General features: G+C 64.3%; 53 protein-coding genes and 1 pseudogene (1 of these 54 cut by a window edge). 15 read left to right on the plus strand and 39 right to left on the minus strand.

Going from position 1 to position 55,585, the window contains the following annotated elements; translation table 11 throughout:
- The 3 genes in view from GB927_RS10715 to GB927_RS10725 are tightly spaced (each overlapping or abutting the next) and all read left to right on the plus strand, a layout consistent with a single transcriptional unit that may run on beyond the window.
- Positions 1–604, plus strand: partial view of a transaminase gene (locus GB927_RS10715; RefSeq protein ID WP_256116789.1) — the 3' portion only. Its footprint begins 770 nt before the window's first position; only the last 604 of its 1,374 coding nucleotides appear in the window; its start codon lies off the left edge, out of view; its stop codon occupies positions 602–604.
- A complete protein-coding gene (locus GB927_RS10720; RefSeq protein ID WP_256116790.1) occupies positions 601–1,989 on the plus strand; it encodes a glutamine synthetase family protein in 1,389 nt (462 codons plus the stop codon). Before GB927_RS10715 ends, GB927_RS10720 begins: the two co-directional genes overlap by 4 nt.
- Positions 1,989–3,023, plus strand: coding sequence for a histone deacetylase family protein (locus GB927_RS10725; protein WP_256116791.1), 1,035 nt, complete (start codon positions 1,989–1,991; stop codon positions 3,021–3,023). Before GB927_RS10720 ends, GB927_RS10725 begins: the two co-directional genes overlap by 1 nt.
- 3 nt (positions 3,024–3,026) lie before the next feature.
- On the opposite strand, the gene GB927_RS10730 is transcribed toward GB927_RS10725, so the two are convergent.
- The 12 genes from GB927_RS10730 to GB927_RS10785 all read right to left on the minus strand — a co-directional run bounded on the left by GB927_RS10730 (position 3,027) and on the right by GB927_RS10785 (position 15,799).
- A complete protein-coding gene (locus GB927_RS10730) occupies positions 3,027–3,317 on the minus strand; it encodes a type II toxin-antitoxin system RelE/ParE family toxin (RefSeq protein ID WP_256116792.1) in 291 nt (96 codons plus the stop codon).
- A 6-nt stretch (positions 3,318–3,323) separates the two neighbouring features.
- Positions 3,324–3,560: a CopG family ribbon-helix-helix protein gene (locus GB927_RS10735; protein WP_256116793.1), complete on the minus strand. Its 237-nt coding sequence runs from the start codon at positions 3,558–3,560 to the stop codon at positions 3,324–3,326.
- 28 nt (positions 3,561–3,588) lie between these two features.
- Positions 3,589–4,731 carry an alpha-hydroxy acid oxidase gene (locus GB927_RS10740; protein ID WP_369431635.1) on the minus strand — a complete coding sequence of 381 codons (1,143 nt, stop codon included), beginning with the start codon at positions 4,729–4,731 and terminating at the stop codon, positions 3,589–3,591.
- 222 nt (positions 4,732–4,953) lie between these two features.
- A complete protein-coding gene (fba, locus tag GB927_RS10745) occupies positions 4,954–5,997 on the minus strand; it encodes a class II fructose-bisphosphate aldolase (RefSeq protein WP_256116796.1) in 1,044 nt (347 codons plus the stop codon).
- 243 nt (positions 5,998–6,240) lie between these two features.
- Positions 6,241–8,901 carry a DNA translocase FtsK gene (locus GB927_RS10750; protein WP_256116797.1) on the minus strand — a complete coding sequence of 887 codons (2,661 nt, stop codon included), beginning with the start codon at positions 8,899–8,901 and terminating at the stop codon, positions 6,241–6,243.
- 107 nt (positions 8,902–9,008) lie between these two features.
- Entirely contained in the window at positions 9,009–10,076 is a 1,068-nt protein-coding gene (locus GB927_RS10755) for an ABC transporter ATP-binding protein (RefSeq protein ID WP_256116798.1), read from the minus strand.
- An 11-nt stretch (positions 10,077–10,087) separates the two neighbouring features.
- The gene (locus tag GB927_RS10760; RefSeq protein WP_256116799.1) at positions 10,088–10,921 is read right to left on the minus strand and encodes a carbohydrate ABC transporter permease; all 834 of its coding nucleotides are present in this window, start codon (positions 10,919–10,921) and stop codon (positions 10,088–10,090) included.
- Between the two features lie 4 nt (positions 10,922–10,925).
- The gene (locus GB927_RS10765) at positions 10,926–11,849 is read right to left on the minus strand and encodes a carbohydrate ABC transporter permease (protein WP_256116800.1); all 924 of its coding nucleotides are present in this window, start codon (positions 11,847–11,849) and stop codon (positions 10,926–10,928) included.
- An 87-nt stretch (positions 11,850–11,936) separates the two neighbouring features.
- Positions 11,937–13,196 carry an ABC transporter substrate-binding protein gene (locus GB927_RS10770; protein ID WP_256116801.1) on the minus strand — a complete coding sequence of 420 codons (1,260 nt, stop codon included), beginning with the start codon at positions 13,194–13,196 and terminating at the stop codon, positions 11,937–11,939.
- Between the two features lie 40 nt (positions 13,197–13,236).
- Positions 13,237–14,409 (minus strand): PLP-dependent transferase, encoded by a 1,173-nt coding sequence (locus tag GB927_RS10775; protein WP_256116802.1) that lies wholly within the window; start codon positions 14,407–14,409, stop codon positions 13,237–13,239.
- The gene (locus GB927_RS10780; protein WP_256116803.1) at positions 14,406–15,128 is read right to left on the minus strand and encodes a FadR/GntR family transcriptional regulator; all 723 of its coding nucleotides are present in this window, start codon (positions 15,126–15,128) and stop codon (positions 14,406–14,408) included. Before GB927_RS10780 ends, GB927_RS10775 begins: the two co-directional genes overlap by 4 nt.
- A gap of 95 nt (positions 15,129–15,223) precedes the next feature.
- Positions 15,224–15,799, minus strand: a complete 576-nt coding sequence (locus tag GB927_RS10785; protein WP_256116804.1) for a TetR/AcrR family transcriptional regulator — start codon at positions 15,797–15,799, stop codon at positions 15,224–15,226.
- A gap of 48 nt (positions 15,800–15,847) precedes the next feature.
- On the opposite strand from GB927_RS10785, the gene GB927_RS10790 reads away from it, so the two are divergent.
- Entirely contained in the window at positions 15,848–16,372 is a 525-nt protein-coding gene (locus GB927_RS10790; protein ID WP_256116805.1) for a dihydrofolate reductase family protein, read from the plus strand.
- An 88-nt stretch (positions 16,373–16,460) separates the two neighbouring features.
- Positions 16,461–17,795 (plus strand): APC family permease, encoded by a 1,335-nt coding sequence (locus GB927_RS10795; protein ID WP_256116807.1) that lies wholly within the window; start codon positions 16,461–16,463, stop codon positions 17,793–17,795.
- Here GB927_RS10795 and GB927_RS10800 read toward each other — a convergent pair whose 3' ends face one another.
- Positions 17,796–18,569, minus strand: a complete 774-nt coding sequence (locus tag GB927_RS10800) for a helix-turn-helix transcriptional regulator (protein ID WP_256116808.1) — start codon at positions 18,567–18,569, stop codon at positions 17,796–17,798. It abuts the gene before it with no gap.
- A gap of 49 nt (positions 18,570–18,618) precedes the next feature.
- Between GB927_RS10800 and GB927_RS10805 the strand changes: the two genes are divergently transcribed.
- Positions 18,619–20,058 (plus strand): amidase, encoded by a 1,440-nt coding sequence (locus tag GB927_RS10805; protein WP_256116809.1) that lies wholly within the window; start codon positions 18,619–18,621, stop codon positions 20,056–20,058.
- A gap of 459 nt (positions 20,059–20,517) precedes the next feature.
- Here the strand turns inward: GB927_RS10805 and GB927_RS10810 are convergent, their stop codons facing one another.
- The 3 genes and pseudogenes from GB927_RS10810 to GB927_RS10820 all read right to left on the minus strand — a co-directional run.
- Positions 20,518–20,901, minus strand: a complete 384-nt coding sequence (locus tag GB927_RS10810) for a hypothetical protein (RefSeq protein ID WP_256116810.1) — start codon at positions 20,899–20,901, stop codon at positions 20,518–20,520.
- A gap of 120 nt (positions 20,902–21,021) precedes the next feature.
- Positions 21,022–23,019, minus strand: coding sequence for a hybrid sensor histidine kinase/response regulator (locus GB927_RS10815; protein ID WP_256116997.1), 1,998 nt, complete (start codon positions 23,017–23,019; stop codon positions 21,022–21,024).
- A pseudogene (locus GB927_RS10820) lies at positions 22,999–24,717 on the minus strand (PAS domain S-box protein); the annotation flags it as partial. The gene GB927_RS10815 and the pseudogene GB927_RS10820, both read right to left, overlap by 21 nt.
- 263 nt (positions 24,718–24,980) lie before the next feature.
- Here GB927_RS10820 and GB927_RS10825 point away from each other — a divergent pair.
- Positions 24,981–25,481 carry a YciE/YciF ferroxidase family protein gene (locus GB927_RS10825; RefSeq protein ID WP_256116811.1) on the plus strand — a complete coding sequence of 167 codons (501 nt, stop codon included), beginning with the start codon at positions 24,981–24,983 and terminating at the stop codon, positions 25,479–25,481.
- A gap of 99 nt (positions 25,482–25,580) precedes the next feature.
- Positions 25,581–25,856: a hypothetical protein gene (locus GB927_RS10830; RefSeq protein ID WP_256116812.1), complete on the plus strand. Its 276-nt coding sequence runs from the start codon at positions 25,581–25,583 to the stop codon at positions 25,854–25,856.
- Here the strand turns inward: GB927_RS10830 and GB927_RS10835 are convergent.
- Positions 25,853–26,062, minus strand: a complete 210-nt coding sequence (locus tag GB927_RS10835; RefSeq protein WP_256116816.1) for a hypothetical protein — start codon at positions 26,060–26,062, stop codon at positions 25,853–25,855. The two genes, GB927_RS10830 and GB927_RS10835, sit on opposite strands and share 4 nt — an antisense overlap.
- 85 nt (positions 26,063–26,147) lie before the next feature.
- Positions 26,148–26,873, minus strand: a complete 726-nt coding sequence (locus GB927_RS10840) for an endonuclease/exonuclease/phosphatase family protein (RefSeq protein ID WP_256116817.1) — start codon at positions 26,871–26,873, stop codon at positions 26,148–26,150.
- Between the two features lie 87 nt (positions 26,874–26,960).
- On the opposite strand from GB927_RS10840, the gene GB927_RS10845 reads away from it, so the two are divergent.
- Positions 26,961–27,893 carry a putative bifunctional lysylphosphatidylglycerol flippase/synthetase gene (locus GB927_RS10845; protein WP_256116818.1) on the plus strand — a complete coding sequence of 311 codons (933 nt, stop codon included), beginning with the start codon at positions 26,961–26,963 and terminating at the stop codon, positions 27,891–27,893.
- Here the strand turns inward: GB927_RS10845 and GB927_RS10850 are convergent.
- Positions 27,791–29,332 carry a phospholipase D-like domain-containing protein gene (locus GB927_RS10850; RefSeq protein ID WP_256116819.1) on the minus strand — a complete coding sequence of 514 codons (1,542 nt, stop codon included), beginning with the start codon at positions 29,330–29,332 and terminating at the stop codon, positions 27,791–27,793. The two genes, GB927_RS10845 and GB927_RS10850, sit on opposite strands and share 103 nt — an antisense overlap.
- Positions 29,333–29,494: 162 nt before the next feature.
- Here GB927_RS10850 and ku (GB927_RS10855) point away from each other — a divergent pair, with 162 nt between their 5' ends.
- On the plus strand, positions 29,495–30,343 hold the full coding sequence (ku, locus tag GB927_RS10855; RefSeq protein ID WP_256116820.1) for a non-homologous end joining protein Ku: 849 nt from the start codon (positions 29,495–29,497) through the stop codon (positions 30,341–30,343).
- 2 nt (positions 30,344–30,345) lie between these two features.
- Positions 30,346–32,895, plus strand: a complete 2,550-nt coding sequence (gene ligD, locus GB927_RS10860) for a DNA ligase D (protein WP_256116821.1) — start codon at positions 30,346–30,348, stop codon at positions 32,893–32,895.
- 3 nt (positions 32,896–32,898) lie between these two features.
- Here ligD and ku (GB927_RS10865) read toward each other — a convergent pair whose 3' ends face one another.
- Both ku (GB927_RS10865) and GB927_RS10870 read right to left on the minus strand, forming a co-directional pair.
- A complete protein-coding gene (gene ku, locus GB927_RS10865; RefSeq protein WP_256116822.1) occupies positions 32,899–33,696 on the minus strand; it encodes a non-homologous end joining protein Ku in 798 nt (265 codons plus the stop codon).
- Entirely contained in the window at positions 33,696–33,917 is a 222-nt protein-coding gene (locus GB927_RS10870; RefSeq protein WP_256116824.1) for a hypothetical protein, read from the minus strand. Before GB927_RS10870 ends, ku (GB927_RS10865) begins: the two co-directional genes overlap by 1 nt.
- A gap of 117 nt (positions 33,918–34,034) precedes the next feature.
- Here GB927_RS10870 and GB927_RS10875 point away from each other — a divergent pair, with 117 nt between their 5' ends.
- Complete coding sequence (locus GB927_RS10875; RefSeq protein ID WP_256116825.1) at positions 34,035–34,556, plus strand: cupin domain-containing protein; 522 nt, start codon at positions 34,035–34,037, stop codon at positions 34,554–34,556.
- Here GB927_RS10875 and GB927_RS10880 read toward each other — a convergent pair.
- Both GB927_RS10880 and otsB read right to left on the minus strand, forming a co-directional pair.
- A complete protein-coding gene (locus GB927_RS10880; protein ID WP_256116827.1) occupies positions 34,553–34,993 on the minus strand; it encodes a PPC domain-containing DNA-binding protein in 441 nt (146 codons plus the stop codon). The two genes, GB927_RS10875 and GB927_RS10880, sit on opposite strands and share 4 nt — an antisense overlap.
- Positions 34,994–35,049: 56 nt before the next feature.
- Positions 35,050–35,862: a trehalose-phosphatase gene (gene otsB / locus GB927_RS10885; RefSeq protein ID WP_256116828.1), complete on the minus strand. Its 813-nt coding sequence runs from the start codon at positions 35,860–35,862 to the stop codon at positions 35,050–35,052.
- 113 nt (positions 35,863–35,975) lie between these two features.
- Between otsB and GB927_RS10890 the strand changes: the two genes are divergently transcribed.
- The gene (locus GB927_RS10890) at positions 35,976–37,049 is read left to right on the plus strand and encodes an ROK family protein (protein ID WP_256116830.1); all 1,074 of its coding nucleotides are present in this window, start codon (positions 35,976–35,978) and stop codon (positions 37,047–37,049) included.
- Here the strand turns inward: GB927_RS10890 and GB927_RS10895 are convergent.
- From GB927_RS10895 to cyoA, 6 genes are all read right to left on the minus strand, one after another.
- Complete coding sequence (locus GB927_RS10895) at positions 37,046–37,864, minus strand: ATP-binding cassette domain-containing protein (protein WP_256116831.1); 819 nt, start codon at positions 37,862–37,864, stop codon at positions 37,046–37,048. The two genes, GB927_RS10890 and GB927_RS10895, sit on opposite strands and share 4 nt — an antisense overlap.
- A gap of 82 nt (positions 37,865–37,946) precedes the next feature.
- Complete coding sequence (locus tag GB927_RS10900) at positions 37,947–38,693, minus strand: SURF1 family protein (protein WP_256116833.1); 747 nt, start codon at positions 38,691–38,693, stop codon at positions 37,947–37,949.
- Between the two features lie 10 nt (positions 38,694–38,703).
- Positions 38,704–39,096 carry a cytochrome o ubiquinol oxidase subunit IV gene (gene cyoD, locus GB927_RS10905; protein WP_256116834.1) on the minus strand — a complete coding sequence of 131 codons (393 nt, stop codon included), beginning with the start codon at positions 39,094–39,096 and terminating at the stop codon, positions 38,704–38,706.
- Positions 39,093–39,716 carry a cytochrome o ubiquinol oxidase subunit III gene (gene cyoC / locus GB927_RS10910; protein WP_256116835.1) on the minus strand — a complete coding sequence of 208 codons (624 nt, stop codon included), beginning with the start codon at positions 39,714–39,716 and terminating at the stop codon, positions 39,093–39,095. The genes cyoD and cyoC overlap by 4 nt, the downstream gene beginning before the upstream one ends.
- A gap of 3 nt (positions 39,717–39,719) precedes the next feature.
- The gene (gene cyoB, locus GB927_RS10915; protein WP_256116836.1) at positions 39,720–41,723 is read right to left on the minus strand and encodes a cytochrome o ubiquinol oxidase subunit I; all 2,004 of its coding nucleotides are present in this window, start codon (positions 41,721–41,723) and stop codon (positions 39,720–39,722) included.
- Positions 41,724–41,824: 101 nt separating this feature from the next.
- Positions 41,825–42,880 (minus strand): ubiquinol oxidase subunit II, encoded by a 1,056-nt coding sequence (cyoA, locus tag GB927_RS10920; protein WP_439617574.1) that lies wholly within the window; start codon positions 42,878–42,880, stop codon positions 41,825–41,827.
- Between the two features lie 313 nt (positions 42,881–43,193).
- On the opposite strand from cyoA, the gene GB927_RS10925 reads away from it, so the two are divergent.
- Positions 43,194–44,519, plus strand: a complete 1,326-nt coding sequence (locus tag GB927_RS10925) for an MFS transporter (RefSeq protein WP_256116838.1) — start codon at positions 43,194–43,196, stop codon at positions 44,517–44,519.
- Positions 44,520–44,541: 22 nt separating this feature from the next.
- Here the strand turns inward: GB927_RS10925 and mnhG are convergent, their stop codons facing one another.
- The 7 genes from mnhG to GB927_RS10960 all read right to left on the minus strand — a co-directional run bounded on the left by mnhG (position 44,542) and on the right by GB927_RS10960 (position 51,064).
- Positions 44,542–44,940: a monovalent cation/H(+) antiporter subunit G gene (mnhG, locus tag GB927_RS10930; RefSeq protein WP_305111140.1), complete on the minus strand. Its 399-nt coding sequence runs from the start codon at positions 44,938–44,940 to the stop codon at positions 44,542–44,544.
- Positions 44,937–45,218, minus strand: coding sequence for a K+/H+ antiporter subunit F (locus tag GB927_RS10935; protein ID WP_256116839.1), 282 nt, complete (start codon positions 45,216–45,218; stop codon positions 44,937–44,939). The genes mnhG and GB927_RS10935 overlap by 4 nt, the downstream gene beginning before the upstream one ends.
- Positions 45,215–45,691, minus strand: a complete 477-nt coding sequence (locus tag GB927_RS10940; RefSeq protein WP_256116840.1) for a Na+/H+ antiporter subunit E — start codon at positions 45,689–45,691, stop codon at positions 45,215–45,217. The genes GB927_RS10935 and GB927_RS10940 overlap by 4 nt, the downstream gene beginning before the upstream one ends.
- A gap of 1 nt (position 45,692) precedes the next feature.
- The gene (locus tag GB927_RS10945; protein WP_256116841.1) at positions 45,693–47,333 is read right to left on the minus strand and encodes a monovalent cation/H+ antiporter subunit D; all 1,641 of its coding nucleotides are present in this window, start codon (positions 47,331–47,333) and stop codon (positions 45,693–45,695) included.
- Entirely contained in the window at positions 47,330–47,668 is a 339-nt protein-coding gene (locus GB927_RS10950; protein WP_256116842.1) for a Na+/H+ antiporter subunit C, read from the minus strand. The genes GB927_RS10945 and GB927_RS10950 overlap by 4 nt, the downstream gene beginning before the upstream one ends.
- Positions 47,668–50,586: a monovalent cation/H+ antiporter subunit A gene (locus GB927_RS10955; RefSeq protein WP_256116843.1), complete on the minus strand. Its 2,919-nt coding sequence runs from the start codon at positions 50,584–50,586 to the stop codon at positions 47,668–47,670. Before GB927_RS10955 ends, GB927_RS10950 begins: the two co-directional genes overlap by 1 nt.
- Positions 50,587–50,683: 97 nt before the next feature.
- Positions 50,684–51,064: a hypothetical protein gene (locus GB927_RS10960; protein ID WP_256116844.1), complete on the minus strand. Its 381-nt coding sequence runs from the start codon at positions 51,062–51,064 to the stop codon at positions 50,684–50,686.
- A 423-nt stretch (positions 51,065–51,487) separates the two neighbouring features.
- Here GB927_RS10960 and GB927_RS10965 point away from each other — a divergent pair, with 423 nt between their 5' ends.
- The gene (locus GB927_RS10965; RefSeq protein ID WP_256116845.1) at positions 51,488–51,811 is read left to right on the plus strand and encodes a DUF2934 domain-containing protein; all 324 of its coding nucleotides are present in this window, start codon (positions 51,488–51,490) and stop codon (positions 51,809–51,811) included.
- A 6-nt stretch (positions 51,812–51,817) separates the two neighbouring features.
- Here the strand turns inward: GB927_RS10965 and GB927_RS10970 are convergent, their stop codons facing one another.
- Genes GB927_RS10970 through GB927_RS10980 form a run of 3 tightly spaced genes read right to left on the minus strand, consistent with a single transcriptional unit; the run spans position 51,818 to position 55,577 of the window.
- Positions 51,818–52,864 (minus strand): glutathione synthase, encoded by a 1,047-nt coding sequence (locus tag GB927_RS10970; RefSeq protein WP_256116847.1) that lies wholly within the window; start codon positions 52,862–52,864, stop codon positions 51,818–51,820.
- An 11-nt stretch (positions 52,865–52,875) separates the two neighbouring features.
- Positions 52,876–54,768 carry a flavohemoglobin expression-modulating QEGLA motif protein gene (locus GB927_RS10975; RefSeq protein WP_256116848.1) on the minus strand — a complete coding sequence of 631 codons (1,893 nt, stop codon included), beginning with the start codon at positions 54,766–54,768 and terminating at the stop codon, positions 52,876–52,878.
- Positions 54,765–55,577 carry an N-formylglutamate amidohydrolase gene (locus GB927_RS10980; RefSeq protein WP_256116849.1) on the minus strand — a complete coding sequence of 271 codons (813 nt, stop codon included), beginning with the start codon at positions 55,575–55,577 and terminating at the stop codon, positions 54,765–54,767. The genes GB927_RS10975 and GB927_RS10980 overlap by 4 nt, the downstream gene beginning before the upstream one ends.
- Positions 55,578–55,585: the final 8 nt, after the last annotated feature.

The raw sequence follows: 55,585 nt of genomic DNA on the forward strand, positions 1-55,585 counted from the left end.
GACGCACACCATCTCCACCGGCCTTGGCGGCTACACGAAGGTGCATGGGCTCGATCCCGACCTGATCGTCATGGGCAAGCCGATCGGCGGCGGTGTTCCGGTCAGCGTCTGGGGCATGAGCCAGGCGATTTCCGACCGCCTGCACGTCATCCGCCGCGAGCAGAGCGGCCACGGCCATTCCGGCATCGGCACGACGCTTTCCGGCAGTGCCCTGCAACTCGCTTGCCTGCGCGCCTGCCTGGAACACGTCATGACCGAGGAGGCCTACCGCATCATGCAGTCCCGCGCGGACCGCATCGAAGCGGGCTTCAAGGCGGCGATCGCCGCGGCCGGCCTTGACTGGACCGTTTCGCGCGTCGGCGCTCGGCTGGAAGTGGTCTTTTCGCCCGTGCCCGTCCGCAATGCCGAGGAAGCCCGTGCGGCCGCCTCCGACACGATCGAGGCGGCCCTGCACCTTTCCATGCTGAACCTCGGCTATCTGCTCACCCCCTTCCACAATATGGTGCTGGTCAGCCCGGCGCTTTCCGAAAAACAGGCCGATGGCCTCGTGGAGGCCTTTGCGACCGTCATCGGCCGCCTTGCAGAACGGAGGGCCGCCGCGTGAGCCGCGATCTCGCCACACGGCCGCCTGAGGCCGCGGATATTGCGGAGGCCGAAGCCTTCCTCGCCGCCCATCCGGACATCACCGCCTTCGATCTCGTCCTGATCGACCTCAACGGCATTGCGCGCGGAAAGATCATCCGGCGGCACGAATTGCTGCCGATCTTCCGCTCCGGCCGGCACTTGCCCGGCTCCATCCTCGGTCTCGACGTGACCGGCGAGGATGTCGAGGAGACCGGCCTCGTCTGGTCGGATGGTGACGCCGACCGCCGCGCCTGGCCGGTCGCCGGCTCGCTCGTGCCGCTTCCCTGGACCTCGCCGCCGCGCGGCGAACTGCGCCTGGCGCTCTTCGAACTCGACGGCGCGCCGATGGCCTGCGACCCGCGCCATGCGCTGGCGCGACAGGTGAAGCTGCTCGAAGCCGATGGTTTCCACCCCGTGCTTGCCTATGAGTTGGAATTCTACCTGCTCGATCGCGAGCGCACCGCCGAGGGGCAATTCCAGCCGTTGCGCCTGCCGCTCTCTGGCGAACGGCCGGATGGCATCCAGGTCTATGGCGTGACGGAACTCGACCGGCTGGAGCCCTTCATTGACGCCGTCTATCGCGGTGCAGAGGCACAGGGCCTGCCTGTCGAAACGATGATTTCCGAATATGCCCAGGGCCAGTTCGAACTGACGCTGCGCCACGGCAATGCGCTGCGTGCCGCCGATGATATCGTCATGCTCAAGCGCCTGATCCGCGCCCTTGCCGTGCGTCACGGTATGATGGCCTGCTTCATGGCAAAACCCTTCGCCGGCCGCGCCGGTTCCGGCATGCATGTGCATGCGAGCCTCACCGATGCCGAGGGCACGAACCGCTTCGCCGATCAGGCCGAAGCGCTGTCACCCCTGTTGAAACACGCTGTCGCCGGCCTGCTCACGACGATGCAGGAATCCATGCTCGTCTTCGCCCCGCATTTCAATTCCTGGCGCCGCTTCGCGGCCCAGAGCTACGCGCCGACGACGCCCACCTGGGGCACCAACAACCGCAGTGTCGCCGTGCGCATTCCCGCCGGCTCTCCCGCCGGCCGCCATCTCGAACAGCGTGCCGCCGGCATCGATTCCAACCCCTATCTGGTCGGCGCAACGGTGCTTGCTGGCATGCGCAAGGGTATTCTCGCAAAAGCCGATCCCGGCCCCGAGACGACAGCCTATGCCGAAACCGCGGGCGACGACCTGCCGCCGGACTGGCGCAGCGCCATCGAGACGGCAACACGCTCCGCCTTCCTGAAGGAGGCGCTGGGCGAGCGCCTGCATCACGTCTTCCTCGCCCTCAAGCGCGCCGAATACCGCCGTTTCGCAGCCGAAGTCACGGCGCTTGAACGCACGCTCTATGGTGAAACCGTCTGATGAAAACCTTCTACACGGCAGACCATCACCTGCATCACAGCGGCATGGAGCTTTCCTTCGGCCGCATCGTCGAAACCTTCGAAAAGCCGGTGCGCGCCGAAATCGTGCAGCGGCGCGTAAACGAGGTCGGCCTCGGCCCGGTCATCGAGCCGCCATCCTACGAGCGCGCCGCAATCGAGCGCATCCACACGCCCGACTACCTTGATTTCCTCGAAACCGTCTTCGCCGAATGGCGCGCCGCCGGCCGCGACGGCGAAGTCTGGCCCTACAGCTGGCGCCACCGCTCCATGCCGATGATCGACGCCCCGCCCTCCGGCCTCGATGCCCGCCTCTCCTACTATTCCTTCGACATGGCCGGCTCGATCACCGAAACCACCTGGCAAGCGGCCAAGCGTGCCGCCGACACTGCGCTTGCCGGTGCAGATGCCGTGCTTGCCGGCGACCGCGCCGCCTTCTCGCTCTGCCGCCCGCCGGGCCACCATGCCGGCCGCGATTTCTTCGGCGGCTACTGCTACCTCAACAACGCCGCCATCGCCGCCCAGCACTTCCTCGACAACGGCCACGCCCGCGTCGCGATCTTCGACATCGACTACCACCACGGCAACGGCACACAGGAGATCTTCTACGACCGCGACGACGTGCTGCTCGCCAGCCTGCACGGCGATCCCGATTTCGAATTCCCCTTCCACCTCGGCTACGCCCGCGAACGCGGCGCCGGCAAGGGTGAAGGTTTCAACCTGAATTATCCCCTCCCCGCGAACACCGCCTGGCCCGAATGGCAAACCGCCTTCGAAGACGCCCACGAAAAGATCCGCACCTACACCCCGACCGCCCTCGTCATCTCCCTCGGCGTCGACACGTTCAAGGACGACCCGATCTCGAAATTCATGCTGGAGACCGAGCACTTTTCGACCATCGGCCGCCGCATCGCCGATTTCGACCTGCCGACGCTTTTTGTGATGGAAGGCGGCTACGCGGTCGATGCCCTGGGTGTCAATGCGGTGAATGTTTTGCAGGGGTTTGAGGGCGGCTGAGGCTCAGAACGTTTCTGGCCATTCCCGTGCGCCGTGCTGCACAAAGAGCACTTCGACGCGGGTTTCGAGCACGCGATAGGCGACGATATAGGGTGTGCCGGGCACGACGAGTTCTCGCGTGCCTTCGATTTCCCCGACTCGGCCGATGAAGGGGTTGTCGGATAACAGGCGCTGGGTGCGTGTATGGATGGTGGTCACGACCCTGACCGCCGCGGCGGGATTGCGCTCCGCGATATAGTCGTCAATGGATTCAAGCTCGCGGAGATAGTGCCGGGTCCAGACGACCGCAGTCATCCGCGCTTATCGCGTCGCGTATTTGTTGAGGACGAGCGCGATCTCGTCTTCGGTCGCGAAGTCGCCACGCTCCGCCTCTTCGAGTCCGGCCTGGACACCCTCGACCCACTTTTCCTGCCAGGCAAGCGAGCGGCCATGCGCGAGCGCGTCCTCGATGATCTGGCCGCGGGTCAGCGAGGACCGGTTCGCCAGGGCGTCGATGCGACGATCGAGATCTTTCGAGATGTCGTTACGCTTGTCCATGATCCATTATCGCATGAACCGCGCCGGCTCACAAATCCTTGTGCAGGTTGTTGCGCGACAGGTTCTTCACGTCGCGCTCGCCGCAGAGCGCCATGGTCACATCGAGTTCCTTGCGGATGATTTCGAGCGTGCGGCGGACGCCGGCCTTGCCGCCGGCGCCGAGGCCGTAGAGGAAGGGGCGGCCGATATAGGTGCCTTTGGCGCCGTAGCAGAGCGCCTTCAGCACGTCCTGGCCGGAGCGGATGCCGCCGTCGAGATGGACTTCCATCTTGTCGCCGACAGCGTCGACGATGCGTGGCAGCATGCTGATGGAGGAGGCGGCGCCGTCGAGCTGGCGGCCGCCGTGGTTGGAGACGATGATGGCGTCCGCGCCGCTATCCAGCGACATGCGCGCGTCTTCCTCGTCCAGAATGCCCTTGAGGATCAGCTTGCCGCCCCAGCGGTCGCGGATCCACGCAATATCCTTCCAGGAGAGCTGCGGATCGAACTGTTCCGAGGTCCATGAGGAGAGCGACGAGAGGTCGCCGACACCCTTGGCGTGGCCGACGATATTGCCGAAGGTGTGGCGCTTGGTGCCGAGCATGTCGAGGCACCAGAACGGCCGCGTCGCCATCTGCCAGAGATGTTTCGGCGTGAAGCGCGGGGGCGCCGACAGGCCGTTGCGCAGGTCCTTGTGGCGCTGACCGAGGATTTGCAGGTCGAGCGTCAGTACCAGCGCCGAGCAGCCGGCCGCCTTGGCGCGGTCGATGAGGTTGAGGACGAAATCCCGGTCCTGCATCACGTAGAGCTGGAACCAGAAGGGTTTTGACGTGACGGACCGCACGTCCTCGATCGAGCAGATGCTCATCGTGGAGAGCGTGAAGGGCACGCCGAATTCTTCCGCAGCCTGCGCGGCGAGCATTTCGCCGTCCGCGTGCTGCATGCCGGTGAAGCCGGTCGGCGCGAGCGCGACGGGCATCGAAACCTTTTCGCCGATCATCTCGCTTGCCAGCGACCGGTTGGTCATGTCGACGAGCACGCGCTGGCGCAGCTTGATCTTGTGGAAGTCGTCCTCGTTGGCGCGGTAGGTGCCCTCGGTCCAGGCGCCGGAATCCGCATATTCGAAGAACATTTTTGGCACGCGACGGCGCGCCTGGTTCTTGAGGTCTGCGATCGTCAGGGCCTGGTTCACGCTCATGCTGTCTGTCCTCGCACCGTCCGGCTGTTCCGGGATCACATCCTTTTACGAGGCGGCACACCCGCTCGCAACGGAAACGTTGGAGCGAAGTCGCACTCATATGAATGAGGTATTCACGCATAAATGATAGGGAAGTGCTGTCAATGCGGATTCAGCGCGATGGCGGCCGCCCGCCGGGAAAATCGCCCTCCCGACGGTGCCGGGAGGGCGAAAGTCTTATGCCGTGGCGTAGAATTTCGCCATGTCGGGCAGACGCTTGACGCGGATGCTGGAGGCCTTGCCGGCGGTGCGGAAGGCTTCGAAACGCTCGCGGCAGACTTCCGTCATGCGGGCGGTCGCCGGCTTCAGGTAGGTGCGCGGGTCGAAATTGTCCGGCTTTTCCTTAAAATTCTTGCGGATCGTGCCGGTCATGGCGAGGCGAAGGTCGGTGTCGATATTGACCTTGCGCACGCCGAGCGGGATCGCCTTCTGGATTTCGGCAACCGGCACGCCCCAGGTCTGCTTCATCTCGCCGCCATAGGTGGTGAAGAGGTCCTGCAGGTCCTGCGGCACCGAGGAGGAGCCGTGCATGACGAGGTGCGTGTTCGGCAGCTTCCTGTTGATGTTAGCGATCGTCTCGATCGACAGGATGTCGCCGTCCGGCGCGCGGGTGAACTTGTAGGCGCCGTGGCTGGTGCCGATGGCGACCGCAAGCGCGTCCACGCCGGTCTTGGAGACGAAGTCGAGCGCCTGGTCCGGGTCGGTCAGCAGCTCCTCGCGGGTCAGCTTGCCCTCGAAGCCATGGCCGTCTTCTTTCTCGCCGGCACCCGTTTCCAGATTGCCGAGACAGCCGAGCTCACCTTCGACCGAGACGCCGGCCGCATGCGCGATCTTCACGACTTCCGCCGTCACGTCGACATTGTATTCGTAGCTGGCGATCGACTTGCCATCGGCGAGCAGCGAACCGTCCATCATGACGGAGGTGAAGCCGTTGGTGATGGCCGAGATGCAGGTGGAGGGCTGGTCGCCGTGGTCGAGATGCAGGCAGACCGGAATATGCGGGTATTCTTCGGCAGCACCCAGGATGAGGTGGCGCAGGAAGGCGTCGCCGGCATAGGCACGCGCACCGCGGCTCGCCTGCAGGATCACCGGGGAATCCGTCGCATCCGCCGCGCGCATGACTGCCTGGATATATTCCAGGTTGTTAACGTTGAATGCGGGCAGTGCGTAGTCGTTTTCCGCTGCGTGATCGAGCAATTGCCGCATGGTGATCAATGCCATTCCTGTCCTCCTTGGATGCAGTCTTCACGGGTCGGCGGCACTATTCACACATCGTCCGCCATATGCAACAGGCCTCAAAGACGGCACTGTAAGCCAAATCGATTAAATGGCGCGCGTGGAATAAATTTCCCGTGGGCATGGCAAAAATCCGGCCCGCGAGTGCAGGCCGGATCCAGAAAATCCATCGGATTCAAATAAGTAGGACAATTGCCCGGCCGCTGGGCACATGCGGCCGGGAAAATCTCATTCCGCGTCGTCGGCTTCCGGCGGCGCCTGGAAGCTGCCACGCTCGCCGCTGATGATCTCGCGCTTGCCGACATGGTTGGCGGGTCCGACGAGGCCTTCCTTCTCCATGCGCTCGACGAGGGAAGCGGCGCGATTGTAACCGACGGCGAGACGGCGCTGGATGTAGGAGGTCGAGCACTTGCGGTCGCGCATGACGACCTTGATGGCCTTTTCGTAAAGGTCGTCGCCGTCTTCGGCGGCAATGTCGCCCTTGTCGAAGACCGCGCCGCCGCTGGCCGGCTTTTCGTCCTCGTCGTCCTCTTCCTCGGCGGTCACCGTTTCCAGATATTCCGGACGGCCCTGCGCCTTCAGGTGCAGCACGACCTTCTCCACTTCCTCGTCGGAGACGAAGGGACCGTGCACGCGCGAAATGCGCCCGCCGCCGGCCATGTGCAGCATGTCGCCCTGGCCGAGAAGCTGTTCGGCGCCCTGTTCGCCCAGAATGGTGCGGCTGTCGATCTTCGAGGTGACCTGGAAGGAGATGCGGGTCGGGAAGTTGGCCTTGATCGTGCCGGTGATGACGTCGACCGAAGGGCGCTGCGTCGCCATGATCAGGTGGATGCCGGCGGCACGCGCCATCTGGGCAAGCCGCTGGATCGCGCCTTCGATCTCCTTGCCGGCCACCATCATCAGATCGGCCATCTCGTCGACGATGACGACGATATAGGGCATCGGGTCGAGGGCGAGTTCCTGCTCTTCGTTGATCGCCTCGCCGGTCCCCTTGTCGAAGCCGGTCTGCACGCTGATGGTGATCGTCTCGCCCTTGTCGCGCGCGCCGGCCACACGGTTGTTGTAGCCGTCGATATTGCGCACGCCGAGGCGCGACATCTTGCGGTAGCGATCCTCCATCTCGCGCACGGCCCATTTCAGCGCCATGACGGCCTTCTTGGGATCGGTGACGACGGGGGTCAAGAGATGCGGGATGCCGTCATAGATCGACAGTTCCAGCATCTTGGGATCGACCATGATCAGGCGGCACTCTTCCGGGCGGAACCTGTAGAGCAGCGACAGGATCATCGTGTTGATGGCGACGGACTTGCCCGAACCGGTGGTGCCGGCGACGAGCAGGTGGGGCATCTTCGCGAGCTCGGCGACCACCGGCTCGCCGCCAATCGTCTTGCCGAGGCAGATCGGCAGCTTGTAGCCGGACTTGGCGAAATCGGCCGAGTCGATCATCTCGCGGAAATAGACCGTTTCGCGCGTCTGGTTCGGCAGTTCGATGCCGATGACGTTGCGGCCGGGCACCACGGCGACACGGGCCGACAGCGCCGACATGGAACGGGCGATATCGTCGGCAAGGCCGATGACGCGGGAGGATTTCACGCCCGGCGCCGGCTCGAATTCATAGAGCGTGACGACCGGGCCGGGGCGGACATGGATGATCTCGCCGCGAACGCCGAAATCTTCCAGCACGCTTTCGAGAAGGCCGGCATTCTGCTCAAGTTGTTCCTGCGTCAGCACGAAGCCGACGGTGCGCGGCGGCTCCTGCAGCAGTTCTCGCGGCGGGTATTCGTAGGCGTCGCCGGCCGGGGCCGCCAGGGTGACCTGGAACGGCTTGGCGCGGGAGAGCACCGAGGACGGCATTTCGCGCACGGGCTCGACGACGGCGGCCGGGGTGATGACGACCGGCGCGGGCTTGATCTCGGCTGCGACCGGGACGATTTCCGCCACGGCTTCGATGACGGGCGTTTTGACCGGCTCGACCTTCGCCTCGGGTACGGCAACAACAACGGTCTCTGCGACCGGCTGTCGGGCAACCGGTGGGCGGCATTCGACGACCCGGAAGAGCGCGGTGATGGAATTCGGCTCGTCCCGCTTTTTCGCAGGCACGGCCACAGGCATGGGCGTGGCGACGGCGACCGGCAGGGCGGGCGTCGGCGCCGGCATGCGCACGACCGTGGCAGCCTTCCTCACCGGCATTTCGGATGCATCCTCGTCCGGAACCAGCGTTTCCCAGAAGGCGTGGTCGGAGAGATGCGCGAACCGGCTGATCGCGGCGCGCACATCCGCCTTGGCGACCGGTTTTGCGACCGCGACGGGTGCCGGCAACGGCACGGCGGGCTTGTAGAAGACGGCCGCATCGGCGGGCGTGCCGGTCGTTCCGGCGGCAACGACGGCCTGGACCAGCGGTGGCACGGGCTCGGCAGGAGCGGCGGCCTGCTGTTCCTCGAAACGGCGGCGACGATCGTCGAGCGCTTCGCGCAGGCGCTGGAGCAGCTCCGATTGGGAGAGCTGCGCCGCCTCGGAAAGTTTGGTTGCAGGCACGGCCTGTTCGACGACCGGCTCGGCCTGCTGCACCTCTTCGGCGGCCGCCTCTTCGATCTTGGCGGCGACCTTGTCCGGGGTGCGCGTGAAGCGGACGTTCGGGGCCATGTAGAAGTGGCTTTCCCAGCTTCCGTCGGCATATTGGCCGGGGTCGTAGCTTCTCAGCGCCGGCGAGCGGAATCGCGGGCGATAGTCCTCATCGTTGGCAACCGGCTCGTCTGCCGCATGCCACTCTTCCGCCTCCGGCACAAATTCCGGCAAGGCATTGTTTTCATGGGTGTAATACGGCGCTTGCGCGTCGCTTTCCCCTTCGGTCTCTAGGATGGGATAGAAGTTTGTTCTGGAAATACGCATGAACCTGCAAACTCGACGATCATTGCCGATAGGGATGCGTAGATGGTTAGGAAATGAAGGTTAACATTGTCTTTGGAACGGACGGAAATCGTCGTCACGATCTCGTTTCAATCCACTCGTGTGCCCTCCGTGCCGAACAGGTGAAGCTTGTCCCGCGGCAGGTCGACGCGGACATTCGGCCCCGGATTGAGCATCGCCCGGTCGAGCGTAAAAATTTTCATCGGAATATCGTGGATGGTGACGTGCATGATGATGCCGAAGCCTGTCGGCTCGATGAGGTCGACCTTTGCTTCCAGCGCACCGCCATCGGCGATCACGACATGTTCCGGGCGGATGCCGAGCGTCGCCACCGAACCTGATTCGATGCCGAGCCGTTTTCCGAGCGGCAGCGTCGCGCCATTCGCCAGTTGTAACTCGGCACCCTCGCCCGAGGCGACGTAACGCCCCTCGAAAAAGTTCATGCCCGGCGAGCCGATGAAGCCGGCAACGAAGAGATTGGCCGGCCGGTCATAGAGATCGAGCGGCGTGCCGACCTGCTGCACCACGCCGGCATGCATGGCGACGATTCGGTCTGCGAGCGTCATCGCCTCGATCTGGTCGTGGGTGACGTAGATGGAGGTCGCGCGAAGGTCGCCGTGCAACTTCTTGATTTCCGCACGCATCTGCTCGCGCAGGCGCGCATCGAGGTTGGAGAGCGGCTCGTCGAAGAGAAAGGCTTTCGGCTGGCGCACGATGGCGCGGCCCATGGCGACGCGCTGGCGCTGGCCGCCGGAAAGTGCGCGCGGACGGCGCTCCAGCAACGGATCGAGGCCGAGTTTCGACGCGGCATTGCCGACGGCGCTGGCGATCTTCTCCTTGGTGGAGCGGCGCAGCCGTAGGCTGTAGCTCATGTTGTCGGCGACGCTCATATGCGGGTAGAGCGCGTAGCTCTGGAACACCATGGCGATGTCGCGGTCCTTCGGCGCGAGGTCGTTCACCCGCTTGCCGTCGATGCGGATTTCGCCGGCTGTGACGTCCTCCAGGCCGGCGATCATGCGCAGCAGGGTCGATTTTCCGCAGCCGGAGGGGCCGACCAGCACGATGAACTCGCCGTCGCGGATGGTGAGGTCGACGCCGTGCAGGACGGGAAAGGTGCCAAAACTCTTGCGGATGCCGTGGATATCGATGGAAGCCATGAAAGACCCTTTCAGCCTTTGACCGCGCCGGCCGTGAGGCCCTGTACGAGATAGCGCTGGATGAGGAGGAAGAAGAGGCAGGCCGGGATGAGCGCAAGAATGCCCGCCGCCATCATCTGCCCGAAATCGACCGAGAATTTCGAAACGAAGGTGAGGAGGCCGACCGGGAAGGTCGCCGCGTCGTTGCCGGAGATCAGCATCAGCGCGAAGAGCAGCTCGCTCCAGGCGGCAGTGAAGACGAAGCCGAGTGTGGCGGCGATGCCGGGAAGTGTCAGAGGCAGGATGATCTGGCGGAAGGCGACGAACTGCGTCGCCCCGTCGATCATCGCCGCCTCTTCCAGGTCCTTCGGAATGCCGTCGAAGAAGGACTGCATCAGGAACGTGGCGAAGGGCACGTTGAAGGCGGTGTAGACGATGACGAGGCCGGTGAGGCTGTTGGTGAGGCCGAGTGGCGAGAGCATCTTGAAGATCGGCGCGACCAGCATGACGAGCGGGAACATCTGCGTGATCAGCATCAGCGCGACGATCCAGTATTTTGCCCGGAAATTGAAGCGCGACAGCGCATAGCCGGCGAGCGAGGCGAGGATGGTCACGGCAATGGCCGTGGAGCCTGCGACGATCAGGCTGTTCTTGAAGAAGGTCGGGAAGGCGCTGTGGGCGATGACGAATTCGTAGTGCTCGAAAGTGGCGCGCGACGGCCACATGCGCACGCCCTCGCTGTAGAGCAGGTCGTTCGGCGTCACCGAGACCTTCAAAAGCCAGAACAACGGGAAGAGCGCCACGACGATATAGGCGAGGATGGCGAGGCGGTGCGCGACGGTGAGGAGGAGCTTGCTGGTGCGCATGGTGTCAGCCCTTGTTCAGCAGCGTCTGGCGCAGCAGCACGATCAGCATCGAATAGGCGAGCAGCAACACCAGCAGCACCAGGGCAATGGCCGAGGCATAGCCGAAATCGAGCCTTTTGAAGGCCTGGGTGAAGATGTAGCTCGCGACGATCTGCGTGCGGTCGGCAGGTCCACCGTTCGTCATGACGACGATGAGATCGGCGAAATTGGAAATCCAGACGGTGCGCAGCAGGATGGTGATGGCGATGGTCGGCGCGAGGAACGGCAGCGTGATCGAGAGGAAACGCTGCACCGGCCCTGCCCCGTCGATGCTGGCCGCCTCATAGAGATCGCGCGGGATCGCCTGAAGTGCGGCGAGCAGCGTGATCGCGAAGAACGGAATGCCCCACCAGACATTGGCGACGATCGGCCCCCACATGGCGAGATGCGGGTCGGAAAGAATGTTGTTCGGCGCATCCATGATGCCGAGCGCATACATCCAGTGCGGCAGCGGTCCGATGACCGGGTTGAACAGCCACGCCCAGTTGAGGCCGGCGAGAAAGCTCGGCACCGCCCAGGGCAGGAAGACCAGCGCCTGCGCAATCCCACGGCCTGCAAAGGGCTTGTCCAGCAGCAGCGCGAGGATGAGGCCGAAGAGGAATTGCAGGAAGACCGAGGCGCCCGTCCACCACAGCGTGTTGCGCAGCGCGCGGAAGAAGGCCTGGTCCTCGCTCAGCGCCCGGAAATGATCGAGCCCGATAAAGCCGCCGGACAGCGGGTTCAGAAGCTGGATATCGCGGAACGCATAGGAAATGCCGAGCGCCAGCGGCACCAGCATGACGGTGATGATGAGGATCAGCGCAGGCGCGCTGTAGAGATAGGGCTCCGACGCGTCTGCGATCCGCTTTTTAAGCGGTCGCACGGCTTGCGGATGGGCAGCAATGGTCATCGTCTCGCTTCCGTTCTCGGGTTGCGCGGCGTCTCATAAAGATGGCTCCGGGCGGAGCCTCGTATCTCCGCCCGGAGGTTCCCCGGCCTATTTCTTGGCGAGGAACTTCTGCTGTGCCTTGGTCAGGTAGTCCGCCCACTGGTTGGCGAGGTCTTCCGGCGTGATGTCGCCGAGAAGGGCTTCCTGCGAGGTCTTGATGACCAGCGAATCCTTGAAGAAGGCGAATTCTTCGAGATGCGTCGGCATCACGGTCGGCACGGCGTCCTTGTCCTCAAGTTCGGCGAACCAGCCCTTGAACTGCTCGCTCGCATAGAACGGGTCCTTTTCCGCAGAAGTGTGCACCGGCAGCGCGCCCGTGCGCTTGTTCCACTCGATATTGCCTTCCGGCCCTTCGAGCGTCTCGATCAGCTTCCAGGACAGGTCCTTGTTGGCGCTGGAGGAGAACATCGACCAGCCGGCGAAACCGATCGTTGGGAAGGTCTTGCCGTCCGGCCCCTTCGGCATGGTCATGATGCCGTAGTCTTCAGCCTTCATGCGCTCTGCAATGGCGATGAGCGCGTCCGGGTCCTGGTCGAGGAAGGCGCAGGTGCCGCTGTAGAAACCGGCGACGATCTCGTTGAAGCCCCAGTTGACGCTGTCCTTCGGGGCATAGCCGTTCTTGTAGAGATCGATCACCCAGGTGAGGCCCTTCACCCAGCCTTCGCTGTTGAAGGTGGAGGTGCCATCCTCGTTGAAGAATTTGTTGTCGCCGGCCATGGAGGCGCCGAACATCACCCAGCCGTTGAGGCCGCCGGGGCCGCCGCGCAGGCAATAGCCGTATTTGCCGGGCAGCGCCGAGACCTTCTTGGAGGCTTCCGCGAATTCGTCCATCGTCTTCGGCGGCTCGGAAACGCCGGCCTCGGCGAGCAGCTTCTTGTTGTAGAACATGGCGCGCAGATAGAAGCCGTAGGGCAGCATATAGGCCGTGTCCTTGATGTCGCGGCCGAGTTCCAGCGCGCGCGGCGTCAGGCCGGCAGTGTGCTCCCACTTCGCGAGATAGGGCTCCAGGCTTTCGAGCATGCCGTTGTTGGCATAGAGCGACAGCCAGGTGTCGGGCATTTCCATGACATCCGGCACTTCGCCGGCGGAGACCATGGTCGCGAATTTCTGGAACGCCTCCCCCCAGGGCAGCGAGATGATCTCGACCTTGGTGCCGGGGTTTGCGGCCTCGAACTTACCGACGATGGATTTCAGCGTTTCGGTGCGCTCGGGGCTGGTGATCACCTCGACGAGCTTCAGCGTCGTATCGGCCAATGCGCTCGATGCCATCAGGGTGGTGATGAGAGCGGCAGTCAAAAGTCTCTTCATGGTCGTTCCCTCTTTTCTGGTTTGCTTCTGATGTTTGACGTCAGTTTGCGGATGCGGCTGTTATCGCCGCTTCCAGATCCCTCCACAGGGCCTCGGTTCCCTCCAGGCCGACATGGAGACGCACGGACCGCGCATCGATGCCGAAGGCATGCGCGGAATTCGGTTGGGCCTTCTGCTGCAACACCACCTCGCCCGGCACGATCAGGCTCTCATGCCCGCCCCAGGAGACGCCGAGCTTGAAAAGCTGGAGGTGATCGGCAAAGGCGCGGATATCGATGCCCTCGCGGAAGGTGAAGGAGAACAGGCCGGACGTGCCGGTGAGCCCCGGCGGCAGGCGGTTGGCGAGCGCTGGGTGAAACACCTTGTCGACGATATCGAGCGCTTGCAGGCGGTTGGCGATGTCGAGCGCCGAGGCCTCGTGCGCCTTCATGCGGATCGGCAGCGTGCGCAGCCCGCGCACCAGCAGCCAGGCATCGAAGGGCGAGAGCTTTCCGCCGAGATAGGGATAGGCCTCCGAGCGGATGCGGCCGATCAGCTCCTTGGAGCCTGCGACGACACCGGCAACGACATCGCTGTGCCCGCCGATATATTTCGAGGCCGAATGCAGCACGAGATCGACGCCAAGCGTCAGCGGGCGCTGGAAGATCGGGCTCGCCCAGCTGTTGTCGATGACGCTGACGACGCCGTGGCTCTTGGCAAGGGCCGCAAGCGCACCGACATCATGCGCCTCCATCACCCAGCTCGTCGGGCTTTCCAGGTAGAGCAGCTTTGCACCCGGCAGCGCCTTGGCAACCGCCTCCTCGTCGCGACCGTCGACATAGGTCACCTCGACCTTCATGCGCTTGAGGTGCGTGCCGAACAGGCGGAAGGCATCCGGGTAGCAATGGCGCACCGCCACGATGCGGTCGCCCGGCTCGACGAAGGTGAGCACGGTGGACGAAATCGACGCCATGCCGCTCGCAAACCCCAGCGCATCCTCGGCGCCTTCGAGCTTCGCCAGCATGTCCTCGAAGGCCCGCACCGTCGGGTTCAGGCCGCGCGTATAGATCGGCCGCACGATCTCGCCGCGATAGGCGGCCACCATCTCGTCATAGCTGCCGAAGGTGAAGAGCGAGGTCTGCACGATCGGCGGCACCACGGCCTCGAAGGCGTTCGCCTCGTCATGGGCGACGATAAGGGAGGCAAAGTCGAACGGATCGGCTCCGTTGATCATCGGGACATGTCCTTGATGTCTTCCTCGACCACGGCGAGGATTTTTAAGGTTTCCACCCGCGCAGCCTCGGGGTCTTCGGCGGCGATGGCGTTGAAGAGTGTGCGGTGGAAGGGAAAGGAGCGGCGGGCGAAATCCGGCCGGTTGAACGGCTTTTCCCAGAACCGCTCGAAGGCGCCGCGCATCTGCTCCAGAAGCTGCTTGAACAGCGGATTGTGCGTGGCATCGTAAATGGCGAGGTGGAAGGCCAGGTCTTCCGGGCCGGACGTGCCCTTGGCGAGATGCACGCGCTCCATCTCGTCGAGCTTCTCCTCGATATTGACGAGATCCTCCGTCGTGCGCCGCCGCGCGGCCACCATGCCGGCCTCGCATTCGATGCCGCGGCGAACCTCCAGCGTCTGGAGCAGCACGTCGCGCAGATGGATCGCATCGAAGGAGAGCGGCATGTGCACGGTGGCGCTGGTCACCGGCTTCAAGAGATAGGTGCCGCTGCCCTTGCGGCTTTCCATCACGCCGAGCGCCTGAAAATGCCGGATCGCCTCGCGGATCGTCGAGCGGCCCACGGCAAGCGCCGCCATCAGCTCGCGTTCGGCGGGCAGCCGGTCGCCGGCCTGCAGGTTCGCGCGGTCGATATAGGACGCCACGGCCTCGGTCACCTGTCGCGCCCGGTCGATGGGCGGCAACGGCTCGATCTGCGGCCTGTCGCTCGGCTCGGTTGGCATGATGCCAATTCCCCTGTTCGTGTCAGCTTCTCAAATTGGTCTGACATCTTAGCATTATGCGGCACGCTTGCTCTGTCAAGCGGCAATCAAGGGGATTAATTCGCGGGCCGCATGGGAACGACGGAGCGGCACCAGTCCTCCAGCACGCGCCGCATCGCCGTCTCGAAGGGCTCGGCCTGCGTGAATGCCAACCAGGTATGGGCGCCCTGCCAGATGCAGGCCATCTGCCAGCCGAGGCGCTCCGCCTCCTGCGGTTCGGCGGAAAGGCGCCGCCCGAGCGCCTCGACGATCTGCCGCGCCCACCGCGCGCCCCGCGCCCGCAGCACGGGATCGCGCACGTCTTCCCGAAGCAGCAGCAGCCCGTCGCTGGCGTTCTGGTCGGCAAGCTCCGGCGGCATCAGCCGCATCAGCAGATCCACGGCGCCGGCGACGGTGACAGGCAGCTCGGCATCAGCCGCGGCCGTATCCGCATCGAGGCGATCCCAGCTTCGCAGCAGGATCGACCGGACCAGGCCCTGCCGGTCGCCATAGCGTTGAACGAGGGTTGCCGCCGCCAGCCCGCAGGCCCCCGCCGCCTTGGCGAAGGTCAGGTTGTCCGGGCCAATGGTGAGGATGAGCGACAGCAGCGAATCGAGCACCGCTTCGTCGGAAATGGTCTTGTTTCTTGTCATGATTCTTTTTATAAACGTATGTTCATTTATGTAAAGGAGGAGCGTTCGATGGCAAGGATTCTGGGTTACATCGCGGCAAGTCTCGACGGTTACATTGCTACCGAGGATGACGGGCTCGACTGGCTGTTCAAATATGACAGCGACAATCTCGGCGAACACGATTACCGCCTCTTCATCAAGCACATCCGCACCGTCGTCATGGGCCGCGGCACCTATGATTTCATTGCGAAAGAACCTTCGCCCTGGGCCTACGGCGACCAGCGCGTCATCGTGGTCACATCCAACCCTATCCCCGATCCCAAGGGCGCTCTGGAGGTCAGAGACGACGTCGACGCCCTCATCGCCGAACTGCGCGCGCTCGACGACGGCGATGTCTGGATGCTCGGTGGAGGAAAGCTGCAGATGGCGTTCCTGGAGCGCGATGCACTGGATGAAATCGAGATCTACATCATCCCGGAAATGCTGGGTGGCGGACGTCCGCTTTTTCCCGCAACGGGCTTTCGCTCCACCCCGACGCTGGTCAGCGCCAAGGCGTTGGGCCAGGGCGTGCGCCTGCACTACAAATGGCGTTGAGGCGAGCCGGGCCGCGTAACCCTCCAGGGTTATTGGCTTTGCCGCCGGTTTCCCCGACCCTTCGGGCCTGTCTTCTGAGGAGGGGAACATGACGCAAAATACTATCAAGCTGGACCGCACCCTTGGCCTGTGGTCCGTGGTGCTGTTCGGTCTCGCCTATATGACGCCGATGATCGTCTTCGGCACGTTCGGGGCTCTCGCCTCGGCGAGCCAGGGCACCACGGCGATGGCCTATTTCATCGCGGCGCTGGCGATTTTCCTGACGGCAGCGAGCTACGGCATCATGGCGAAGGTCTATCCGGTTGCCGGATCGGCCTATACCTATGCCCGCAAGTCGCTGAATTCCGGCGCCGGCTTTCTCGTCGGCTGGGCCGTGCTGCTCGATTATTTCTTCCTGCCGATGGTCATCTGGCTGATCGGTGCCGCCTATCTGAGCTCGGCCTTCCCGGCGGTTCCGGCCTGGCTGTGGATCGTCGGTTTCATCGTGCTGACGACCGCCGTCAACGTCATCGGCATCGCCTTCGCCAACCGGGTGAACGTCGTGCTCATGCTGGTGCAGCTCGCGGTTCTGGTCGCTTTCGTGGCGCTCGCCGCCCGCTATGTCGCCGCCCTCAACGGCGCGTCCGGCCTCGTCTCGGTCCGGCCGTTCTTCGAGGCCGGCGTGCCCTTCAGCGCCTCCGTCGCGGGTGCAGCCATCGCCGCCTATTCGTTCCTCGGCTTCGATGCCGTCTCCACGCTGACGGAAGAGACCCGGGATCCCACCCGCACCATGCCGAAGGCGATCATGATCATCGCCGTCATCGGCGGCATCATCTTCACCGGCTCGGCCTACATCACCCAGCTCGCGCATCCCGGCGGCGAGTTCACTTCCGTCGATTCCGCCGCATCGGAAATCGCCCTGATGATCGGCGGCGACCTGTTCGTCACGGTGTTCCTTGCCACGCTGGTGGTCGCGCAGTTCACCTCCGGCCTTGCCGCGCAGGCGAGCGTCGGCCGGCTGCTCTTCGCCATGGGGCGCGACGGCGTGCTGCCGGCGAGCATCTTCGGCAAACTGCATGAAAAATGGCGCACGCCTGTGCTCAACCTCGTCGTCGTCGGCATCGTCGGCCTGCTCGCGCTGACGCTCGACATCACGACCTCGACGTCCTTCATCAACTTCGGCGCCTTCCTCGCCTTCACTGCCGTCAACGTCTCGGTGATCGCGCTCTACCTGAAGGAAAATCCGATCGTCCGGCCGCTCGGCCCGCTTCTCGGGCTTGCCGTTCCGGCCGTTGGCGCGGTCTGCGACCTGTTCCTGCTGTGGAACCTCGATGGGCACGCCAAGCTGCTGGGCGTGATCTGGCTGGCGATCGGCGTCTGCTACCTCGCCTATCTCACCCGGTTCTTCCAGGCCGCACCGCCCGAAGTGGAGTTCGTCGAATAGTCAGCGACGGCTCAAGAAGAGATGGAAGAGTTCCGCCTGGCTGGAAATGGTGAGTTTTGCATAGACCTGCCGGCGGTGCACTTTCACCGTATTGGGCGAAAGCCCGAGCGTCGCGGCGATGGAATAGGTCGAGTGACCCTTGAGGATGAGGGTCACGATCTCCAGCTCCCGTTTCGAAAGCAACGGATGGCTGATCGTCGCCGCGGCATTCGCCTCCCCGGCCTGCGGCTGGAACCGGGCATGCCAGTGTTTTTCGGCAAGTGCGCGCACCAGCGGCGCCGCACTTTCCAGCCGCGCGATGTCGCGCTTGGAGAAGACGGGCACCGCGCCGATGCGCGAGAGCGACAGCACCGCATCGACATGCTGAAGCTTCAGGATGAAGCCGATCTCGTCGACGATGCCCGTCGCCTGGTAGTGGCGCCGGTAATATTCCGTCTCGGTAAAGCGGTCCGGCGCCAGCCGCCGCATCACCAGCACGGTCGGCTGCGGCGAATTGCGGACGGCATCGTAGAACGGGTCGAGAATATAGGCGCCTGCCAAATAGTGCTCGACGATGGTGGTGCGGTCGCCGACGATGCGATCGTTGTCGAGATCGAAGGCCTTGCCGTTTGCGGCATAGGCAAAGCCGTTCATCATCTCGAAGGACACGAGATGGCGCAGCGCGCGCTCCAGTGCTTCGGGGAAACCCGGCTCGCCGAGCGCCCATACCGCCTTGGCGATCCCCGCGTTCCACAGGTCGGCATGGTTTCCCGTCAGGCCCGCTTTCGTTACCAAGTCCAACCCCCGTTTGTCGAAACCAAGACCTAGCACGGAGTCCGCCGCCATGCAGACTGTTTCTCGCGCCGCCTCGCAGGCCCATCCGCTCGATCTTCCGGCAACGGAAATCGCGGCCGGCATTCGCGCCGGCGCTTTCTCGGCCGAGTCCGTGGTGGCCGAATCCCTGCGCCGTGCAAAAATCGTCGACCAGGCGCTGAACGCCTTCACGCTCCTTCGGGAAGAGGCCGCGCTGGCCTCGGCGCGGGAGGCCGATCGGCAGGTTACGTCCGGCGCCGCGACGCCCGGCCTGATCGGTGTTCCCTTCGCCGCCAAGGATCTCACGCCCACCCGCGGCGACCTCACGACGCTCGGGTCGTGGACGCAGGGGGGTTGGGTTCCCACCGAAACGGCGCTGTGCATCGCCCGCCTCGAAGCCGCCGGCGCGATCCTCATCGGCAAGACGACGACGCCGGAATTCGCCCATTCCAGCTTCACCGCCAGCCCGCGCTGGGGCATCACGCGCAATCCGTGGAATGTTTCGCGGACCTGCGGCGGCTCGTCGGGCGGCTCGGCGGTGGCGGTGGCGACGGGCGTCGTGCCCTTTGCCGAAGGCACCGACATGGGCGGCTCCGTGCGCATCCCCGCCGCCCTTTCCGGCATCGTGGGCTTCAAGCCGAGCCTCGGGCGCATCCCCATGACGATCCTGCCCAGTGTCTTCGACAATATCTCGCATTTCGGTCCGCTGGCGCGCACCATCGAGGATGCCGTCGCCTTCATGGCGGTCGCATCCGGTCCCGACGACGCGGACATCACCTCGTTGCCTCTGCCCTTCTCGCCGGAAAAGGCACTCCGTAGCCGTCTCGCGGGCCGCCGCTTCGCGCTGTCCCTTGACTTCGGCTACTACAGCGTGGACGCACCCGTGCGGTCCGCCATTCTCGCGGCGGTAGATGAGATCCGTGCCGCCGGCGCCATCGTCGAAACCGTGGATCTTGGCTGGTCGCGGGCCGTCAATGATGGCTGGTACGATCTGTGGTGCGTGTTCATGTCAGCGTTTTTCGGCGATACGCTCGAAGCATACCGCGAGCGCATGGATCCGCTCGTCGTCGAACTGATCGAACGCGGCCGCACGATGGGCGCCACGCAATACAAGCGCGTGGAACTGCTGCGCACCGCGATGTGGAAGGACCTGTCCGCCGTCCTCGCCCGCTATGACGCCCTGCTCTGCCCCACCTGCGCCGTAACCGCGCCCTCGGCCGAGGCGAACGACAACGACTATGTCGCCGATCTACCGGACGGTCGCTTCCAGGGACTGGATATGACCTGTCCGTTCAACCTCCTCCCGAAATGCCCTGCTTTGTCGGTGCCCGTGGGCTTGGCCGAGGACGGCCTGCCCGTCGGCCTCCAGATCGTCGGCCGCCGTTACGCCGACGAGGACGTCCTGTCGATCGGCGGCGCCATCGAGGGCACGCTTCGCCCAATCGGCCGGCCGGAAGGCTGGCGCTGGTAGATGGCTGTCAAATGACATACAATCTATAGGCGATTTTCAGGTGTATGACGGCGTTGAGCGTATGAGTAATTGGGTAGCATTCAACTCGCCCTACGCGCGAGTTGGTTCAACCTGTGTTCTGAGTGCGCTTTAATCGCGCTGTAGATGTATCTCGTTCTGAGGCTGTTGTGGATTCAGAATAAATATCAGATTTTTCAGTGCATTGTATCCCGACTTCTTCCGTAAGCTTTGCAAAGATCAGCTTTTATAAAACTTAATTCAATATTTACCAGTTAACCAAATATTTACGATCTGCTTAAATCTCATGGTAGCATGGTGTAAATCACTTCAATCAGAGGCGATGCTCCGTGACAGGTATCGACAAGAGTTTCCGAAATAGCCTCGGCGAAAAAATACACCTATTGGTAGAGTTTGGTTACGGCCTCCTTCTCCACCGTCATCCGGCGAATTCACCCTGGTCTAGCGGCCGAACCACCTCGCGCCGGAGCCCTGGGAATCTTCGCGGCGGCGCAGCGCCGACATGACCAGCTTGCCGTCATAGGCGCGAAAATCCTCGTCGACCGTCCAGCTCGAAAGGTTGCAGCGGACGGCCTCGACGCCCGGATGGTGGAAGTAGAGCGTGAGCATGACGCCGACGACCCACCCCTCGCTCACCAGCGCATAGCCGTAGCGCGGAAAATCGCCGACGGCAGGACGCCGCGCCATGCGGGCTAGCGCTTCATCCCAATGCCGCGGCGCGCGCTCGGGAAAACCCCGGCCAAGGCAATCGATGACGCCGGGCCAGTCGGCATCCTCGATCGGGCGGCAGACGAGACCTTCCGGCAGAGCACCCAGGACACCCATTTCGGCTCCAGTCTAAATCTATGAGTGTGAATCAGTTATTACACACTTAGAGATAGAAAACATGGATTGGCAATCCACTGTTGCGATCAGCGGCGCAAGAGCGATCGGCGCAATGTGGGTTCAGGCAGCCGCCAGGGCGGCTGCTACGGCTGCGGAATCGTAGGGTTTTTGCAGGAGGATGGCCGGGCGGTCGCCGGGAATGCTGGGCAGGCTGTTATGGCCGGTGGCGAAGACGACGCCGATGGCGGGGTTTTCCTCGCGCGCAAGGGTGGCCAGCTCCGTTCCGGGCATGGCCGGCAGGCCGATATCCGTCAGCAGGATATCGAAAGCCTGGGTCTTCAGCAGCGGCAGCGCCTCCTCCGCGGTCGTCGCCTCGACGATGTCGTGGCCGAGTTCCTGCAGCAGATCGGCGGCATTGAGCCGGATCAGGAAATCGTCCTCGACCAGCAGGATTTTGAGCGTCTTGGCCTTCATCGCCCCTTTCCCGGATTGGCCCTCGTCGGCCGGGCCTTCGGTATCCGCCTTCTTGCGGCCCGTCAGCGTCGCGCGCACTTTTCGCGCCAGCGCCTCGCGGCTGTAGGGTTTCGACAGGAGCTCCACGCCGGCATCGAGCCGGCCTTCATGCACGATCGAATTTTCCGTGTAGCCGGAGGTGAAAAGCACCGCGAGGTTCGGCAGGCGCTCGCGCGCCTTGCGGGCGAGATCGGGGCTGCGCAGTGGCCCTGGCATGACGACATCGGTAAACAGCAGGTCGATCGATACGCCGCTTTCGATGACCGTCAGGGCACTGGCCGCATCCCGCGCCTTCAGCACCGAATAGCCGAGGTCGCCCAGCATTTCGACCACGGTGGCGCGCACCTCATCGTCGTCCTCGGCGACCAGGATCGTCTCCGTGCCGCCGGTGACCGGGCCGTAGTCAATATCGGTGAGCCGGTCTTCCTCTTCCTTCGAGCGCGGCAGGTAGATGCGCACCGTCGTGCCCTCGCCCGGCTCGCTGTAGATTTTCACATGCCCGCCCGACTGCTTGACGAAGCCATAGACCATGGAGAGCCCGAGCCCGCTGCCCTTGCCGACAGGCTTGGTGGAGAAGAAGGGCTCGAAGGCGCGTTCCAGCACGTCGGCGGTCATGCCCTCGCCGGTATCGGTGACGGCGAGCAGCACATATTGCCCCGGCTTGATATCCGGATGGTGGCGGGCATAGGTGTCGTCGATGTAGGCATTGCCCACCTCCACCGTCAGCTTGCCGATGCCGTTCATGGCGTCGCGCGCATTGATGGCGAGGTTGAGCACGGCGTTCTCGATCTGCGATGGATCGATATAGGTGTTCCACAGGCCGCTGGAGCGGATCGTCTCGACTTCGATCGCCTCGCCGATCGTGCGGCGTAGCAGGTCCTCCAGGGCGGAGATGAAGCGGCCGATATTGATGACCTTCGGCTCCAGCGCCTGCCGGCGGCCGAAGGCGAGGAGCTGGTTGGCGAGCTTGGAACCGCGCCCGACGCCGGCAATGGCATTGGCGATGCGCTGTTCCGCCCGCGCATTGCCGGCAATGTCCTTGCTCAGCAGTTGAAGATTTCCCGATATGACTTGCAAAAGATTGTTGAAATCGTGCGCAACGCCACCGGTGAGCTGGCCGATCGCCTCCATCTTCTGCGCCTGGCGCAACTGCTCCGAGGCGTCGGTCAGCGCGCGAGCCTGTTCCCGTTCCGCTGTCACGTCACGCCCATAGGCAAAGGTCAGCCCCTCCTCGACGAAGATGCGCCAGGAGATCCAGCGCGCCGATCCGTCGAGATGGCGAAAGCGCACATCGAGATCCGGCATGCGCCGGTCGCCTGTCAGGAACATTGCCGCATCGTCCGGCCAGACGAAGGTGCCGAGGCGCCGGCCGACGCTTTCGCGCGCCGGAAAACCCAGCACCGCCGACCAGGCCGGGTTGACCGAGCGGATCGTGCCGTCCTCGCCGGTCACCACCAGCAGGTCGCGCGCGTTGCGCCAGAGGCGGTTGACCTCGGCGGTGCGCTCGCTGACCTGGCGCTCCAGCGAGTTGGCCAGCTGTTCGAGCTTCTGCTCGGCGCGGCGCCGTTCCACGGCGACGCGGGTTCGCGCGGCGACGTCGCGCACGAAATCCAGGTCGCTCGGCGCCCATTCGCGTGCTTCCTCGTGGTTCAGATAGAGTAGTGCCACGAGGCCGGAGGCCTCGGTAATCGGCATGTTGATGAAGGCCCGCGCCTTGATCGCCTTCAGGGCGTCTGCGGTCGTCTTCGTGCGGGGATCGGTCTCGGCATCCGTGACGACGACGGTTTCGCCGCGCCGGAGGTCTTCGATATAGCTGCCATAGTCGCGGAATTTCAGCACGCCGGCGATCGTGTCGACGCCGGGCGCGTTCCAGTCCCGCTCGATGGTGATCGTCTCGCCGACGAGGTCGATGGTGCCATAGCCGGCGCGGCTGACATTGTGCACCTTCGCCAGCGTCTCGGCCGCCGCAAAGGCTATGTCGGCGGGCTCGGTCAGTTCGCTGAACCGGTCGGCCAGCTCGATCAGCGCATTGCGCCGCATTTCCTCCGCCCGCACCTCGGTGACGTCGACATTGACGCCGATCATGCCCATGAATTCGCCGCCCGCGCCAAAACGCGGCTGGGCCTCCGTGTGCAGCAGCCGGTAACAGCCGAGCTTGCGGCGATAGCGCGCCTCCACGGAAAACGGCACCTGCCGGCGCATGGCGTCGCCCACGGTTTCCACGAGCGCCGGAAGGTCGTCGGGATGGACGGTGTCGTTCCAGTCGAAGCCGGCGACATCCTCCGGTGCGACGCCCCAGAATTCCCGCTTCGCGGCGTTCAGGTAGAGGCATCTGCCGTTTTCGTCGCCCATCCACAGCATGACCGGCGCATTGTCGGCCGCCAGCCGGAACCGGGCCTCGCTCTCCCGCAACGCATCCTCGGCGCCCCGCTGCTCGGTGACGTCGTGGCCCTGCACGAAGACGCCGGTCGCCCGGCCGGCCTCGTCGAACACCGGCTGGTAGATGAAATCGAGGTAGCGCTCGTCGGGCGCGCTGTCGTGGCGGCGGCGCAGCAGCACGCGCGAGCCCCTGCCGACATAGGGGCGGCGGGTGGACAGCACCCGGTCGAGCAGGGCGACGAAACCCTGTTCCACGACCTCGGGCAGCGCCTCGCGGATGGGCTTTCCGAGGATGTCGCGGTGGTCGACAAGCTGGAGATAGGCATTGTTGGCGATCTCGAAGACGTGGTCCGGCCCGGCGAGCGTCGCCACGAAGCCGGGCGCCTGCTCGAACATCTGGCGCAGCCGCTCGCCCTCCGATTTCAGCCGCTCCTCCGCCTTCACCTTGGCGGTGGTTTCGACCACGATGGCGATGACGCCGGCTGGGCGACCATCCTCGCCGAGCACCGGCGAATAGTCGAGGTTCATCCACACCTGTTCCGGCTCGCCCCGGTGCCGGTAGAGTGTCAGGTCCTGGTCCTTGTAAGCGAGCGTGCCGCCGGCTAGGCCGACCCTCATGACATTGTCGTTGAAGTCGGCGACCTCCGGCCAGCCTTCCCGCACCTTGCTGCCGAAGAGTTCCGGGTGCCGCCCGCCGGCAAACACCGAATAGCCCTCGTTGTAGATCATGATGCCGTCTTCGCCCCAGAGCAGCACCATGGGCACCGGCGAGCGCAGCATCAGGCTCACCGTGGTCTTGAGGCTCTGCGGCCATCCGCCGATGGGGCCGAGCGGCGTTGTGGACCAGTCGAAGGCGACGATCAGGCTTGCGGCATCGCCGCCTCCGCTGAGGAACGGATGCTGCCCATCATGTTGCGACGCCATTCAAACCTCTTTCCCAACCGCCAGGTGGCAATCTTATTAGCGCAGCTTCCCCGCGAAAACCGCAATCGATCTCGTCCATCCAAACTTGTCCGGCCTAACGATACGGCCCTGACCGCGACCACAAATAGGGCGCTGCGGCACCACGTCAAATCCGGCAGGGGGAAGGCCCACGCAATTTTCCGGCATGCGCGGAACATCGCGCGGACAAGCCGGTTGTTGTCCGGTCCGGCGCTCGCCGGAGCCCAATCAAGGAGAACATCGAAATGGCTGAGAAGACACTCAACGATCTGTTCTACGATACGCTGAAGGACATCTATTACGCCGAGCGGCAAATCGTGAAGGCGCTGCCGAAGATGGCCCGTGCCGCCCAGGCGCCGGCGCTGAAGAAGGCCTTCGAAAAGCACAAGGAAGAAACCGAAGGCCATATCGAGCGCCTGCAGCAGGTGTTCGAGGCGATCGGCAAGCGCGCGCAGGGCAAGACCTGCGAGGCGATCCAGGGCATCCTTTCCGAGGGTGAGGAAATCATCGAGGACTTCAAGGGCACGGCTGCCCTCGATGCCGGCCTGATTTCCTCCGCGCAGGCGGTCGAGCACTATGAGATCACCCGCTATGGCACGCTGAAGGCCTGGGCGGAACAGCTCGGCCACCGCGACGCGGCAAAACTGCTCGATGCGACGCTGAAGGAAGAATCGAAGACGGATGAAGCCTTGACCACGCTTGCCGAAAGCGCCGTCAACGCCGCCGCGCAGAAGAAGGTGGCATGATATGTGAACGGCCGGGCGCGATGTCGCGCCCGGCCTGCCAGCTTCATACAAGCTTGCTGCGTGATGCTTTCTCCGGGAGAGATTCCGGAGATAGAGGGCATGGAACAAGCGCGGTTCAGGATTGTCGGCGGAACGGACATCAACCCGCCCGATCGAACGTTGCCGACGGCCGAGGATGTGCTGCGGGAAGCGCGCCGTCGGCTTGCCGCCGGCGATAACGATCCGCACCGCCTGCGTGCGCTCGCAAATGGCCGCCCCGTGCCGAGCGCCACGCGCTACCGCATGATGCAGATCGAGTTCGTCGCCAGTACGCTTTCCGCGCTCCGGCCCATTCCGGCGGACTTCGCCGACGACCGGTACTGGCCCGGCGGCTAACGCAGCCAGATCGCGAGGTCGGAAGCCTTGCTTGCCCGGCGGCTCTTCAGTCCGAGTTTTTCCCAGGCGAATTTCTGGGCCGCGGCCTGCGCAGCCTCCTTGCTCGGATAGGTATCCGGCAGCACATAATCCTTGCCCTCGCAGGACAGCAGTGCCCGGCAACTCAGAACGTCGAAATGCAACTGAATATTCGCGTGTTGTTCCATCTTGCCCTCCCTTCAAGGCAAGGGATGAAATGGCCTTGGCGTGCGGAAGTTCCCGACCGCACGCAATTTGTCCGAGACCGTCCGCCTATTCGATTTCCAGATCGGCGCAGAGCGGCAGGTGATCGGAAGCGCGGCGTGCAAGCGGGCTGTTGTGCACGAAGGTCTTTCGCACCCGGATGCCCGCGCCGACGAAGATATGGTCGATGCGCAGCAGCGGCAGGCGGGAGGGGAACGTCGCCCTGGGCTTACCGCCCGACGCGATCTGCGCATCCGTGAGACGCCGCGCCAGCATGCGATAGGACGTGGAGCGGGAGATCGCGTTAAGATCGCCGACGAAAATGGTGCGCGACGTTTCCGCCATGTCCGCGCCGAGCCAGCCCGGCCCCATCAAGGCCTCGGTCTGGCGCACGCGCTCGGCGCCGAAAAGGCCGAGATGCGTGACGAAAATCTGCAACTTCACCTCCCCGACCGGCACCTCGACCCAGAGCGCACCTCGCGGTTCGCCGCGTGACGGCAGGCCGGCTGCCTTGACGAGACGGGTCGGCAGCGCGGTCAGCAACGCATCGCCATAACGCTCTTCTTCAAGGTGAAGGGCCGGATGGAAGTGCGAAACCATGCGCAGATGGTTGGCGATCGTCTGCGCCTGGTCGATGCCGCCGCTGCGGGCCCGCGCCACGTCCACCTCCTGCAACGCGACGATATCCGCCTCGCATTCCGCAATCACCTCGGCGATGCGGCCGGGATCGAGCCGGCGGTCGGTGCCGAAGCAGCTATGTACATTGTAGGTCGCGATCCTGAGGCGCGTGCCCATGCCGTTCCTTTCGATATTTCGCACCCCCGGGAACACGAAAAGCCCCGTTTTCGTTCCGCCCCAACAGATTCAGGAAAGATCGAGCGAATGAAACGAGCCCATATCCTCCACGCGCTGGTCGCCTGCGCGGTCCTCGTCGCCGGCTGGCTGGTCTACCGGACCTTGAGCCAATATTCGTGGACGGATATCACCGGTTCGATCGCCGAAATCCCCGGCACGAATTTCGCGCTCGCGCTCGCCTTCGCCGCTTGTTCCTATCTCTGCCTGACGTTCTTCGACTTCCTTGCCCTGCGCTACGTCGAGAAGCCGCTCGCCTATCCGCGCGCAGCGCTTGCCTCCTTCACCAGTCTCGCGATCGGCCACAATGTCGGCGTCGCCGCACTCAGCAGCGGTGCCGTGCGTTATCGCTTCTATTCCCGCTGGGGCCTCACCGCCGAGGAGATCGCCAAGCTGATCGTCTTCTGCGGCGTGACGGTCGGCCTTGGCCTTATCACGCTGGCCGGCCTCTGCCTGATCCTGCTTCCCGGCACGGCCGGCAAGGTGGCCGGGCTTGGCACAGCGGCCTCCGTCGCACTCGGCGCCTTCTGCCTGGCGCTCGGCGCCGGCTATCTGGCGCTTTCCGCCTTCGTGCGCGGAGAGCTCAAGGTGCGGAGCTGGTGCTTTGCCCTGCCGACGCCGCGCATCGCGGCCTTGCAGATTGGCGTGGGAACGCTGAACTTCGCCTTCGTCGCTGCCTCCTTGCACCAGCTCCTCGCGGGTGCCGCCGGCTATATGGAAACGACGGCGGCCTATGTGGTGGGCAACCTCACCGCGCTCGTCAGCCATGTGCCGGGCGGGCTCGGCGTGCTGGAGGCGACGATCGGCTTTCTGCTCGGCGGTTCGGCGTCGATCGGCGCGCTGATCGCCTTCCGCGTCGTCTACTTCTTCATCCCGCTTCCGCTCGGGCTCGTTTCGCTGCTGGCAAGTGAAGCCTTGCTAGGACCGAACGAGGACACCGGCCTGCGCAACAGCCCGAGCTGACGGCGGAGGGAATCCACGAAGGTGGAGAGTGGCCACCACGGCGCCACCGGGTCGACCAGCCCCGTGCCGAAAACCGGCTCGGTGGCGCCCTCGCCTTTTGCCTCGTTGAACGTCCGCAAGCCGCGTGCGCGAGTGTTGAAGGCGTCGATGGCCGTGACGAGCGAGTTTTCTGCCCGGACGGAAGCCGCAAATGTTGCGGGGTCCGCGTCGAGATGCTCCGCCAACAGCCGGTCCCTCAGCGCGACTATGCTCTGCCGTTCCGCTTCCGTGCGGGCTTCGATTGCGATGTCCAGTTCCGTATCCAGCCCCTCACTCCGCTGGTTGAGGTTGGAGGAGCCGATGCGCAGGAAGATGTCGTCGACAATCAGCGCTTTCGAGTGGATAACGATCTCCTGCTCCGTGCCATCAGGCTTCGGCATGACGGGATAGAAGGCCCGCATGCGGCCGAATTTATCGGATTGGTGAAGCCGCCGGACAAAACGATCGCGGTTCGCGCCGAGCACCATGCGTTCGATCATGCCATGCGAACTCAAGGTCGAGATCACCACGACCTCTGGGCCATCGGGCTCGGCGAGCTTTTCACACAGCACGTCGCAGACCTTCTTCGAGGCGAAATACTGGCTTTCGATGTAGATATGCCGGCGCGCTGCCGAAAGGGCTGCAAGCGTGAGGTCCATCGCCTCCGTGCAGCAGGCCCGGCCGCGAAGCGCCGGTTCGGTGCGGGCAAGGGCGACGGTGCTATTCGACATGTCGGCGACGATGCCGTCGAGGCGCACGGTAGAGTCCGTCCCGCTGGCCGCCACCGCTTCATCCGTTGCAAACAGCCAGCGGCCGCGCGCAATCTCGCCGGCCAGCCATGCGGCCTCGCCTTCCAGCGCCACCTGCATGTCATGCACCGGCTCGTAGCGCTCGCCGGATGGCAGCGCGCGGCGGGGGTCCTCCACGCGGTGCTCGCTGGTGTCCCAGCGTTTCGCCGTGAGATCGATGCCGCCGACAAAGGCCACGCGGTCGTCCACCACCACCATTTTCTGATGGTGCGATCCGCGCAGCGGATGCCGGTTATCGAAGGCGAGCACGATGCGCGGATGCGAGGACCACCGCCGCTTGCGGAACATTTTCAGTGATTTTCCAGAATAGATCGGCCCCATCGACCAGATCAGCACCCGGATCGTGAGCGACGGCCGCGTTTCGGCGAGGTTCAGCAGGAAGGCGCCAAGGGTCGGCGATTGCGGGTCGTCGGGCCGCAGCCGGATATCCGGATTGAAGTCCCAGCCGATGATCCATACCTCGCGCTGTGCCTGTTCCAGCACGCTTTCCAGCGCCCGGAAATAGGCCTCGCCATCCACGAGCACGCTCAGCCGGTCGGCTTTTGCCGTGCGCCAGACATTGCATCCGGGGCGTATGATGGTGGACGAGGTGTCTTCGGTCGGGACGCGCAACGGAAACTCTTCAATTCGCACGATCTGCTGCCTTGCCTTGGTAACGCCAATTCGTTCTGCGCGGAAAGTCTTGGAAACGACTTTGGTTCCCGATGCTGGAAAAAGCCGGAACAAATGACGCCGGCCGGCATTGCTTCCGCTTTGGAGCGGGAGTGCGGCAGCGTGGCGCCACGAGCGAACTGGAAGGGTTTTTTGAAGGTGGCAGAGCTCGTCTGCCCGGTCGCCCTCTACACGGCCGCCTCGACGAACGAGCGCATTTCCTTTCACATGCTGAACCGCGCGACGGGGCACCGGCTGAGGCGCGAATTCATCGATAGCGAGACCGGCAAGCCGGTGGAGCGCGACGACCAGGTGAAGGGCTACGAGACCGGCAAGGACGACTATATCGTGCTCGACCCGGACGAAGTCGCCGCCGCGGTGCCGGAAAGCGACAAGACGATGGATGTCGAAGCCTTCATCGCCTGCGACGAGATCGACGACCTGTTTTTCGACAAGCCCTATTACCTCGCGCCCGCCGACCGGCACGCCGAGGAGATTTTCATCCTGATCCGCGAGGGCATGAAGAGCCGGAAGGTGGCGGCTTTGGCCGAGACCGTGCTCTTCCGCCGGGTGCGCACCGTGCTGATCCGCCCGCACGGCGATGGGCTCATCGCGACCACGCTCAACTACGACTATGAAGTGCGCTCCGCCGAGGAGACGTTTTCCGAAATTCCAGACATCAAGCTGAAGGGCGAGATGCTGGAACTCGCCGAACACATCATCAAGACGAAGAGCGGCCGCTTCGATCCGAAGACGTTCGATGATCGCTACGATGCGGCGCTGGCCGAGGTTGTGAAGGCGAAGATCGAGGGCCGCAAGATCAAGCCGCAGAAACAGAAGGCCGAGGGCAAGGTCATCGACCTGATGGAAGCGCTGCGGCAGAGCGCGGGCAAAGACGGCAAGCCAGCGAAGCGCAGCACGAAGAAAACCGCCACACGCAAGCCGGCCGCCAGCCGGCAAAAGGCAGGCTGAGCATGGCGACGCTGGATGTCTATCGACAGAAACGGGATTTCAAGACGACCGCCGAGCCGAAGGGCCGCAAGGGGCGCAAGAGCGGCAACAGCTTCGTCATCCAGAAACATGACGCGACCCGCCTGCACTACGATTTCCGACTCGAAATGGACGGTGTGTTGAAAAGCTGGGCGGTGACGCGCGGCCCGAGCCTGGTGCCGAGCGAAAAGCGGCTCGCCGTGCATGTCGAGGACCATCCGCTGGCCTATGGCGACTTTGAAGGCACGATCCCCAAGGGCGAATATGGCGGCGGTACGGTGATCGTCTGGGATCGCGGGACCTGGCAGCCGCTTGGCGATGCAAAGAAGGCCTATGCCAAGGGGCATCTAGAATTCGAGCTCGATGGCGAGAAACTGCATGGCCGCTGGCATCTCGTGCGCATGCAGGGCAAGCCGGGCGAGAAACGCGAGAACTGGCTGCTGATCAAAGGCGACGACGAGTTCGCCATGCCGGACGGCGAGGACGGCCTTCTTAACGAGCGGCCGGAATCGGTGAAGACGGGACGGGAGATCGCGGACGTCGCCAGTGAGGCGCCGGGCTGGTCGTCGAAGACGGGGCGCATCCGGAAATCTGCAAAGCCGAAAGCGGCCGAGAAGGCAAAGCCGGAGGTCAAGACGGCCCCCGTGCCCGATCCCTCCGGCCTCAAGGGCGCCCGCAAGGCAAAGCTTCCGGATTTCCTGCCGCCGACGCTGGCGACGCTTGCTGCAGCGCCGCCCGCCGGCGAACGATGGCTGCATGAAATCAAGTTCGACGGCTACCGTCTTCAAGCCCGCATCGAGGCCGGCCGGGTGAGGCTCCTCACCCGCAGCGGCTTGGACTGGACGAAGAAATTCGGCAAGGCTGTGCCGGAGGCGCTGCGCGACCTGCCGATCGGCACGGCGATCATCGATGGCGAACTGGTCGTCGAAACCGCCGCCGGTGCTTCCGATTTCTCCGCCCTCCAGGCCGATCTCAGCGAAGGGCGTGACGACCGCTTCATCTTCTATGTGTTCGATATTCTCTACCTTGACGGCTACGACCTGACGCGCCTGCCGCTGGACGAGCGAAAATCCGTGCTCAACGCGCTCGTGCCCGGCACGGAGGGCACGCTGCGTTACAGCGGCCATTTCGACGAGAACGGCGCGCTCGTGCTGCGCCATGCCTGCCGGCTGAGCCTCGAAGGCGTCGTTTCCAAACTGCGCGACGCGCCCTATCGTGGCGGGCGCAGCAAGAGCTGGATCAAATCGAAATGTTCGGCCCGGCAGGAGTTCGTGGTGGGCGGTTTCGTGCCCTCCTCGGTATCGCGCCAGGCGATCGGCTCGCTGGTACTCGGCGTCTACAAGAACGGCAAGCTCGAACCGGTCGGCCGTGTCGGAACCGGGTTCAGCGCCTCGGTCGCCGCCGATCTCTTCAAGCGGTTGAACCGCATGCGGACGGACGAAAGCCCGTTCGGCCGGCCGCTGACGGCGGATGAGGCGCGGCAGGCGCGATATGTGCGGCCGGAACTGGTGGCGGAGGTCGAATTTCGCGCCTGGACGGCCGACGGCCATCTGCGGCATGCTTCCTTCCGCGGTTTGAGGGAAGACAAGCCCGCAACGGAGGTCGTCGCCGAAGTGCCCAGATCGAAAACCACCCCGAAAGACGAAAAGCCGCAGCGCCGCACCGTGCGCCTCACCCATCCTGACCGGGTCTACTGGCCCGACGAGGGCGTCACCAAGGAGGGTCTTGCGGATTATTACACCGAGGTCTGGCGCTATATCGCCCCGCATATCGTCGGCCGGCCGCTCGCGCTGTTGCGCGCGCCAAGCGGCATCGACGGCCAGACCTTCTTCCAGAAACACGCCTGGAAGGGCATCAACGCGAATATCGTCGAGGTGCAGGATCCGGCGGAGAAGGATGACGAGCCCTATGTCGCGATCAACGATCTCGACGGGCTGCTGGGTCTCGTGCAGTCGGCTACGCTGGAGATCCACCCCTGGGGCTCGACCCTTGCCGACTGGGAACGGCCCGATCGCATCATCATGGATCTCGATCCCGGCGACGGCGTGGACTGGCCCGCGATCATCGAGGCGGCGGAGGAAACCCGTAAGCGCCTCGAAACCGCGGGGCTCAACGCCTTCGTCAAGACCTCCGGCGGCAAGGGCCTGCACGTCGTCGCGCCGCTGAAACCTTCCGCTCAGTGGCCGGCGGTGAAGGCCTTCTGCAAGGGCATTGCCGACGCCATGGCGAAGGACAGCCCGGACAAATATGTCTCGACCATCACCAAGTCGAAGCGCAGCGGCAAGATCCTCATCGACTACCTGCGCAACCAGCGCGGCATGACGGCGGTCGCGCCGTATTCCACCCGCGCCCGTCGCGGTGCCGCCGTGTCGATGCCGCTTGCCTGGAACGAGCTCAGCCCGGATATCGGCCCCGCATATTTCACCGTCGAAAACACGCCGACGCGGCTCCAGGCGCTCGACGCCGATCCCTGGGCGGAGTTCAAGGCGGCGGCGGAGCCGCTGAAGGCTGCAAAGGGCAAGGCGAAGGGTTGAGGGCTACTTGCCCTTGCCCTCGGCCTTGATGCTCTTGCGCAGCGCATCCATGATGTTGATGACATTGCCGGAGGTCGGCGGGGGCGTCTTCGCCTTGGCCGGGCGCTTGCGGCCCTTCTTCTTCGTGGCGATGATGTCGAGAAGGCGGTCCTGCACCGGGTCGTCCGCCATTTTCGGATCCCACGGCTTCGTGCGCTCCTTGATGAGCGTCTTGACCAAGCTTAGCGCCTTGGCCTCCGGTTTGCCCGCCTTCATTCCCATAAAATAGTCCTTCTCCTCGCGCACCTCGTCGCCGTAGCGCAGCGTCCACAGCACGATGCCCTTGCCCCGCGGCTCCAGCATCACTGCGCGCTCGCGGCGATAGAGCACCAGCCGGGAAATGCCGACCGTGCCGGTCGCCGCCATCGCCTCGCGGATCACCGAAAACGCCTCTTCCCCGACAGTATCGTTCGGCACGAGAAAGTGCGGCGCGTCGTACCAGATCCATTCGATCGTCTCGCGGGGCACGAAGGTCTCGATGTCGATCGTGCGGGTGCTTTCGAGCGCTACTGCCTCGATCTCCTCGTCCTCCAGCATGACGTAATCGTCCTCGCCACGCGGATAGCCCTTCACCTCGTCGTCCTCGCCGACCGCCTTGCCGGTAACGCCATCGACGTAGCGGCTGACGACGGGATTGCCGGTCTTGCCGTTCAGCGTGCGGAAACGCACCTTGTCCTCCTCGGAAATCGCCGGCGTCATCGCCACCGGGCAGGTGACGAGCGAGAGCTTGAGATAGCCCTTCCAGAAGGAGCGCGGCGCCATCAGCTTTTCCTCTCGATCGGCAGGTGCTTGGAGAGCGCAAACCGTTCGGCGAACGCGATATCCTCCTGCGTGACGATCGGGATCGGGTCGGACAGGATCGCCATCAGCGTTTCGCGCGAAATGGAATCCTCCTCTAATACCTCCAGTAGGGCGCCGCGGGTTTCGCGCTCGGCGCGCAGAAGCGCGGCCAGCGCCAGGATCAGGCGGTCCTTGTTGTCCATGGCGAGTATCTCCGTTCGACCCCCTAATGCGGCATGGCGCCGTCGGTTCCCGGAACATTCGGTCGCGTGGGCAGTTTCGCGGTATAAAGACGCTGGAACACGGTGAACGAGGTCGAGATGACGAACCCGGAGATGCATTTCTTCCCCGCCAGCGAGTGGGTGCCGAACCATCCGTTCCTGCCGGTCCTCGTTTACAGGCAGGTTTTTGACGCTGCGGAGAGGGATCGCGCGCATGGCTTCGAACGCCGATTTTCCGATGCCGGATGGCAAGGCCTCTGGCGCAACGGCGTCTTCTCCTATCAGCACTATCATGTCGGGGCGCATGAGGTGCTCGGCATCGCCGAAGGCAAGGCCGAACTGTTGATCGGCGGGCCTGATGGCGCCACGCTGGAGGTGCGCGCGGGCGATTGCCTGGTGCTTCCGGCCGGCACCGGCCATATGCGGATTTCCGCCAGCGACGATTTCCTCGTGGTCGGGGGCTATCCACAGGGCCAGCACGCCGATATCGAGACGGCGGCGGCCACACCGGGCGAGTTGAAGATCATCGCCAGCCTGCCCGTTCCCCACAGCGATCCGCTCTATGGCGCCGCCGGGCCGCTGGTTTCCCTCTGGAAAGAGGCATCCGGCAGCCCGGACTAACCGAGGTCGATGAGGGCGATGCCGAGATCGGCGCGGTGTTTGCGCCTGAGATCGGCCGGCGTTTCCCGCAGAATGACTTCCAGCGTCGGCCGCACGTAGCCTTCCAGGAAATGACCGCCCTTCGTGCTGCCGTCGGAAAGGCCCAGCACGACATGCAGATGCGGGCTCGCCTTGCCTTCGTCGTCGATCGCGATATCGCCGAGCATGCTCAGCACCTCCGACTGGACCGCGACGGGGATCTTCTCGTAGCTCTTCGTCTCGAAGTCGAAGAAGGCGATCGTCGCCGAACGAAACGCGCCGATCGCGGTGATCGAAGCGGCCGTAACGCCCTCTCTTTCTGCGAAGTCGACGATGCAGCGGAAGGCCTCGTCCCCCTCGTCGAGAACGAGAATGAAGGTGCGTTCACCCGCGTCGCTGGCCAGAAGTTTGTGTTTCATCGTTGTCTCCCTTTGCCGAAGGGGAAAGGCGCCAAGGCCGCTTCTGTTCCGGATGATCAGGAGGCGGACGCGGCCCTTTGCTCGTGCGCAGTGGCGATGGTGGCGAGCGCGGAGCGGATGGCCGAGGGCGACGAGGCTTTGGCGAGCGCGCAGGTGGCCGTGGAAAGCGAGCCGACCCGGATCGACTGCCCGCCGCGCGCATTTGCCAGCGCAAACATGGATTCGTCCGTCAGGTCGTCGCCGATCGTGATGGGCAGGCGGCCGGCGAAGGCGGGCTCTTCGAGATAGGAGGCGACCGCGTCGCCCTTGTCGGCGCGGGCGGGACGGATTTCGAAGACCATCTTGCCGGGTTGCAGCACCCAGTCGGGCCCCGCCTCGTCCGCAAGGTGGCGCATCATCGTTTCGAGGGCGGTGTCATAGGCGGGCGCCAGCCGGTAATGCGCGGCGACGGCCGCCCCCTTGTCCTCGATCAGCACGCCCTCCATCCAGGCCGTCTGCTCGACGAGGCGCTGTTTCAGCGCGGTGAAGGCAGGCGTTTGCGTGACGATCGAAGTCTCGCCGTCAGCGCCCCGGAATTCCGCGCCGTGCAGGCCGGCGATCGGGAAGCGGAAGGGTGCGAAGAGCCCGTCCGCATAGGGCAGGCTGCGTCCCGTCACCAGCGCCAGCGCGCCGCGCAACCGGGCGGAGACGGCATCCAGGGTGCCGGGCAGCGACAGCGGCACCTGGATGGCATCCGGCGTCGTCGCGAGATCGATGAGGGTGCCGTCGATGTCGAGGAAGAGCGCCCAGCGGTCGGGCTCCTCGACCAGACGGCGGATGAGATGGCGGGTTGCGGCATCGGACGGCCGCAATTTTTCCTGTTCGCTCATCGACCAGCAAGTAGATCGCGATTGCCTCCCGGCAAGGGCAGATGTTCGCGCTCCCGGCAGGAACAAGTTTTTCCCGGGCGCATTGTGGTCTCGCATCGAACAAAGGAACGGACATGGCCAAACAGAAATCGCGACCGGTCGAGGAGAACGAGGCGCCCGTCACCCACGGGGCGGAAGAGCTGCCGACGGTGACCGTCGCAAGCTACAATCTCGAACGGCGCGACAAGGACGGCTTCATCGGCGACCGGGCCAACAAGGGCGCCTTCCGCGACGCGATCAACGACTGGCGCAAGCGGGTTCGCGAAGGCGGCGACGATCCGCTCGGCGGCGTTCCGACAGACGATCTCTCGAAGAAGGAGGTCGATGCGCTGCTGAAGGACCCGGAATCGGAGGCGGCCGCTCTCGTGATGGCGGCGATCGGCGACTTCGCGAAGACGCTCGCGGACGTGCTTGCCCGCTACATGAAGGAAGATTCGTGGAAGGATACCGAAACGATCGCCGTGGGCGGCGGCTTTCGCGACAGCAAGGTCGGCATGATGGCAATTGCGCGCGCCCAGATCCTGCTCAAGGCGGAAGGCCTGAAGGTGGCGCTGACGCCGATCGCCCACCATCCGGACGAGGCGGGGCTCATCGGCGCCGTGCACCTCATTCCCTCCTGGATGCTGAAGGGGCACGACGCGATCCTCGCCGTCGATATCGGCGGCACGAACATCCGCGCCGGTGTCGTCAAGCTCAACCTCGGCGAAAAGGCGGATTTCTCCAAGGCCAAGGTCTGGAAGTCCGAACTTTGGCGCCATGCCGATGATGAGCCCCGCCGCACCGCGACCATCGAATATCTGGTCCGCATGATCGAGGCGCTGATCGCCAAGGCCGAGAAGGCCAAGCTGGCGCTGGCGCCCGTCATCGGCATCGGCTGCCCCGGCATCATCGCAGCGGATGGGTCGATTGCCCGCGGTGGGCAGAACCTGCCGGGCGGCAATTGGGAAAGCACGCATTTCAACCTGCCGGAGGCGCTGCGTACCGCCATTCCGCGCATCACCGACCAGCCGACCTTCGTCATCATGCACAACGATGCCGTCGTTCAGGGCCTTTCGGAGGTGCCGCGCATGAAGGACGTCAAAAGCTGGGCCGCGGTGACGATCGGCACCGGGCTCGGCAATGCCAGCTTCGTCAACAAGAAAAGCTAGCGCGCGAAGGCGAGCGGGCGGCCGGAGGATTGCTGGCGTACCACATCCATGGCGACACCGAAGATGCGATCGAGTTCTGCCGGCGTCATGATGCTCTCCGGCGTGCCGATCGAGACCACCTCGCCACCCCGCAAGGCGACGATGTCGTCGCAGTAGCGTGCCGCCATGTTGACGTCGTGCAGCACGGTGACGATGGTGACGTTCTTCTGCGTTGTCAGGTCGCGCACCAGCGAGAGAACCTCGATCTGATGGGCGATGTCGAGGGCGGAGATCGGCTCGTCGAGCAGCATGCAGCGGGCGTCCTGGGCCACCAGCATGGCGATCCAGGCGCGCTGGCGTTCGCCGCCCGAAAGGCTGTCGACCAGGCGATCGGCGAGCGGGCCGAGATGGGTCAGTTCGATCGCTTCTTCGACCTTGCGGCGATCCTCGGCAGAAAACCGGCCAAGCGCGCCGTGCCAGGGATAACGGCCGAGCGCCACCAGTTCCTTCACCAGCATGCCCGGCGCCAGCGGCAGGGACTGCGGCAGGTGGGCGAGGCGACGCGCCAGCGGGCGGCGGTCCCAGCTTTCGAGCGGCTGGTCCTCGAAGCGGATGCGGCCCGATGTCGGCGTGGCAAGCCGGCCGAGAAGTTTCAGCAGCGTCGACTTGCCCGATCCGTTATGGCCGATCAGCGCGACCGAGCGACCTTCGACGATCTCCAGTGAGATGGAGCGCAGCAGCGCCCGCCCCTCCAGTTCCATGCCGACATCGTGCAGGGAGAACACGGAGGCCGGAGCGGTGGAAGGTCTGGTTGCGTGTGCCGCCGATGCGCTCATGGAAAGCAGATCCTCGCAAATATGATTTGCGCTTTCATATTTTCGCGCGCGCGGCTCGGCAAGCGCCAAGTTGCGGGGAATGTCATGCGGCCCGCTGCTTGCGGACGAGATAGATGCCCGCGAGGCTCATCACGGCCAGCGCATACCAGGTGAGCGCGTAGACGAGATGGCTGTTGCGGAAGGCGACGACGGTGAGCCCGCCGACCGGCAGGCCGCCCGGATTGGGCGTCGCGTCCGCATCGATGAAGTAGGGCGCGACATTGCTCAGGCCTTTGGCGGCAGCGATGGCGACGATATCGCGGGAGAACCACCGGTCGTTTGCCGGATCGTTGGCGCGCAGGAAGCCGCCGCCGGGTTCGCTGAGGCGCAGTAGGCCGGTCACGGTCACGGGACCGGCGGCAATCTCGCTTGCCACGCGCGCGGCGGGATCGCGCTTCTCGGCGGGCACGAAGCCGCGGTTGATGACGATGGTCGATTCATCCGGCAGAAGGAGCGGCGTCAGCACCCAGATGCCGGCGCCGCGCTCCGTCACGGCCTGCACCAGCACCGTCTTGTCGTGCTGGAAGAGGCCGGTGGCGGTAACGTGGCGGTATTCGTCCTTTTCCGGGCCGATCGCCGGCCACTCCGCCCCGCCCGGTGCCGGCACGGGATCGGCGTGGACGCGGCTTTCGACGCGCGCAATGAGGTCAAGCTTCCAGAACAGCCGCTGCACCTGCCAGGTGCCGAGCGCAAGGAATACGGCGACGAGGACGAGCAGGAAGCCCGTGAGAAGCCATTTGGCGCGCGAGGAGGAGGCGCCCTCCCCTGCGGCTTGCGGGTCAACGGTCATGGCGCCCTCGTCAGGGCATGTTCTTCATCATCTCGTGGGTCATCGGCATCATGTTCTGGTTGAGGTGATGCATGACCCAGAGGGAGCCGGCGAGCGCAATGCCGACGATGATCAGCGTGAAGATCAGCGCCATCATGGTCCAGCCGCCTTCCGAGCGCGGGTTCATGTGCAGGAAATAGACCATGTGCACGACGATCTGCACGACGCCAATGCCCATGACGATGACGGCGGTGAGAAGCTTGCTGTCCAGCACGCCGGCCATGACGAGCCAAAAGGGAATGGCCGTCAGGATCACCGACAGGATGAAGCCGGTCATGTAGCCCTTGAACGAGCCGTGGCCGGCATCGTGTCCGTGGCTATGCGCGTGGTGGGTGTCAGCAGCGCTTTCGTGGTTCGGGCTCATCCGATCACTCCAAGGAGGTAGACGAAGGAGAAGACGCCGATCCAGATGACGTCGAGGAAGTGCCAGAACATCGACAGGCACATCAGGCGGCGGCGGTTTTCCGGGATCAGCCCATGCCTGCCGACCTGCACCATCAGCGTGATCAGCCAGATGATGCCGAAGGTGACATGCAGGCCGTGCGTTCCGACCAGCGTGAAGAAGGACGACAGGAAGGCCGAGCGCGTCGGACCGGCACCTTCGTGGATCAGGTGGTAGAATTCGTAGAGTTCCAGCGCCAGGAAGATCGCGCCGAACACGCCTGTAATGCCGAGCCAGACCAGCGTCTCCATCTTGGCGTTGCGCTCCATCTGGAGCATGGCGAAGCCGTAGGTGATGGAGGAGAGCAGCAGCATCGCCGTGTTGATGGCGACGATGTTGAGGTCGAACAGATCGGCCGGCGACGGACCGGCCGCATAGTTGCGGCCGAGCACGCCGTGGGTGGCGAAGAGCACGGCGAAGATCAGGCAGTCGCTCATCAGGTAGAGCCAGAAACCCAGCATGGTGCTGTTTTCCGGATGGTGGTCTTCCGTCAGGTAGAACTGCGGCTTTTCGTCGGTTTGCTGGACTTGGGTCGCGCTCATGGCTCAGGTCCGTTCTTGAAGCAGCTTGGAACGCGCGTCTTCGGTCGCCGCCACCGTTTCGGCGGGGATGAAGAAATCGCGATTGTAGTTGAAGGTATGGGCGATCGACACCGCGATGATGCCGATGAAGGACACGGCGACCAGCCACCACATGTACCAGATCATCGCGAAGGCGAGCACGACGCTGATGCCGGCGAGGATGACGCCCGTGCCGGTGTTCTTCGGCATGTGGATCGGCTTGAAGCCTTGGAGCGGACGCTCGTAGCCACGGCTCTTCATGTCGTACCAGCTGTCATGGTCGTGCACGACGGGCGTGAAGGCGAAGTTGTAGTCCGGCGGCGGCGAGGACGTCGACCATTCGAGCGTGCGGCCGTCCCACGGATCGCCCGAGATCACGCGCAGTTCGTCGCGTCGGAGGTAGCTCACCACGAGCTGGACGATGAAGGAGCCGATGCCGAGCGCGATCAGGCCGGCGCCGAAGGCGGCGATGATGAACCAGATCTGCAGCGACGGGTCTTCGAACTGGCTGACGCGGCGGGTGACGCCCATCAGGCCGAGCACGTAGAGCGGCATGAAGGCGAAGAAGAAGCCGATCTGCCAGAACCAGAAGGTCATCTTGCCCCAGAACGGATCGAGCTTGTAGCCGAAGGCCTTCGGCCACCAGTAGACGAGGCCCGCCATCAGCCCGAACAGCACGCCGCCAATGATGACGTTGTGGAAGTGGGCGATCAGGAACAGCGAATTGTGCAGCACGAAATCGGCCGGCGGGATGGCCAGCATCACACCGGTCATCCCGCCGATGACGAAGGTGATCATGAAGCCGACCGTCCACAGCATCGGCACCTCGTAGCGGATTCGGCCGCGATACATGGTGAAGAGCCAGTTGAACATTTTTGCGCCCGTCGGGATCGAGATGATCATCGTGGTGATGCCGAAGAAGGCGTTGACCGAGGCGCCCGAGCCCATCGTGAAGAAGTGGTGCAGCCAGACGATGTAGGAGAGGATCATGATGACGCAGGTGGCGTAGACCATGGAGGCATAGCCGAACAGGCGCTTGCCGCAGAAGGTGGCGACCACCTCGGAGAAGATGCCGAAGGCCGGTAGCACGAGGATGTACACTTCCGGATGGCCCCAGATCCAGATGAGGTTGATATACATCATCGGATTGCCGCCGAGGTCGTTGGTGAAGAAGTTCGTGCCAACGTAGCGGTCGAGCGACAGCAGGGCGAGCGTCGCGGTCAGGATCGGGAAGGTCGCGACGATCAGGATGTTGGTGCAGAGCGAGGTCCAGGTGAAGACTGGCATCTTCATGAAGGTCATGCCAGGGGCGCGCATCTTCACGATGGTCGCGATCAGGTTGATGCCGGAGAGTGTCGTCCCCACACCGGCCACCTGAAGACCCCAGATATAATAATCGACGCCGACGCCGGGACTGTAGTCCACGCCGGAGAGCGGCGGATAGGCGAGCCAGCCGGTGCGTGCGAATTCACCGACGAAGAGCGACATCATCACGATGATCGCACCGCCCGTGGTCATCCAGAAGGAGAAATTATTGAGGAAGGGGAAGGAGACGTCGCGGGCACCGATCTGGAGCGGCACGACATAGTTCATGAAGCCGGTGACGAAGGGCATCGCCACAAAGAAGATCATGATCACGCCATGCGCGGTGAAGATCTGGTCGTAGTGGTGCGGGTTGAGGTAACCCTCGTTGCCGTTGAAGGCGATCGCCTGCTGGATGCGCATCATGATCGCATCGGCAAAGCCGCGCAGAAGCATGACGATCGCCAGGATGATGTACATGATGCCGATCTTCTTGTGATCGACGCTGGTGAACCACTCGTGCCAGAGATAGCCCCAGAGCTTGAACTTTGTGATGAGGCCGAGGAGCGCGATGCCGCCGAGCGCCACGACTGCGAAGGTCACGACGAGGATGGGCTCGTGATAGGGGATCGCCTCCCAGGTAAGCCGTCCGAAGATGAATTGCGTGAGGCTGATGTCACCGAACATGGGTTGTCCAATATCTTTCGAATGCGAGCCCCAGGGCTCGTGAGGGCCGCTCGTGAGGTCTCTCAGCGCCCGCTAGACCCGGCGAGCGCGGTGAGGTCCCGTTACATCTTGTGCATGTCGTGGTTCATCGTGGCCGGCTCCTCCTGCCGCTCCTCGACGCCCTCTGCCGGCTCTTCGCTACGCGCGGGGTTGCCGGTTTCCGGGAAGGTGGCGCCGGGCGTCTCCTCTGACGCATGGCGGTTGTCGTGCTCCAGCTTCGCCCGGTTCTCATGGCTCTCGACGCCAGCGCCGCCCATCATGTCGATATGCATCATGTCCTTCATGCACATCTGGCCGGGGCGTGCGCACATGTTGAGCACCGCCTCGTAGAGCCCGTCCTCGACGGTGGCGTAGTAGCGGACCGGTTCCTTGATGCTCGGCTTTTCGAGCTTCAGGTAGGCGTCGCGGTTGAGCATCGTGCCGTTCTGCTTCACCCGGGCGACCCAGGCGTCGAAGCCCGCCTGGTCGACGCCATGGAACTTGAAGCGCATGTGGGAGAAGCCATCGCCGCTGTAATTGGACGACAGGCCTTCATATTCGCCGGGCTTGTTGATGACGGCGTGCAGCCGGGTCTGCATGCCCGGCATCGTGTAGATCATGCCGGCGAGCGCGGGCACGTAGAACGAGTTCATCACCGACGAGGCGGTGAGCTTGAAATTGATCGGCACGTCGACAGGGGCGGCCATCTCGTTGACCGTGGCGATGCCGTAGTCCGGATAGAAGAACAGCCATTTCCAGTCGAGCGCCACGACCTCCACATTGATCGGCTTCACCTCTTCGGTGACGGGCCGCGCGGCATCGATCCGGTCGAGCGGACGGTAGGGGTCGAGCTTGTGGGTGCTGACCCAGGTGATCGCGCCGAGCGCGATGATGATGGCGAGCGGCGCCGACCAGATGATGACTTCGAGGCCCGTCGAGTGGTGCCATTCCGGATCGTACTTGGCGGCCGTATTCGACTGGCGGTAGTGCCAGGCGAAATAGAGCGTCAGGCAGATGACGGGGATGATGATGATCAGCATCAAGAAGGTCGAGATGACGATCAGGTCCCGCTGCTGCGCCGCGATATCGCCGGAGGGCGACATGACGACCATGTTGCACCCCGAAAGCGTCGCGAGCATCAGCGTGAATAGGATCGATCGTCTGGCTAAACTGAATGGCTTCGGCATTTCGGCCTCAACTTGTGTTCTGTCTAGTCGGCAATAGGCGGGTGCGGCCACGCTTGAAAATGAGGTCGTTCGTCGCAGCGCAGCATTCTGTCGCAGTAGGCTAGTGAAGTTGGGGCTTTCTGTCGATGCGCGTTTGTACTAGCCCAATAGAAATGTTTGTTGTCAATTGAGGCCGGCTCGCGGGCTTTCTGCGTCTTGTCCTTGATATCGGGCGCCGATTGGTCAACATTCTAACGACATGACGCAAATCCCCGTGGAGAAGTTCATGAGCTCGGCCAGCAACCCCACATCGTCCGGTCTCGAGCGAGACGCCCGCCGCATGCATGACGACGACAAGCCGCTGTCGCCGGGCAGCGTCGCCATCGGCGTGGTGATCGGCCGGACCTCGGAATTCTTCGACTTCTTCGTCTACGGCCTCGGCTCCATCCTCGTCTTCCCGAAGCTCATCTTTCCGTTCGCGCCCAATCCGGTCGCCGCGACCCTGATGTCTTTCGCGCTGTTCCCGCTGGCCTTTCTCTCTCGCCCTGTGGGCTCCTTCGTCTTCATGTGGATCGACCGCAACTATGGCCGCGGCACCAAGCTGACGGTCGCGCTGGTCATCCTCGGCGGCTCGACCGCGTCGATCGCCTTCCTGCCCGGCTACGAGACGCTCGGATACTGGGCCGTGGCGCTGCTGGCGCTGTTCCGGCTGGGCCAGGGTTTTGCGCTGGGCGGCGCGTGGGACGGCCTCGCCTCGCTGTTGAACCTCAGCGCGCCGCCGAATCGCCGCGGCTGGTATGCTATGATCCCGCAGCTCGGCGCGCCGATCGGCTTTGCGCTGGCGAGCATCCTCTTCGGCTACATGGTTTCCAGCCTTTCCGAAGCCGATTTCCTCGCCTGGGGCTGGCGTTATCCCTTCTTCGTCGCCTTCGCGATCAACGTCGTGGCGCTCTTCGCGCGCCTGCGCATCGTTGCCAGCAAGGAATTCGGCGCGGCGATGGAAGCGCAGGAATTGCAGGCCCGGCCGATCTTCGAGATGCTCAGCAAACACAGCATGGACGTGGTGCTCGGCGCCTTCGTGCCGCTCGCGAGCTTCGCGATGTTCCACCTCGTCACCATCTTCCCGCTGAGCTGGATCACGCTCTTCGGCGGTCAGTCGGCGGCACAGTTCCTCTGGGTGCAGGTCGCGGGCGCGGCACTCGGCGCCGTCGGCATCGTGCTGTCCGGCTTCATCGCCGACCGTATCGGCCGGCGCAACGAACTGATGCTCGGCGCGATCCTGATCGCGATCTTCAGCTTTTCCGCGCCGTTCCTGCTCGATGCCGGCGGCAAGGGCCAGGATGCCTATATCCTGATCGGCTTCTTCATCCTCGGCCTTACTTTCGGCCAGTCCTCCGGCGCCGTCTCCTCGCGCTTCACGCAATACTACCGTTATACCGGTGCCGCCCTCACCTCAGACCTCGCCTGGCTTCTCGGCGCCGGCTTCGCGCCGCTCGTGGCACTCGGCCTCGCCAGCAGCTTCGGCATCATCTTCATCGGCGGCTACCTGATCTCCGGCGCGATCTGCACGATTGCGGCGCTCACGCTGACACGGGCACTCGACCAGCACTGAGGGGCTTGAGGGCCTCCGGCTGCTACTCGGCCGGTGCGGGCTGCTCCGCTTCGCCGGCGGGCTCGACCGGCGCTTCGGCCGGCACCTCCGGATTGCCCTCCGCCCGGTCGCGGTGGAGCGCTGCGCGAGCGAGCAGCATCAGCGTCACCGGCGTGGTGACCGTCACGAAGATGCCGATCAGGATTTCATGCACGACGAGCCGCGTGGAAAGCACGGTGAAGAAGATCATCGAGGCCATGACGATGCCGCCGGTGCCCCAGCTCGTGCCGAGTGTGGGCGCATGGATGCGTTCGTAGAAGGTCGGCAGGCGGGTGAAGCCGATCGTGCCGATCAGCGTGAGGCCTGCGCCGATGACCAGGAAGAAGGAGACGGCGAGTGCGGCCCAGGCCGGCAGGTCGCCCGCATGTTCGATCGTGCTCATTCGACCACCTCCCCGCGCATCAGGAATTTGGCGAGCGCCACCGTCGCGACGAAGCCGAGCATGCCGATGACCAGCGACGCCTCGAAATAGATGACCTTGCCGGTGCGGATGCCGAAGACCATCAGCAGCAGCATCGAGTTGACGTAAAGCGTGTCGAGCGCCAGCACACGGTCCTGCGCGCGTGGCCCCCGTGACATGCGTATCGCGGCGAGCGCCATGGCGAGCGCGAGCATGATTTGCGCGATGGTGACGGACCAGGCGAGGATCATGTGGCTCATTCGAAAATCTCCATCAGCAGCGCTTCGTAGCGCGTCTTGATCAGCACCCGCCATTCCTCCTCGTCGACGAGGTCGAGTACGTGGATCAGCACGGTCCTGTTCAAGGAATTGTATTCGAGCCAGGCGGTGCCCGGCGTGCTCGTCACCACCACGGCGAGCACGGCGAGCGCCGTCGGGTTTTCGAGGTCGAGCGGCACGGTCATGAAGCCGGACTTGTGGCTGCGCTTGCCGCCCGTCAGCAGGATCGAGGCGACGGCGATGTTCGAGCGCAGGATATCGTAGAGCACGATGCCGACGAGTTTGGGCAGCAGATACCATTTGTTCAGGCGCGGCTTAGCGGGCCGGAGCGATGCCATGCCCCAGGAGGCGAGCACGGCGACGATGCAGCCGAGGATGAACTGGCCGATCGTGAAGCCGTTGAGGGCCAGCCACATGAGGACGAGCGAGGCGCTGAGGAGCGGATAGGGCAGCATGTCAGAGCCCTCCCCCGCCGTCCGGCCCGCTCGCCTCCGCCACGCCGGCGCGCCGCGCGTTTATCACGGCGTCGATATAGGTGGCCGGCTGCTGCAGGTTGCGCACCGTCTCCTCCATGTAGGTCATCGCCGGGCCGGCCTTGATCGTTAGCGTCAGCGTCAGCGCGATGAGCAGCATGACCGGCGCCATTTCCATGACGAGCACGCGCGGCACGGTGCCTTCCATGGAGGCCCAGAAGGTGCGGATACCGGCGCGGGTCATCGAGATGAGTGCCGCGAGGCCCGACAGGATGAGCAGGCCGACGATCCACCAGACGGAGGCGGAGATCGGTCCCTCCTGGGCGTTCATGCCGATCATGCCGGTGAGCATGGCGAACTTCGCGACGAAGCCGGAGAGCGGCGGCAGGCCGGACAGCAGGATGCCGCAGGCGGCAAAGCAGATGCCGAGCACGGCGATCGTTCCCGGCATGGTGATGCCGACCTCGACCTCCCGCTCCTCCTCGTCCGCATCGCCATAGGCCTCCATGGTGACCGCGAGAACCGAGGCGCCGGCATCCTGCCCGCGTTCCACGAGTTCGATCAGCATGAAGAAGGCGCAGATCGTCATCGTCGAACTGACCATGTAGAAGAGCGCACCGGCCGTGACCTGACCGTTGCTGAGGCCGAGCACCGCGAGCAGCGTACCGGAGGAGACGAGCACGGAGTAACTCGCGAGCCGCCCGAGCGCCTGTGAGGCGAGCACCCCGATCGTGCCGAAGGCGATGGTCGCCATGCCACCGTAAAGCAGCACGTTGAGCCCGAGGCCGGCGGATTCGCCCTGCCCGAAGACCAGCAGCGACAGGCGCAGGATGACGTAGATGCCGACCTTGCTCATTATGGCGAAGATACCGGCGACGGGCGCGGTCGCGGCGCTGTAGGCGCCGGGCAGCCAGAAGTTCAGCGGCCACATGCCGGCCTTGATGAGGAAGACGATGCCGAGAATGCCGGCGCCCGCCTCCAGCAGCATGCGCCGCTCGCCCTCGATCTCGCCGATGCGCACGGCGAGATCCGCCATGTTGAGCGTGCCGGCCGAGCCGTAGATGGCGCTGACGCCGATCAGGAAGCAGAGCGCGGCCGCAAGATTGACCGCGATGTAGTGCATGCCGGCCTTGACGCGCATGGAGCCGGAGCCGTGCATCAGCAGGCCGTAGGAGGCGGCGAGCATCACCTCGAAGAAGACGAAGAGGTTGAACAGGTCGCCGGTGAGGAACGCGCCGTTGAGGCCCATCAGCAGGAGCTGGAACAGCGTGTGGAAATGCGCGCCGGCCGCATGCCAGCGGGCGAGTGCGAAAACCAGCGCCGGAATGGCAAGGATCGAGGTCAGCACCAGCATCAGCGCCGAGAGGCGGTCGACCACCAGCACGATGCCAAAGGGGGCCGGCCAGTTGCCGAGCAGGTAGACGCCCTCGAAGCCGCCTTCGCCGCTGCCGCCATTTGCCAGCCGGAACAGAGTGATGGCGACGGCGGCGAGCGCCAGGCACGAGACGACGCTGATCATCGCTTTGACGACACGCTCGCGCTCGTCGAAAAACAGGAGGAGCGCGCCCGCGACAAGCGGGATGAGGATCGGCGCGATGATGAGATGTTGCTGCCAACCGCTCATTTCGGCTGCTCCCTGCCATCGACATGGTCGGTACCGGTGAGGCCGCGGGCGGCGAGCAGCACGACGAGGAAGAGTGCCGTCGTGGCAAAGCCGATGACGATGGCAGTCAGCACCAGGGCGTGCGGCACAGGATCGGTGAGCGTCGAGATGTCGATGCCCTCGCCGAGCAGCGGTGCGGCATTGGACTTCACGCCGCCGACGCCAAAGATGAAGAGGTTGACGGCATAGGAGAGCAGCGAGAGACCGATGATGACCTGGTAGGTGCGCGGGCGCAGGATGAGCCAGACGCCCGAGCCGGTCATGACGCCGATGCCGATTGCGAGAACGAGTTCCATCAGGCTTCCTCCGCCTTTGTGGCGTCGAGATTGCGGACCCGATGCGTGCGTATGGATTGGTGGGCGAGCGCGATGAGAATGAGCACCGTCGCGCCGACGACGAGGGAGAAGACGCCGAGATCGAACAGCAGCGCGGTCGCCGCCGGCACCTTTCCGATGAACGCCACCTCGATATATTGCGAATGGGATGTCAGGAACGGATAGCCGAGGAACCAGGCCCCGATCCCGGTCGCCGCCGCCAGCAGCAGGCCAAAACCCATCCAGCGCAGCGGCAGGATGCGCAGCCGGTCTTCCGCCCAGCGCACGCCGCCCGCCAGATATTGCAGCAGGAAGGCGATCGCCATGGTGATGCCCGCGGCAAAACCGCCACCCGGCAGGTCATGGCCGCGCAGGAAGAGATAGACCGAGAAGGTGATCACCACCGGGAACATCCACTGCATGATGACCGAGGGCACGAGCAGGTAGTCGCGCACCGTATCGCCGGCCGAGCGCTCGGGGCGTTCCGCGTCATAGGCGTTCTGGATGCGCTGCTGCTCCGGCTTCTCGATGCTGTCGGCTGCGGGACGGAAACGACGCAGCAGCGCGAAGACCGTCAGTGCGACGATCGCGAGCACCGCGATCTCGCCCATCGTGTCGAAGCCGCGGAAGTCGACGAGGATGACGTTGACGACATTGCGCCCGCCACCTTCCGTATAGGCCTTTTCGAGGAAGTAGCTGGCGATCGCGTCCGGCACCGGCTGTTTCATGATGGCGTAGGAGAAGATGAACATGCCGAAGCCGCAGGAGATCGCCAGCAGGAAATCGCGGAAACGGCGGCTGCGCGCGGCGAGCGACACGGAGTTGTCGACTTTTTCCGAGCGCTTGGGCAGCCAGCGCAGGCCGAGCAGCAGCAGGACTGTCGTGACGATTTCGACCAGAAGCTGGGTGATGGCGAGGTCGGGCGCCGACAGCCAGACGAAGGTGATGCAGGTGGTGATGCCGGCACCGCCGAGCAGGACGAGGGCGGCAAGCCGGTGATACTTCGCCTGGTAGGCGGCGGCGAGCGCGCAGAAGGCGCCGACGCACCAGACGGCGGCGAAGATCGGGTCGACATCGCCGAATTCCGGCGGTTTTGGTGTGAAGCCGGCGAGATAGAGCGGCACGACGCCGGCAAGCAGTCCCGCGGCTGCGACGAGGCGCAGCTGCGGCTGGAGATTGCGCGTGCCGAGGTGGCTTTCCAGCCAGCGCGCCCATTTCCACGACACCGTCACGAGCACGCGCTCGAAGATGCGCTGGCCGCCGAGATGGCGGAACAGCGGCGGCCCGTCATCGCATTTGGCGAGATAATCCTTCAGCACCGCATAGAGCGCCGCGCCGCCGATGAGCGCGATCATGCTCATGATCAGCGGCGTGTTGATGCCGTGCCAGACAGCGAGGCTGTAATCCGGCGTGCGCTCGCCCAGCACCGAGACGACGGCGGAATGCAGGAACGGGCCGATCGACAGGCTGGGGATGATGCCGACGACGAGGCAGGCGAGCACGAGGAACTCGATCGGGAAGCGCATCCAGTGCGGCGGCTCGTGCGGCTTGGGCTTGGGCAGGTCGACGGGCGGCGGGCCGAAGAACACCATGTGGATGAAGCGGAGCGAATAGGCGACGGAGAAGGCGCCGGCCAGCGTCGCGACATAGGGCAGGATGCGGTCGAGCACGGAATCGGCGTGTGTTTCAACGGCTTCCGCGAAGAACATCTCCTTGGAGATGAAGCCGTTTAGGAGCGGCACCCCGGCCATGGCCGCACTCGCCACCATGGCGAGCGTGCCGGTGATCGGCAGGTATTTGAAGAGCCCGCTTAATCGTCGCATGTCGCGGGTGCCGGTCTCGTGGTCGATGATGCCGGCGGCCATGAAGAGCGAGGCCTTGAAGGTCGCGTGGTTGACCATGTGGAAGATCGCGGCGACGGCGGCGAGCGGACTGCCGAGGCTCAGCAGCGTCGTGATGAGGCCGAGATGGCTGATCGTCGAATAGGCGAGCAGGCCCTTCAGGTCCTGCTGGAACATCGCGAAATAGGCACCGAGGATCAGCGTGCTGATGCCGGCAATGCCGAGCAGCATGAACCATTCATAGGTGCCAGACAGCGGCGGCCAGAAGCGCACCAGAAGGAAGACGCCCGCCTTCACCATTGTCGCGGAATGCAGGTAGGCCGAGACCGGCGTCGGCGCGGCCATGGCATTCGGCAGCCAGAAATGGAACGGCACCTGCGCGCTCTTGGTCAGGGCGCCGATGAGGATCAGCACCAGCGACGTCAGGTAGAGCGGATGGGCCTTGATCTTCTCGCCGGCGGCAAGCACCACGTCGAGATCGTAGCTGCCGGCGATATGGCCGAGCACGATGAGGCCGGCGAGCAGGCAGAAGCCGCCGATGCCGGTGATCGTCAGCGCCATGCGCGCGCCGTCACGCGCGGCGGCATTGTGGTGCCAGTAGCTGATCAGGAGGAAGGAGAAGATGCTGGTGAGTTCCCAGAACACCGAGAGCAGGATGATGTTGCCCGACAGCACGATGCCGAGCATCGAGCCCATGAAGGCGAGCAGGAACGAGAAGAAGCGCGGGACCGGGTCCTCTTCCGACATGTAATACCGCGCATAGAGCACGACGAGGCAGCCGATGCCGGTGACGAGCATGGCGAAGAGCCAGGCGAAACCATCCATGCGCAGCGTGACGTTCAGGCCGAGCTGCGGAAGCCATTGCAGATCGACGCGGACCTTGCCGCCATCGCGCACCGCGGGGTAGAGCACCGCCGTCATGACGAAGCCGGCAAAGGCGACGACGCCCGCCATGCGCGCCGCGAGCACCCGCGAATCCGTCCGCAGCAGAATGGTCGCGGCGAGGCTTCCCGCGAAGGGAAGGCAGACCAGCAGGACCAGAATCATTTCACCTGTCATCGTTTAAATCGATCGCTTTACGTCAGAGCTTCTCACGCCGGCATGCCGGCGACATCGGGAAGACCGCGCGCGATCGACGGGACGATCGAAGCGGTCGTCAGGCGAAATGGAACGGAGGGGCACGGGCCCCGCGCGTTTCGATGCGGCCGCTACCGCAGCGGCACTGCGGAACGATGGCGACAGCGACGTCCGCGTCCGCCACGTGCAAAACGCCTTGCCCCGGCGGACAGCCGATGCCGTCGCCGCCGTCAAGCTGCGTGACCTTGCCGGCGACGGGGCGCTTGCGGCACTCCAGGTCGGCAAGTGCAGATGGATGACCAAAAGTCTTCTGCGTGCCGTAACGAAGCAATTTAGAGCTGGCGCTGACGGCAGAAGGTGCGGACAGCGTGGATATCAACAGCAAAAGACAGGTGAACGTGGCGCAGAAAAGGCGGAAAGCCCGACGAACCGGTCGATGCTGTTGCCCTGTTGCTGCCAAACGCCCTGCCTCTCGATTTCGTCGTCCGCGTTGAATATTCTCTCATCCGGACAATACGTTGGCGGGCTCGACACTGTCCACCCGCCAGCATGAAACTTTTCCAAAATTACGCCGATTTGCCGCAACCTGGGGCATGATTTTCTTACCATGCGGGCTGAAGGCCAGGATGCCGCGGCCGGCTCGGCTTGATGCCCTGTCGCTTTCGGCGCATTCTAGTCTTGCGAATCGCATGAAGCAGACCTGCTCCAGGAAGGGCCTTGCCCCGGAGCGTATGGTGCGTCGAATATCTGGACCTGCCGGTCGAACGCTCCCGGCCCTCCAGCGAGTTCCGTGTCCCGGTCCTGCCTGCACATCCTGCGCGGCACATTGGCGACATGGCGTCAGTCAACCCTTGAACGGGCAACTCTTGAACGGGGATTAGCGATGTCGGATGTGCGTTTGGAATGGATCAGCAAGCGAGCCTATGCGATCTGGGAAGAGGCCGGCCGGCCGCATGGCCAGGACGCCGAACATTGGGAACAGGCCGCGCGCGAGCGCGACGAGTTCGAGCGCGTGGCGCTCGCCGAGGATCCCAAGCCGGCCAGTGCGAAAAAGCCGCTGATCGAGATCTCCAAGAAGGCGCAGACGAAAAAGTCCGAGGCGAAGCCGAAGAAGAAGGCGGATGCCGGCGCCGAAAAACCCGTCGCCGCCAAGGCCGTCGCAAAAGCGAAATCGGCCAAGGGCGCGGCGAACAGCAAGCCGATCTGACCGGCTTCAGAGTGTCGCAAGGGTTCGGTTGGTGATGGCGCCCGCATAGGCGTCGCGCTGGGCGACCTTCTGCTCCAGCGCGGCGATGATGCTGTCGGCAAAATCGATGTCGTAGAGATCGAGCATCACGTTGAGGCCGCCCGGCGTGAAGACGTTGATCTCCAGAATCTTGTCGCCAACGATATCGAGGCCGACGAGGAACATGCCGTCCTCAACGAGTTTGGGCCGCACCATGTCCGCAATCGCAAGGATTTCCGGCGTGATCTCGACGGAGACCGCGGTGCCGGCCGCGTGGATGTTCGAGCGCACCTCGCCCTTGGCCGGCACCCGGCGGATCGCGGCATACTTGCCGTCGCGCTCCAGCGGCCGGCCGTTCATCAGGAAGAGCCGGATGTCGCCCTCGGTCGCGGCGGGCAGGTAGTTCTGCGCGATGAGATAACCCTCGCCGCTGACGGCCTCGAAGATCTGGTTGAGGTTTGCCTCGTCGGGAGAGCCGATCTTGAAGACGTTCTTGCCGCCGGAGCCCTGGAGCGGCTTCATGATGACGCCCTCCTTGTGGGTGTCGATGAAGGTGCGGATTTCGTCGATGCTCTTGGAAATCAGCGTTTCCGGCCGCACGGCGCGCGGAAAACCCTGGAAATAGAGCTTGTTCTGCGCCAGCGACAGGCCGTCCGGATCGTTGACGACGATGGTCCCGCGCGCCGCCGCAAGCCGGCCGAACATCGCGCCGACATGGGCCGCCCAGGGCCGGTCGTCGGCATCGAGCGACGGGTCGTTGCGCAGGAACAGCACGTCGACATCGCTCGTGTCCATCGTCTCGATGGCAGTGTCATCGCCCTGGAGGGCCGCGTGAAAACTCTCCGCCTTCTTGTAGCGTTTTCCCGGCAGCACGCGGCCGCGCACCGACAGGCTGTCATCGGCCCTGAGCACGAAATCGCCCGGCGTCACGTAGCAGATCTCATGCCCGCGCCCGAGTGCGGCCATGGCAAGGCCGGTGGTGGTATAGGTCGAGGTTTCCCCCTCGATCGAATTGACGAAAAAGGCGATACGCATTGTTGCTCTCCTCAAGCTTCGAGCATTGTCAGGGGTGTCAGTCCGGCACGGGCGCGCTCCAGCCTTGCGCGCCCGCGATCGGTTTCGAGACAGAGTGGCCGCAGGATCGGCGCCTTCAGCAGGCCGCGGGCGCCGAGTTCCTCCATCACGCTGAAATGGCCTGCCGAAATCTTGCCCATCCAGAACGGATCGAGCGCCCCGCCACCCTTCAGATGGCTCAGCAGCGAGAGCAGCCCGCGCAGATAGATGGCGTCCTTGGCGAGCCCCCCGCCGCGGAAGACGCGCAGCAGCAGGCCGAAGGCGGTCTCGGCGTCGAAATCGTAATCCTGCGTCAGCGTGCGAAAGCTCTCGACGAATGAGGCACCGGCGAGCATCAGGTCGCAGCCGACGACACGGGCGGCGAGCAGCCGCAGCCGCTCCGGCGTGAAGCCGCCGGCGAGGAATTCGGCGAAGACCGCCAGCCCTTCCTGCATGCCCTCATAGCCCGAAAGACCGGTGCGGAAGACGCGCAGGCCCTGCGCCGAGCCGTTGAAATAGGTGAGCAGGTGCACGCCGACCTCGTGGCTCAGCAGCGCATCGACGCGGTGGCGCATCATGCGCGTGCGCCGCGAAATCAGCAGGCGGCGACCGGAAACGAGCAGGCCGGCCGGCACGTCGTCGCGCAATTCGATCGCCGCGTCGAAACCGTCATAATGCTGATGATAGTGCATCATCATGGAGCGCGCCTTGCGCTCGACATAGAAGCAATCCACCACCTCGTCGTCATCGGCGAGCGCCGGCATGCGCTTGGCATTGCCCGTGCCGTCGAGAACCTCGGCAGCGGCCTTGCGCAGCGATGGCTCGACGGGACCGTAGAGCGCGCGGCCGAACTCGACGAAACGCGCCTTCTCCCGCTCGCCGATCAGCGTCAGTTGCAGGTCGAGTTCCTGCTGCTTTTCGCGGTAGATCTGGTGCAGGACGGGATCTTCCAGCCGGTCGAGCGAAATAGAATAGAGGCGGCGCTTCTGCCCCTCCACCAGGAGGGGCAGCGGACGGTAGAGGAAGCGCGGCGGCCGGTCGTAATGGTTGGCCTTGAATTCCTGCCAAGCGGCGTTTGCGTTGATCGGCGTTACGGCCAGCAGGAAATCGAAGCTGGAGGCGACATCGTCCATGCCGCGATCGGCCCGCTCGACCGCGTCGATGAAGGCCTTGCGGCCGAAGGCCCGGTAGGTGGCGGGTTTCGGAAAACCGTCCGCCTCCAGAAAGGCCGCGAAGGCGCGCAGGCCGGCGTCGAGGAAATTGTCGACCAGGCGTTCGCGCAGGTCCGGATAGGTGGCGTCGGATCCCGTGACGCGATAGATCGGCGCGAAGCGCAGGGTCAGAAGCGGCAGCTTGAGGTTTAGAAGCTCCGGCCGCGCGCAGGGATCGTCTTCCGCCGCGCAAAGCTCGACATGCGGCGTGCGGAAGCGGGCCTCGAACGCCTCCACCGCCGTCTCGAACGCCTCCATTGCCCGCCTGGCTGCGGGCTGGCGCGTCGCCGAGAGCATGACCTCGAAGGGCTGGAGGAACGGCGCATCGTCGGACAGCAGCCGGTCGCGCTGCAACTCGTCCACGTCGAGCAGCACGAAGGTGCCGAATTTCTTGCGCAGCGCCGCGGCAATCGGGGCAATAAGCTCGACGGCGTCCTCAATGCGCGGCGTGACGAGATAGGAGGCGTTCGCGGCGGCGACCTCGCGCGCCACGACATGGGTGTCCGGCTCGCCGACATGCAGGCAGAGAAACGGCAGCGGCCGGTCGATATGCAGGCGCCCGCCATCCAAGTCGCGGCGCACCGGCTTGCCGGCCTCTAGCGCTTCGATCACGTCCTGAACAAGCGTCTTTTCCTGCTTCTGGCGCGGCTTGCGCGCCGTCTTCGCTGGGCTCATGCGACCTCCCGCAGCGCCCGTTCGAGCACCGGCGCAGCGCCCGCGACGAGCGCCTGAAGGGCTGCGAGCGCCTGCCAGTCCGGCGCACCGGTCCACTCGTCCATGAAGACTTTCTTGAATTCGACGGCGATGGCACAGCCGTTTTGCGGGAAACGCTCGTGGATGAAGCGCGTCTGCTCGCCGCGCCCCTCGAAGGCAATGTTCTCGCGCACGTCCAGCCTGCGGCCGAGAAAATCGAAATCGGCGGCGAAGTTCATGAAGGCGTCGACCACCGGCGCCCATCGGGACCGATCCATCGAGGAGGTGCCGATGTTGATTTCCGGCGCGTCGCTCGTTTCGGTCGGCGGCGCCGAAGGGCCGGCGCGGCGGTGGTTGTAGCTGTGCATGTCCAGCACGACGAAGCGGCCGTGCTGCGCCTCCACGCCGCGAAGATAGTTTTCCAGCATGCCGTAATAGGCGTCATGCACGGCGAGGCTTTCGGCAAGCTCGGCCTCCGATGGCGGCGTGCGCCAGACCTTCAGGCCCCAGGCCTGTTCCGGCCGCAGGTAGATCGCGCCGTCGCGGGCGCGGTTGAGGTCGATCTCGAAGCGGGAGCGGTGGAAGACGATGCGATTGCTGAGGCCGCGAATGGTTTCGGCCGTGAACGGGTCTTCCTCGCGCAATCGCTCGTTGTCGTCGAGCGCCATGTTCATGAGGAGGTTCTCTCGCACGGCGTGGCCATTGTGGATGGCGGTGCCGACGATCGGCGAGGCGCCGCGCTGCGTCGTCCACCAGGCATGCTCGTCTCCGCGGTCGATATCGTCCAACATTCGCCTCG

This window comes from Shinella lacus (assembly GCF_010994755.1).
Classification (GTDB): Bacteria; Pseudomonadota; Alphaproteobacteria; order Rhizobiales; family Rhizobiaceae; genus Shinella; species Shinella lacus.

Excerpts from the sequence above, each read along its gene's own strand:
- GB927_RS10760 (WP_256116799.1), bottom strand. The coding sequence starts at position 10,921 with ATGCGCACCAGCAAGCTCCTCCTCACCGTCGCGCACCGCCTCGCCATC.
- GB927_RS10950 (WP_256116842.1), bottom strand. The coding sequence starts at position 47,668 with ATGGAACTCGTTCTCGCAATCGGCATCGGCGTCATGACCGGCTCGGGC.
- GB927_RS10725 (WP_256116791.1), top strand. The coding sequence starts at position 1,989 with ATGAAAACCTTCTACACGGCAGACCATCACCTGCATCACAGCGGCATG.
- cyoA (WP_439617574.1), bottom strand. The coding sequence starts at position 42,880 with ATGCTCGCGACGCTTTCGGGGTGCAACATGGTCGTCATGTCGCCCTCC.
- mnhG (WP_305111140.1), bottom strand. The coding sequence starts at position 44,940 with ATGAGCACGATCGAACATGCGGGCGACCTGCCGGCCTGGGCCGCACTC.
- GB927_RS10735 (WP_256116793.1), bottom strand. The coding sequence starts at position 3,560 with ATGGACAAGCGTAACGACATCTCGAAAGATCTCGATCGTCGCATCGAC.
- GB927_RS10770 (WP_256116801.1), bottom strand. The coding sequence starts at position 13,196 with ATGAAGAGACTTTTGACTGCCGCTCTCATCACCACCCTGATGGCATCG.
- cyoD (WP_256116834.1), bottom strand. The coding sequence starts at position 39,096 with ATGAGCCCGAACCACGAAAGCGCTGCTGACACCCACCACGCGCATAGC.
- GB927_RS10890 (WP_256116830.1), top strand. The coding sequence starts at position 35,976 with ATGGCCAAACAGAAATCGCGACCGGTCGAGGAGAACGAGGCGCCCGTC.
- GB927_RS10875 (WP_256116825.1), top strand. The coding sequence starts at position 34,035 with ATGACGAACCCGGAGATGCATTTCTTCCCCGCCAGCGAGTGGGTGCCG.
- cyoB (WP_256116836.1), bottom strand. The coding sequence starts at position 41,723 with ATGTTCGGTGACATCAGCCTCACGCAATTCATCTTCGGACGGCTTACC.
- GB927_RS10750 (WP_256116797.1), bottom strand. The coding sequence starts at position 8,901 with ATGCGTATTTCCAGAACAAACTTCTATCCCATCCTAGAGACCGAAGGG.
- otsB (WP_256116828.1), bottom strand. The coding sequence starts at position 35,862 with ATGAGCGAACAGGAAAAATTGCGGCCGTCCGATGCCGCAACCCGCCAT.
- GB927_RS10810 (WP_256116810.1), bottom strand. The coding sequence starts at position 20,901 with ATGGGTGTCCTGGGTGCTCTGCCGGAAGGTCTCGTCTGCCGCCCGATC.
- cyoC (WP_256116835.1), bottom strand. The coding sequence starts at position 39,716 with ATGAGCGCGACCCAAGTCCAGCAAACCGACGAAAAGCCGCAGTTCTAC.
- GB927_RS10975 (WP_256116848.1), bottom strand. The coding sequence starts at position 54,768 with ATGAGCCCAGCGAAGACGGCGCGCAAGCCGCGCCAGAAGCAGGAAAAG.
- GB927_RS10780 (WP_256116803.1), bottom strand. The coding sequence starts at position 15,128 with ATGCCAACCGAGCCGAGCGACAGGCCGCAGATCGAGCCGTTGCCGCCC.
- GB927_RS10805 (WP_256116809.1), top strand. The coding sequence starts at position 18,619 with ATGCAGACTGTTTCTCGCGCCGCCTCGCAGGCCCATCCGCTCGATCTT.
- GB927_RS10895 (WP_256116831.1), bottom strand. The coding sequence starts at position 37,864 with ATGAGCGCATCGGCGGCACACGCAACCAGACCTTCCACCGCTCCGGCC.
- fba (WP_256116796.1), bottom strand. The coding sequence starts at position 5,997 with ATGGCATTGATCACCATGCGGCAATTGCTCGATCACGCAGCGGAAAAC.
- GB927_RS10765 (WP_256116800.1), bottom strand. The coding sequence starts at position 11,849 with ATGACCATTGCTGCCCATCCGCAAGCCGTGCGACCGCTTAAAAAGCGG.
- GB927_RS10965 (WP_256116845.1), top strand. The coding sequence starts at position 51,488 with ATGTCGGATGTGCGTTTGGAATGGATCAGCAAGCGAGCCTATGCGATC.
- GB927_RS10790 (WP_256116805.1), top strand. The coding sequence starts at position 15,848 with ATGGCAAGGATTCTGGGTTACATCGCGGCAAGTCTCGACGGTTACATT.
- GB927_RS10940 (WP_256116840.1), bottom strand. The coding sequence starts at position 45,691 with ATGCTGCCCTATCCGCTCCTCAGCGCCTCGCTCGTCCTCATGTGGCTG.
- GB927_RS10775 (WP_256116802.1), bottom strand. The coding sequence starts at position 14,409 with ATGATCAACGGAGCCGATCCGTTCGACTTTGCCTCCCTTATCGTCGCC.
- GB927_RS10840 (WP_256116817.1), bottom strand. The coding sequence starts at position 26,873 with ATGGGCACGCGCCTCAGGATCGCGACCTACAATGTACATAGCTGCTTC.
- GB927_RS10730 (WP_256116792.1), bottom strand. The coding sequence starts at position 3,317 with ATGACTGCGGTCGTCTGGACCCGGCACTATCTCCGCGAGCTTGAATCC.
- GB927_RS10870 (WP_256116824.1), bottom strand. The coding sequence starts at position 33,917 with ATGGACAACAAGGACCGCCTGATCCTGGCGCTGGCCGCGCTTCTGCGC.
- GB927_RS10835 (WP_256116816.1), bottom strand. The coding sequence starts at position 26,062 with ATGGAACAACACGCGAATATTCAGTTGCATTTCGACGTTCTGAGTTGC.
- GB927_RS10880 (WP_256116827.1), bottom strand. The coding sequence starts at position 34,993 with ATGAAACACAAACTTCTGGCCAGCGACGCGGGTGAACGCACCTTCATT.
- GB927_RS10970 (WP_256116847.1), bottom strand. The coding sequence starts at position 52,864 with ATGCGTATCGCCTTTTTCGTCAATTCGATCGAGGGGGAAACCTCGACC.
- GB927_RS10935 (WP_256116839.1), bottom strand. The coding sequence starts at position 45,218 with ATGAGCCACATGATCCTCGCCTGGTCCGTCACCATCGCGCAAATCATG.
- GB927_RS10785 (WP_256116804.1), bottom strand. The coding sequence starts at position 15,799 with ATGACAAGAAACAAGACCATTTCCGACGAAGCGGTGCTCGATTCGCTG.
- GB927_RS10845 (WP_256116818.1), top strand. The coding sequence starts at position 26,961 with ATGAAACGAGCCCATATCCTCCACGCGCTGGTCGCCTGCGCGGTCCTC.
- ku (WP_256116822.1), bottom strand. The coding sequence starts at position 33,696 with ATGGCGCCGCGCTCCTTCTGGAAGGGCTATCTCAAGCTCTCGCTCGTC.
- GB927_RS10825 (WP_256116811.1), top strand. The coding sequence starts at position 24,981 with ATGGCTGAGAAGACACTCAACGATCTGTTCTACGATACGCTGAAGGAC.
- GB927_RS10925 (WP_256116838.1), top strand. The coding sequence starts at position 43,194 with ATGAGCTCGGCCAGCAACCCCACATCGTCCGGTCTCGAGCGAGACGCC.
- GB927_RS10955 (WP_256116843.1), bottom strand. The coding sequence starts at position 50,586 with ATGACAGGTGAAATGATTCTGGTCCTGCTGGTCTGCCTTCCCTTCGCG.
- GB927_RS10980 (WP_256116849.1), bottom strand. The coding sequence starts at position 55,577 with ATGTTGGACGATATCGACCGCGGAGACGAGCATGCCTGGTGGACGACG.
- GB927_RS10755 (WP_256116798.1), bottom strand. The coding sequence starts at position 10,076 with ATGGCTTCCATCGATATCCACGGCATCCGCAAGAGTTTTGGCACCTTT.
- GB927_RS10830 (WP_256116812.1), top strand. The coding sequence starts at position 25,581 with ATGGAACAAGCGCGGTTCAGGATTGTCGGCGGAACGGACATCAACCCG.
- GB927_RS10945 (WP_256116841.1), bottom strand. The coding sequence starts at position 47,333 with ATGAGCGGTTGGCAGCAACATCTCATCATCGCGCCGATCCTCATCCCG.
- GB927_RS10795 (WP_256116807.1), top strand. The coding sequence starts at position 16,461 with ATGACGCAAAATACTATCAAGCTGGACCGCACCCTTGGCCTGTGGTCC.
- GB927_RS10900 (WP_256116833.1), bottom strand. The coding sequence starts at position 38,693 with ATGACCGTTGACCCGCAAGCCGCAGGGGAGGGCGCCTCCTCCTCGCGC.
- ligD (WP_256116821.1), top strand. The coding sequence starts at position 30,346 with ATGGCGACGCTGGATGTCTATCGACAGAAACGGGATTTCAAGACGACC.